General features: G+C 63.9%; 59 protein-coding genes and 2 pseudogenes (2 of these 61 only partly in view). 31 read left to right on the top strand and 30 right to left on the bottom strand.

Annotated elements, in window-relative coordinates; genetic code table 11:
- Positions 1-657 carry the 5' portion of a M15 family metallopeptidase gene (locus AB7531_RS19005; protein WP_063982814.1) on the bottom strand. It extends 93 nt beyond the left edge of the window, so the window shows 657 of its 750 coding nt (coding positions 1-657); its start codon is at positions 655-657; its stop codon lies beyond the left edge, outside the window.
- Positions 658-861: 204 nt separating this feature from the next.
- Between AB7531_RS19005 and AB7531_RS19000 the strand changes: the two genes are divergently transcribed.
- The 4 genes from AB7531_RS19000 (at position 862) to AB7531_RS18985 (ending at position 5,187) form a co-directional block, all read left to right on the top strand.
- Positions 862-1,809, top strand: coding sequence for an aspartate carbamoyltransferase catalytic subunit (locus AB7531_RS19000; protein WP_014494716.1), 948 nt, complete (start codon positions 862-864; stop codon positions 1,807-1,809).
- Positions 1,810-1,814: 5 nt separating this feature from the next.
- Positions 1,815-3,116: a dihydroorotase gene (locus AB7531_RS18995; RefSeq protein ID WP_063986318.1), complete on the top strand. Its 1,302-nt coding sequence runs from the start codon at positions 1,815-1,817 to the stop codon at positions 3,114-3,116.
- Positions 3,117-3,163: 47 nt separating this feature from the next.
- Positions 3,164-3,760, top strand: a complete 597-nt coding sequence (gene plsY, locus AB7531_RS18990; protein WP_063986317.1) for a glycerol-3-phosphate 1-O-acyltransferase PlsY — start codon at positions 3,164-3,166, stop codon at positions 3,758-3,760.
- A 212-nt stretch (positions 3,761-3,972) separates the two neighbouring features.
- Positions 3,973-5,187, top strand: a complete 1,215-nt coding sequence (locus AB7531_RS18985) for a patatin-like phospholipase family protein (RefSeq protein ID WP_063982813.1) — start codon at positions 3,973-3,975, stop codon at positions 5,185-5,187.
- Here the strand turns inward: AB7531_RS18985 and AB7531_RS18980 are convergent.
- Positions 5,179-6,423, bottom strand: coding sequence for an amidase (locus tag AB7531_RS18980; protein WP_063982812.1), 1,245 nt, complete (start codon positions 6,421-6,423; stop codon positions 5,179-5,181). The two genes, AB7531_RS18985 and AB7531_RS18980, sit on opposite strands and share 9 nt — an antisense overlap.
- A 312-nt stretch (positions 6,424-6,735) precedes the next feature.
- On the opposite strand from AB7531_RS18980, the gene AB7531_RS18975 reads away from it, so the two are divergent.
- From AB7531_RS18975 to dprA, 4 genes and pseudogenes are all read left to right on the top strand, one after another.
- Positions 6,736-7,161, top strand: a complete 426-nt coding sequence (locus tag AB7531_RS18975) for a DoxX family protein (protein ID WP_063982811.1) — start codon at positions 6,736-6,738, stop codon at positions 7,159-7,161.
- A 106-nt stretch (positions 7,162-7,267) separates the two neighbouring features.
- Positions 7,268-7,381 (top strand): annotated as a pseudogene (locus tag AB7531_RS18970) (DNA-processing protein DprA); the annotation flags it as partial.
- Between the two features lie 210 nt (positions 7,382-7,591).
- The gene (locus AB7531_RS18965) at positions 7,592-8,563 is read left to right on the top strand and encodes an ABC transporter substrate-binding protein (RefSeq protein ID WP_063982810.1); all 972 of its coding nucleotides are present in this window, start codon (positions 7,592-7,594) and stop codon (positions 8,561-8,563) included.
- A 109-nt stretch (positions 8,564-8,672) separates the two neighbouring features.
- On the top strand, positions 8,673-9,815 hold the full coding sequence (gene dprA / locus AB7531_RS18960) for a DNA-processing protein DprA (RefSeq protein WP_231142126.1): 1,143 nt from the start codon (positions 8,673-8,675) through the stop codon (positions 9,813-9,815).
- On the opposite strand, the gene AB7531_RS18955 is transcribed toward dprA, so the two are convergent.
- Positions 9,812-10,222: a winged helix-turn-helix transcriptional regulator gene (locus AB7531_RS18955; protein ID WP_028152772.1), complete on the bottom strand. Its 411-nt coding sequence runs from the start codon at positions 10,220-10,222 to the stop codon at positions 9,812-9,814. The two genes, dprA and AB7531_RS18955, sit on opposite strands and share 4 nt — an antisense overlap.
- A gap of 84 nt (positions 10,223-10,306) precedes the next feature.
- Here AB7531_RS18955 and AB7531_RS18950 point away from each other — a divergent pair, with 84 nt between their 5' ends.
- The gene (locus AB7531_RS18950) at positions 10,307-10,915 is read left to right on the top strand and encodes an FMN-dependent NADH-azoreductase (protein ID WP_014494708.1); all 609 of its coding nucleotides are present in this window, start codon (positions 10,307-10,309) and stop codon (positions 10,913-10,915) included.
- A gap of 58 nt (positions 10,916-10,973) precedes the next feature.
- Here AB7531_RS18950 and AB7531_RS18945 read toward each other — a convergent pair whose 3' ends face one another.
- Both AB7531_RS18945 and AB7531_RS18940 read right to left on the bottom strand, forming a co-directional pair.
- Entirely contained in the window at positions 10,974-11,156 is a 183-nt protein-coding gene (locus AB7531_RS18945; RefSeq protein ID WP_071917406.1) for a hypothetical protein, read from the bottom strand.
- A gap of 174 nt (positions 11,157-11,330) precedes the next feature.
- Complete coding sequence (locus tag AB7531_RS18940) at positions 11,331-12,104, bottom strand: SDR family NAD(P)-dependent oxidoreductase (protein ID WP_063982809.1); 774 nt, start codon at positions 12,102-12,104, stop codon at positions 11,331-11,333.
- Between the two features lie 123 nt (positions 12,105-12,227).
- On the opposite strand from AB7531_RS18940, the gene AB7531_RS18935 reads away from it, so the two are divergent.
- Positions 12,228-12,695: a winged helix-turn-helix transcriptional regulator gene (locus AB7531_RS18935; protein WP_063982808.1), complete on the top strand. Its 468-nt coding sequence runs from the start codon at positions 12,228-12,230 to the stop codon at positions 12,693-12,695.
- Positions 12,696-12,885: 190 nt separating this feature from the next.
- Here AB7531_RS18935 and AB7531_RS18930 read toward each other — a convergent pair whose 3' ends face one another.
- Complete coding sequence (locus AB7531_RS18930) at positions 12,886-13,125, bottom strand: hypothetical protein (protein ID WP_063982807.1); 240 nt, start codon at positions 13,123-13,125, stop codon at positions 12,886-12,888.
- A gap of 226 nt (positions 13,126-13,351) precedes the next feature.
- On the opposite strand from AB7531_RS18930, the gene topA reads away from it, so the two are divergent.
- From topA to AB7531_RS18910, 4 genes are read left to right on the top strand one after another with little or no spacing between them, the layout of a single operon-like run.
- The gene (topA, locus tag AB7531_RS18925) at positions 13,352-16,096 is read left to right on the top strand and encodes a type I DNA topoisomerase (RefSeq protein WP_063982806.1); all 2,745 of its coding nucleotides are present in this window, start codon (positions 13,352-13,354) and stop codon (positions 16,094-16,096) included.
- Positions 16,097-16,115: 19 nt separating this feature from the next.
- A complete protein-coding gene (gene rnr / locus AB7531_RS18920) occupies positions 16,116-18,473 on the top strand; it encodes a ribonuclease R (RefSeq protein WP_063982805.1) in 2,358 nt (785 codons plus the stop codon).
- A complete protein-coding gene (locus AB7531_RS18915; protein ID WP_063982804.1) occupies positions 18,467-18,907 on the top strand; it encodes a DUF983 domain-containing protein in 441 nt (146 codons plus the stop codon). The genes rnr and AB7531_RS18915 overlap by 7 nt, the downstream gene beginning before the upstream one ends.
- Positions 18,908-18,939: 32 nt before the next feature.
- Positions 18,940-19,689, top strand: a complete 750-nt coding sequence (locus AB7531_RS18910; protein WP_063982803.1) for an NUDIX hydrolase — start codon at positions 18,940-18,942, stop codon at positions 19,687-19,689.
- Between the two features lie 27 nt (positions 19,690-19,716).
- Here AB7531_RS18910 and AB7531_RS18905 read toward each other — a convergent pair whose 3' ends face one another.
- Both AB7531_RS18905 and AB7531_RS18900 read right to left on the bottom strand, forming a co-directional pair.
- Positions 19,717-21,075 carry a metallophosphoesterase family protein gene (locus AB7531_RS18905; RefSeq protein WP_063982802.1) on the bottom strand — a complete coding sequence of 453 codons (1,359 nt, stop codon included), beginning with the start codon at positions 21,073-21,075 and terminating at the stop codon, positions 19,717-19,719.
- A 76-nt stretch (positions 21,076-21,151) separates the two neighbouring features.
- Positions 21,152-21,694 carry a hypothetical protein gene (locus AB7531_RS18900; protein ID WP_063982801.1) on the bottom strand — a complete coding sequence of 181 codons (543 nt, stop codon included), beginning with the start codon at positions 21,692-21,694 and terminating at the stop codon, positions 21,152-21,154.
- Positions 21,695-21,855: 161 nt separating this feature from the next.
- On the opposite strand from AB7531_RS18900, the gene AB7531_RS18895 reads away from it, so the two are divergent.
- The 4 genes from AB7531_RS18895 (at position 21,856) to AB7531_RS18880 (ending at position 26,611) form a co-directional block, all read left to right on the top strand.
- Positions 21,856-23,193 (top strand): amidohydrolase, encoded by a 1,338-nt coding sequence (locus tag AB7531_RS18895; RefSeq protein WP_441280032.1) that lies wholly within the window; start codon positions 21,856-21,858, stop codon positions 23,191-23,193.
- 207 nt (positions 23,194-23,400) lie between these two features.
- Positions 23,401-24,726: an LLM class flavin-dependent oxidoreductase gene (locus tag AB7531_RS18890; protein ID WP_063982799.1), complete on the top strand. Its 1,326-nt coding sequence runs from the start codon at positions 23,401-23,403 to the stop codon at positions 24,724-24,726.
- Positions 24,727-24,933: 207 nt separating this feature from the next.
- Positions 24,934-25,101 (top strand): 50S ribosomal protein L33, encoded by a 168-nt coding sequence (gene rpmG, locus AB7531_RS18885; protein ID WP_007603295.1) that lies wholly within the window; start codon positions 24,934-24,936, stop codon positions 25,099-25,101.
- A gap of 1,183 nt (positions 25,102-26,284) precedes the next feature.
- A complete protein-coding gene (locus AB7531_RS18880; RefSeq protein WP_063982797.1) occupies positions 26,285-26,611 on the top strand; it encodes a BA14K family protein in 327 nt (108 codons plus the stop codon).
- A 380-nt stretch (positions 26,612-26,991) separates the two neighbouring features.
- On the opposite strand, the gene AB7531_RS18875 is transcribed toward AB7531_RS18880, so the two are convergent.
- Together AB7531_RS18875 and AB7531_RS18870 are read right to left on the bottom strand one after the other, a co-directional pair.
- Positions 26,992-27,837 (bottom strand): hypothetical protein, encoded by an 846-nt coding sequence (locus AB7531_RS18875; RefSeq protein ID WP_187388031.1) that lies wholly within the window; start codon positions 27,835-27,837, stop codon positions 26,992-26,994.
- A gap of 185 nt (positions 27,838-28,022) precedes the next feature.
- Positions 28,023-28,174 (bottom strand): annotated as a pseudogene (locus AB7531_RS18870) (MFS transporter); the annotation flags it as partial.
- A 383-nt stretch (positions 28,175-28,557) separates the two neighbouring features.
- On the opposite strand from AB7531_RS18870, the gene AB7531_RS18865 reads away from it, so the two are divergent.
- Positions 28,558-28,947, top strand: a complete 390-nt coding sequence (locus AB7531_RS18865) for a hypothetical protein (protein ID WP_063982795.1) — start codon at positions 28,558-28,560, stop codon at positions 28,945-28,947.
- Positions 28,948-29,330: 383 nt separating this feature from the next.
- Here AB7531_RS18865 and AB7531_RS18860 read toward each other — a convergent pair whose 3' ends face one another.
- The gene (locus AB7531_RS18860; protein ID WP_063982794.1) at positions 29,331-29,663 is read right to left on the bottom strand and encodes a hypothetical protein; all 333 of its coding nucleotides are present in this window, start codon (positions 29,661-29,663) and stop codon (positions 29,331-29,333) included.
- A gap of 483 nt (positions 29,664-30,146) precedes the next feature.
- Between AB7531_RS18860 and AB7531_RS18855 the strand changes: the two genes are divergently transcribed.
- Entirely contained in the window at positions 30,147-30,437 is a 291-nt protein-coding gene (locus AB7531_RS18855) for a hypothetical protein (protein WP_187388030.1), read from the top strand.
- Positions 30,438-30,573: 136 nt separating this feature from the next.
- Here AB7531_RS18855 and AB7531_RS18850 read toward each other — a convergent pair whose 3' ends face one another.
- Positions 30,574-30,942, bottom strand: a complete 369-nt coding sequence (locus AB7531_RS18850; protein ID WP_063982793.1) for a hypothetical protein — start codon at positions 30,940-30,942, stop codon at positions 30,574-30,576.
- A 436-nt stretch (positions 30,943-31,378) separates the two neighbouring features.
- Here AB7531_RS18850 and AB7531_RS18845 point away from each other — a divergent pair, with 436 nt between their 5' ends.
- The gene (locus tag AB7531_RS18845) at positions 31,379-31,786 is read left to right on the top strand and encodes a hypothetical protein (protein WP_014494682.1); all 408 of its coding nucleotides are present in this window, start codon (positions 31,379-31,381) and stop codon (positions 31,784-31,786) included.
- 191 nt (positions 31,787-31,977) lie between these two features.
- On the opposite strand, the gene AB7531_RS18840 is transcribed toward AB7531_RS18845, so the two are convergent.
- Positions 31,978-33,216: an MFS transporter gene (locus tag AB7531_RS18840; RefSeq protein WP_063982791.1), complete on the bottom strand. Its 1,239-nt coding sequence runs from the start codon at positions 33,214-33,216 to the stop codon at positions 31,978-31,980.
- Between the two features lie 129 nt (positions 33,217-33,345).
- Here AB7531_RS18840 and AB7531_RS18835 point away from each other — a divergent pair, with 129 nt between their 5' ends.
- Positions 33,346-33,954: a TetR/AcrR family transcriptional regulator gene (locus AB7531_RS18835; protein ID WP_063982790.1), complete on the top strand. Its 609-nt coding sequence runs from the start codon at positions 33,346-33,348 to the stop codon at positions 33,952-33,954.
- Positions 33,955-34,283: 329 nt separating this feature from the next.
- On the opposite strand, the gene AB7531_RS18830 is transcribed toward AB7531_RS18835, so the two are convergent.
- A complete protein-coding gene (locus AB7531_RS18830; protein ID WP_028150565.1) occupies positions 34,284-35,657 on the bottom strand; it encodes a PleD family two-component system response regulator in 1,374 nt (457 codons plus the stop codon).
- Between the two features lie 14 nt (positions 35,658-35,671).
- Positions 35,672-36,037, bottom strand: coding sequence for a response regulator (locus AB7531_RS18825; RefSeq protein WP_008566616.1), 366 nt, complete (start codon positions 36,035-36,037; stop codon positions 35,672-35,674).
- Between the two features lie 228 nt (positions 36,038-36,265).
- Here AB7531_RS18825 and AB7531_RS18820 point away from each other — a divergent pair, with 228 nt between their 5' ends.
- Positions 36,266-36,577, top strand: coding sequence for a DUF3572 domain-containing protein (locus AB7531_RS18820; RefSeq protein WP_028150563.1), 312 nt, complete (start codon positions 36,266-36,268; stop codon positions 36,575-36,577).
- Positions 36,574-37,866, top strand: a complete 1,293-nt coding sequence (locus AB7531_RS18815) for a DNA polymerase IV (RefSeq protein WP_063982789.1) — start codon at positions 36,574-36,576, stop codon at positions 37,864-37,866. Before AB7531_RS18820 ends, AB7531_RS18815 begins: the two co-directional genes overlap by 4 nt.
- Positions 37,867-37,882: 16 nt before the next feature.
- Here AB7531_RS18815 and AB7531_RS18810 read toward each other — a convergent pair whose 3' ends face one another.
- Positions 37,883-38,038, bottom strand: coding sequence for a hypothetical protein (locus AB7531_RS18810; protein ID WP_166097113.1), 156 nt, complete (start codon positions 38,036-38,038; stop codon positions 37,883-37,885).
- Positions 38,039-38,240: 202 nt separating this feature from the next.
- Between AB7531_RS18810 and AB7531_RS18805 the strand changes: the two genes are divergently transcribed.
- Entirely contained in the window at positions 38,241-38,642 is a 402-nt protein-coding gene (locus tag AB7531_RS18805; RefSeq protein ID WP_063982788.1) for an ACT domain-containing protein, read from the top strand.
- A gap of 89 nt (positions 38,643-38,731) precedes the next feature.
- Here the strand turns inward: AB7531_RS18805 and AB7531_RS18800 are convergent, their stop codons facing one another.
- Complete coding sequence (locus tag AB7531_RS18800; RefSeq protein WP_014494674.1) at positions 38,732-39,133, bottom strand: RidA family protein; 402 nt, start codon at positions 39,131-39,133, stop codon at positions 38,732-38,734.
- Positions 39,134-39,205: 72 nt separating this feature from the next.
- Complete coding sequence (locus AB7531_RS18795) at positions 39,206-40,051, bottom strand: cell envelope integrity EipB family protein (RefSeq protein ID WP_063982787.1); 846 nt, start codon at positions 40,049-40,051, stop codon at positions 39,206-39,208.
- Between the two features lie 233 nt (positions 40,052-40,284).
- Between AB7531_RS18795 and AB7531_RS18790 the strand changes: the two genes are divergently transcribed.
- From AB7531_RS18790 to AB7531_RS18775, 4 genes are all read left to right on the top strand, one after another.
- Positions 40,285-40,752: a RidA family protein gene (locus AB7531_RS18790; RefSeq protein WP_014494672.1), complete on the top strand. Its 468-nt coding sequence runs from the start codon at positions 40,285-40,287 to the stop codon at positions 40,750-40,752.
- Between the two features lie 16 nt (positions 40,753-40,768).
- A complete protein-coding gene (locus AB7531_RS18785) occupies positions 40,769-41,515 on the top strand; it encodes a glycerophosphodiester phosphodiesterase (RefSeq protein ID WP_063982786.1) in 747 nt (248 codons plus the stop codon).
- Positions 41,516-41,728: 213 nt separating this feature from the next.
- Entirely contained in the window at positions 41,729-42,970 is a 1,242-nt protein-coding gene (locus AB7531_RS18780; protein ID WP_231142130.1) for a GNAT family N-acetyltransferase, read from the top strand.
- A 51-nt stretch (positions 42,971-43,021) separates the two neighbouring features.
- Positions 43,022-43,450: an HIT domain-containing protein gene (locus AB7531_RS18775; protein ID WP_063982784.1), complete on the top strand. Its 429-nt coding sequence runs from the start codon at positions 43,022-43,024 to the stop codon at positions 43,448-43,450.
- 118 nt (positions 43,451-43,568) lie between these two features.
- Here AB7531_RS18775 and tsaA read toward each other — a convergent pair whose 3' ends face one another.
- The 4 genes from tsaA to AB7531_RS18755 form a co-directional block, all read right to left on the bottom strand.
- On the bottom strand, positions 43,569-44,060 hold the full coding sequence (tsaA, locus tag AB7531_RS18770) for a tRNA (N6-threonylcarbamoyladenosine(37)-N6)-methyltransferase TrmO (RefSeq protein WP_063982783.1): 492 nt from the start codon (positions 44,058-44,060) through the stop codon (positions 43,569-43,571).
- A gap of 31 nt (positions 44,061-44,091) precedes the next feature.
- Positions 44,092-44,442, bottom strand: coding sequence for an AzlD domain-containing protein (locus AB7531_RS18765; protein ID WP_063982782.1), 351 nt, complete (start codon positions 44,440-44,442; stop codon positions 44,092-44,094).
- Entirely contained in the window at positions 44,439-45,179 is a 741-nt protein-coding gene (locus tag AB7531_RS18760; protein ID WP_063982781.1) for an AzlC family ABC transporter permease, read from the bottom strand. Before AB7531_RS18760 ends, AB7531_RS18765 begins: the two co-directional genes overlap by 4 nt.
- Before the next feature lie 108 nt (positions 45,180-45,287).
- Positions 45,288-46,328 (bottom strand): transglycosylase SLT domain-containing protein, encoded by a 1,041-nt coding sequence (locus AB7531_RS18755; protein ID WP_371498030.1) that lies wholly within the window; start codon positions 46,326-46,328, stop codon positions 45,288-45,290.
- A gap of 21 nt (positions 46,329-46,349) precedes the next feature.
- Here AB7531_RS18755 and AB7531_RS18750 point away from each other — a divergent pair, with 21 nt between their 5' ends.
- On the top strand, positions 46,350-47,366 hold the full coding sequence (locus AB7531_RS18750) for a TRAP transporter substrate-binding protein (RefSeq protein ID WP_231142132.1): 1,017 nt from the start codon (positions 46,350-46,352) through the stop codon (positions 47,364-47,366).
- An 82-nt stretch (positions 47,367-47,448) separates the two neighbouring features.
- On the opposite strand, the gene AB7531_RS18745 is transcribed toward AB7531_RS18750, so the two are convergent.
- The 6 genes from AB7531_RS18745 to AB7531_RS18720 all read right to left on the bottom strand — a co-directional run bounded on the left by AB7531_RS18745 (position 47,449) and on the right by AB7531_RS18720 (position 52,214).
- Entirely contained in the window at positions 47,449-47,643 is a 195-nt protein-coding gene (locus AB7531_RS18745; RefSeq protein ID WP_063982779.1) for a hypothetical protein, read from the bottom strand.
- Between the two features lie 42 nt (positions 47,644-47,685).
- The gene (locus AB7531_RS18740) at positions 47,686-47,928 is read right to left on the bottom strand and encodes a hypothetical protein (protein WP_063982778.1); all 243 of its coding nucleotides are present in this window, start codon (positions 47,926-47,928) and stop codon (positions 47,686-47,688) included.
- A gap of 59 nt (positions 47,929-47,987) precedes the next feature.
- Entirely contained in the window at positions 47,988-49,286 is a 1,299-nt protein-coding gene (locus AB7531_RS18735) for a glycoside hydrolase family 130 protein (RefSeq protein ID WP_063982777.1), read from the bottom strand.
- A 34-nt stretch (positions 49,287-49,320) separates the two neighbouring features.
- On the bottom strand, positions 49,321-51,606 hold the full coding sequence (locus tag AB7531_RS18730) for a glycosyltransferase family 4 protein (RefSeq protein ID WP_063982776.1): 2,286 nt from the start codon (positions 51,604-51,606) through the stop codon (positions 49,321-49,323).
- Positions 51,607-51,714: 108 nt separating this feature from the next.
- Complete coding sequence (locus AB7531_RS18725; RefSeq protein WP_063982775.1) at positions 51,715-51,963, bottom strand: type VI secretion system-associated protein TagO; 249 nt, start codon at positions 51,961-51,963, stop codon at positions 51,715-51,717.
- A 56-nt stretch (positions 51,964-52,019) separates the two neighbouring features.
- Positions 52,020-52,214 (bottom strand): hypothetical protein, encoded by a 195-nt coding sequence (locus AB7531_RS18720; RefSeq protein WP_063982774.1) that lies wholly within the window; start codon positions 52,212-52,214, stop codon positions 52,020-52,022.
- 292 nt (positions 52,215-52,506) lie between these two features.
- Between AB7531_RS18720 and AB7531_RS18715 the strand changes: the two genes are divergently transcribed.
- Positions 52,507-53,145, top strand: a complete 639-nt coding sequence (locus AB7531_RS18715; protein WP_441280031.1) for an HAD family hydrolase — start codon at positions 52,507-52,509, stop codon at positions 53,143-53,145.
- On the opposite strand, the gene AB7531_RS18710 is transcribed toward AB7531_RS18715, so the two are convergent.
- Together AB7531_RS18710 and AB7531_RS18705 are read right to left on the bottom strand one after the other, a co-directional pair.
- Entirely contained in the window at positions 53,142-54,182 is a 1,041-nt protein-coding gene (locus AB7531_RS18710; RefSeq protein ID WP_063982772.1) for a phenylacetaldoxime dehydratase family protein, read from the bottom strand. The genes AB7531_RS18715 and AB7531_RS18710 overlap by 4 nt on opposite strands.
- A 28-nt stretch (positions 54,183-54,210) precedes the next feature.
- Positions 54,211-54,864, bottom strand: the 3' portion of a protein-coding gene (locus AB7531_RS18705) for a carbon-nitrogen hydrolase family protein (RefSeq protein WP_063982771.1). Its footprint extends 363 nt past the window's final position; 654 of the gene's 1,017 nt are visible here — the last part of the coding sequence; its start codon lies beyond the right edge, outside the window — the gene reads right to left on this strand; it ends in the stop codon at positions 54,211-54,213.

Below are 54,864 nucleotides of genomic sequence, written 5' to 3'. Positions count from 1 at the left end.
GCCTTGCTTCGCCATCGCGGCCACCAGCCGCTTGCGCCAGGCGCGCTGGTCCGGATTGATCGACGGTGCCGCAGTGTGCCCCTTCGTGTCGGTGCAGTCGTAGCCCGTGCCCATGTCGACGCTGCCCTCCGGCAATCGTGCCTCGACCGGCGCCGTGCAATCGGCATAGGCTTTTGACGGATCGTATCTGGCGGAATTGTCAGCCTTGAGATCGACCAGCGTGAGATCGAGCGCCGCGCCCGTGGAATGCTGCGAGCGGCTCGCGATGTAGCCGAGGCGGAACAGCTCGCTCTTCGGGATCTTCGGATTGTAGCGCCGCTCGGCCGCCGTCTCGTAGCCGTTCTGCGACCACTTCACCATGTCGAGCGAGGCCCGCGCCGGCCGGTAGCAGTCGAACATCTTCAGCGACAGGCCTTGCGCCGCCAATTCCTGCTGAACCGCCTTCAGCCGCAGCCCCACCTCCCGCTTCACCACGCATTCGCCGGCGCCGTAACCGGCCAGCGGACGGCCGACGAAATTGTTCGAGGTGGCGTAGCGGATGTCCTGGATGATGCCGGGGTCGATGTCGCGCAGATAGACGAAGCCGCCGGGGAGCGACTGGGCGTGGGCTGCGCTGATAACGGTTGCTGCCAAGAGCGCGGTCAAAATTGTTTTCAACTGGAGCTCCCCACATCGTGATGGCCGGGCTTGTCCCGGCCATCACGGCCTTTTACGTCAAATGCGAATGAAGCACGTGGATGCCCGGGACAAGCCCGGGCATGACGGAGAGGATGAGCCCGCACCGACAGATCAGGGGATAACTCCCCGCCCCGGCATTGGCCCTTGCTCCCCCAGCCATCCCCGCCTATAGCTCTCGTTTTAATGACATCGAAATCGACCTTCGTCCTCGGCCACCGGCATTTGCTGGGCATCGAGGGCCTTTCCGCGGCCGACATCACCGGCCTCCTCGACCTGTCCGAAGAATATGTCGAGCTCAACCGCCAGGTTGACAAGAAGCGTACCGTCCTGCGTGGACGGACGCAGGTAAATCTGTTCTTCGAGGCCTCGACCCGGACCCAGTCCTCGTTCGAGCTCGCCGGCAAACGGCTGGGCGCCGACGTCATGAACATGTCGGTCTCCTCCTCGTCCATCAAGAAGGGCGAGACGCTGGTCGACACTGCGATGACGCTCAACGCCATGCACCCGGACATTCTGGTGGTTCGGCATCACGCGTCCGGCGCGGTGGAACTGCTGGCGCGCAAGGTCGACGGTTCCGTGATCAATGCCGGCGATGGCGCGCACGAGCATCCGACGCAGGCGCTGCTCGACGCGCTGACCATTCGCCGCAACAAGGGCCGGATCGAGGGCCTCGTGGTCGCGATCTGCGGCGACGTGCTGCATTCGCGTGTGGCCCGTTCCAACATCATCCTGCTCAACACTATGGGCGCCCGCGTCCGCGTCGTCGGCCCCTCGACGCTGCTGCCGCCCGGCATCGAGCGCATGGGGGTCGAGGTTGCGCGCGACATGCGCGAGGGGCTCAACGGCGCCGATATCGTCATGATGCTGCGGCTCCAGCGCGAGCGCATGAACGGCTCCTTCGTGCCGTCGACCTCCGAATATTTCAACTATTTCGGGCTGGACCAGAAAAAGCTCGCTTACGCCAAGCCGGACGCGCTCGTCATGCATCCCGGCCCGATGAACCGCGGCGTCGAGATCGACACCGCGGTCGCCGACGGCGCGCAATCGCTGATCCGCGAACAGGTCGAGATGGGCGTGGCGGTACGCATGGCCGTGCTCGAAGCGCTCGCCCGCAACTTGCCGAACGCGTGATGCTCATGCTGACTGACCGCCGTCCCATCCTGCTCGCCAATGCCCGCGTCGTCGATCCCTCCAGGGATTTCGACGGCCCCGGCGATGTCCTGATTGCCGACGGAATCATCCGCGAGACCCGTCGCGGGATCGGAGCGGCCGGCGTCCCCGAGGGCACCGACGTCGTCAACTGCGCCGGCAAGATCGTGGCCCCCGGCCTCGTCGACATGCGCGCCTTCGTCGGCGAGCCCGGCTTCAGCCACCGCGAGACCTTTGCCTCCGCGAGCCAGGCGGCTGCGACCGGCGGCATCACCACCATCATCTGCCAGCCCGACACGTCTCCGGTGATCGATAACTCGGCGACCGTCGACTTCGTGATGCGCCGTGCCCGCGACACCGCGATCGTCAACATCCAGCCGATGGCGGCGCTCACCAAGGGAATGCACGGCGAGGAGATGACCGAGTTCGGCCTCCTCAAGGCCGCCGGCGCGATCGCCTTCAGCGACAGCGACAAGAGCGTGATCAACGCGCAGGTGATGCGCCGCGCGCTGACCTACGCGCGCGATTTCGACGCGCTGATCGTGCATTACACCGAGGATCCCGATCTCGTCGGCGAAGGCGTGATGAACGAGGGCGAGTTCGCCTCGCGGCTCGGCCTGATGGGCATCCCGAACGCGGCGGAGGCCGTGATGCTCGAGCGTGACATGCGTCTCGTCGCGCTCACCGGCGGGCGCTATCACGCGGCGTCGCTGACCTGTATCGACTCGCTCGACGTCCTCAAGCGCGCCCGCGACGCCGGCCTCGCCGTGACCGCCTCCGTCTCGATCAATCATCTTGCGCTGAACGAGAACGATATCGGCCCCTACCGGTCGTTCCTGAAGCTGTCGCCGCCACTGCGGACCGAGGACGACCGGCGCGCGCTGGTCGCGGCTGTCGCCTCCGGCCTCGTCGACGTCATCATGTCCGACCACAATCCGCAGGACGTCGAGGTCAAGCGCCTGCCGTTCGCGGAAGCAGCACACGGTGCCATCGGGCTCGAGACCATGCTGCCGGCGGGCCTTCGCCTCGTGCACAATGAGGAACTCGACCTGAAAACGCTGATCCGGGCCATGTCGACGCGGCCGGCCGAGATCCTGGGTCTGCCGGGTGGAACCCTGCGCACGGGCAGCCCGGCCGATGTCATCGTGATCGATCCCGATGTGCCCTGGATCGTCGATCCCGCCGACCTCAAATCGCCCTGCAAGAACACGCCGTTCGACGAGGCCCGCTTTACAGGCCGCGTGGTGCGCACCATTGTCGGCGGACGGACGGTGTACGAGCATGTCTGACGGGCAAATTCATGCGTGGCGTCGCGGTTCAGCATGGAGATGCGGCCATGGGGCTTGAAGCCTTCCTGCCGGTGGCCTTTGTCATCGGCTACCTGCTCGGCTCGATTCCGTTCGGGCTGGTCCTGACCAAACTCGCCGGCACGCAGGATATTCGCTCGATCGGCTCCGGCAGCATCGGCGCCACCAACGTGCTGCGCACGGGACGCAAGAGCCTTGCCGCGGGCACCCTGCTGCTCGACGCGCTCAAGGGCACGGTCGCGGTGGTGATCGCCGGCTACATCGCGGGACCCAATGCCGCCATGGTGGCCGGGCTCGGCGCCTTCCTCGGCCATCTCTTCCCGGTCTGGCTGAAGTTCAAAGGCGGCAAGGGCGTCGCCGTCTATATCGGCATCCTGCTCGGCCTGTTCTGGCCCGGCGCGATCGTGTTCTGCCTGCTTTGGCTCGCCACCGCCTTCACCACCCGCTACTCCTCGCTGTCCGCGCTGGTGGCGGCGTTCATCACCCCGATTTTCCTGTGGTGGTTCGGGCATCTCGCGCTCGCATCGCTGTTCGCCGCGCTGACGCTGCTCTTGTTCTACGCGCATCGCGAGAACATCAAGCGACTGCAATCGGGCAAGGAAAGCCGGATCGGCGAGAAGGCCTAGAGCGTTTTCGAGCGAAGTGGCTACCGGTTCGCGTCAAGAAAACGCGTCAAAACAAAATCCCAAGGCCGGAAAAAGTACGGATATCGCCGCACCGCCTCCGCATTATGTGCCAATTCCTGTTCGCAACTCGGAAGCTGCTCGCGGCCGGAGTGGCGAACGAGTTCCACGCCTGTCATCCTGACAGCGGAAATGGCGTTACGCGGTAGCTCAGAATGAGCGAGAAGATTGTCGGCGCGCATGACGGGCCTGGTTCGCACGGTGCTTCCAGCACCGCAGCAAGCCGGCTGCTCTCGATGACCAATGTCTGGTCCGATGCGCCCTCGCCGCTGCCCGCGCCCGAGCCTGCTCCCGTACCCCCGCCAGTGACCCGGCCTGCGCCCGTCGCGCAAGCCGCCGCGCCAGTCGAGATCGTGACCATTGCCGCGCCGGTCGCGCCCGTGCAGCCGCGCTCCAGCCAATGGCCGCCGCAAAGAGTGTCGCTGGCCCTTCAGGGCGGCGGCACTTTTGCGGCCTTCACCTGGGGCGTGCTGGAGCGGTTGCTGGAACACCCGACCATCCAGATCGACACCATCAGCGGCGCCAGTGCCGGCGCCATCAATGCGCTGCTGCTCGCCTCCGGCCTCGCCGAAGGCGGACGCGAAGGCGGACGCGAAGGCGCCCATTCGCGGTTGAACCGGTTCTGGGCCCGCCTGATGCACGAGGCCTCGTTCCGCTCCTTGATGCTGGTCGGCGGATTCTCGCCGGCGGGAAGCTCGGTCGCGTTCGGTCCGACGCTGCGCTCCGGCCAATTCGATCCGTTCGATCTCGATCCGCTGCGGCTGGCGCTGTCGCGCGACATCGATTTTGCCGCCTTGCGCGACGCCGCCTGCCCAAAACTGCTGATCGCCGCGACGCGAATCCGCGATGGGCAGCAGCAGATCTTCCGCAACGATTGCATTACCGCCGACGTCGCGCTGGCCTCGACCTGCCCGCCTTTGGTTCACTGCGCCGTCGAGATCGACGGCGAGGCCTATTGGGATGGCGGCATTGGCGGCAATCCGCCGCTGGTGCGCCTGGCGCAGGAATCGACAGCCCCCGATCTGCTGCTCGTCCAGGTCACGCCCACGCGTGACAGCTACGTGCCGATCACGCTCGCCGCGATCGACCGCAGGCTCGACCAGATCGCCGCCAACGCCGCCCTCAACGCCGAGATCGCGGCGCTGGAATGGGCGCGAGCAGCTGCCGCACCTTCGCTGCGGCTCTCCAGGATCGCGGCCGAAGACTCCATTGAGGGCCTGGCGCAGCGCTCATCCACCGATCTCGGCCGCGGCTTCATTCGTACGCTGCACCGGAGTGGCCGCGAGGCCGCCGAGCGTTGGCTCGGACAAGGCGCCACAGGCGCCGAGGCCGAACGCGCGCTGCCCGCCACTGAGCCCGCGCTAGCCTGATTTCGCCAGCGCATCCTCCAGGAACCATGCCGCCGCAAGCGCGCCCGGATCGTTGCCGAAGCGCGCGATCACCTGCACGCCGATCGGCAGGCCGCCGACCTTCAGCACCGGCACGTTGACGCAAGGATTGCCCATCAGCGTCCAGAGCCGGTTGTAGCGGGGCGAGCCGGTCGAGGCGAGCTCCTTGGCCGGCGCGGTGCCCGGCGCCGAATAGGTCAGCAGCACGTCAAAACCCTCGAACAGCTCGCCGAGCTCGCGGCGGCCACGGCGGGCGATCCGACGCGCGTCGTCATACTGCTTCGGCGTCAAGCCGACGGTGTCATCGAGGCTGGCACGCAGCATCGGCGCGATCTCGTCATGATGCTCCGAAAACTCCCAGGCCAGCGCGCGATGCGCCTCGAAATCCTGGATGATCGGGTGGATGCGCCAAGCTTCCTGCACCGACTCCGGCAGATCGATGGTCTTGACACTGGCACCGGCCTTCTCGGCCGCCTTGATCGCAGCCTGCAAGCCCTCTTCCGCCGCCGGCTCCACGGCCTCGGCAAACTCCTGCCTCACCACGCCGATGCGCGGCGCCTTGGCCGCGGCGATGCCATCGAATTCAGTGCGGCCGGTGATCGCCAGCAGCCCGCGCGCGAGATCTTCCGCGCGATATCCGAACAGGCCGACAGTATCAAGCGCCCATGAGTAGCACTTCACGCCGATGGTCGGCAGCATCCGGAACGACGGCTTGATCGCGGCAGCCCCGCAATAGGCGGCGGGCCGGATCACCGAGCCGCCGGTCTGGGTGCCCAGCGCCAGCGGGATCATGCCGGCACCGACGGCCGCGGCCGAGCCCGAGGACGAACCGCCCGGCGTATGGCCGAGATTGTGCGGATTGAGCGTCGGGGTCGGATCGCGCGAGGCGAACGCCGTGGTCGTGGTCTTGCCGATGATGGTGGCGCCTGCCCGCTTCAGCATCATCACGACCGGCGCGTCCGAGCGCGGCTGCCAGCCGCGATAGATCTCCGAGCCCATCTCGGTCGGCATGTTGGCGGTGTCGATGATGTCCTTGATGCCGACGGCGATGCCGCGCAGCGGGCCGGAGGCTTGCGCCTTCGCGGATTTGTCGTGACGGACGAAGGCGTGGACGTCCTTCTCCCTGGCCTCGATCGCCGCGTGCGACTGGGCGATGGCGTCATCGGGCGAAAGCTCGCCCGCTTCAATGCGGCGCTGGAGGTCGGCGAGTGAGATCATGGCAATACCCTTCTTATTGCCATCGCTTTTAGCATCGGGACGAGGTCGCGCAAGCGCACGTGGACGCGGTCGATCCATGCGTGCAGTCGACCGGGACCAGCGGCTCGACCAGAGCATCCGCGTCCGCGGGCGCCGCGCGGATGAGATCAAAAATGGAAACAGAATCTTTCAATTATTTCTATTTTTATCGCAATTCAATCGAGCCAGTGTGAGGTCACAACGCAGGGCCCTGCGGCGCGCACTCTCTTACGAACCACAAACGCCTGGTGCGTCACCGCCGTCGGACCTCAACCAAGCACAGGAGCGATGACCATGGATACGACCCGTTATGCTTCCCTCGTTGGCCGGCTGCTGATCGGCCTCCCGTTTGCAATGAGTGGCTTCAGCAAGCTCACCGCCTATGGTGCGACGACCGCTTACATCGCCGCTGCGGGATTGCCGGTGCCCCCGTTGGCATATGCGATCGCAGTTCTCGTCGAGCTCGGTGGCGGTCTCCTGCTGATCGCGGGCTATCAAGCCCGCTCGGTCGCGCTGGCGCTCGCCATATTCTCGCTGGCCGCGGCAGTCTCGTTCCACAACAACTTTGCCGACCAGAATCAGATGATCCACTTCCTCAAGAACGTGATGATGGCAGGCGGCCTGCTCCAGATCTTTGCCTTCGGTGCCGGTGCGCTCAGCCTTGACGCTCGCGTCTCGCGGAGCGGCGTCGCTGTCGCTCAGGCGGCCCACGCGCGTTGAATCGACGACCTTGCGGAAGACCCGTCGACCACGTCGGGTCTTCCTGCAGCGCCTTTGAAGCCCGATCAAGCGCACGCAACTGTTGCCCACGCCCTCAGGTTGTTCCATGCTGCCTCCACAAGGAGACGCCGTGGACGCCATCAATCCGAGCGTTGAGCTGACCGAGGCTGAGCGGATCGACCGCCTGCGGCTGATCCGCTCTGACAATGTCGGGCCGCGTGGCACTAACGCGGAAACGCCGCAACCTTTGCGTTAGTTCTAAATTGCCCCGACAATCAAGGCGATGAGATTCGAATTGCCGGACTGTTGGACGCTCACGCCGTCTCGGCTTAGGCTGTGCGCCTTCTGACCCAACCTGTTCATTGACGCGGCTGGACCAATGTCGAAAAATGCTTACTCTCTGCCAGAGGATAAGCGATTTAGCGGTGCTATGAAACGACGCGGATTCATCACTTTGGCTGGCGGGGCGTTGGCGTGGGCAACGGCCGCACGCGCTCAGCAAGTGAAGCGCGTCTCGCGGATCGGCCTTTTCCTCCCCCCACCGCGAAATTCGGAGGTCGACGCGTTCCTCGTTGCGCTTCGCGGTCTCGGTTGGGTTGAGGGCGAGAACGTCCACGTTGAATATCGCGACGCCGACGGCGACGATAACCGGCTTCCGGCGCTGGCTGCTGAACTGGTCGCCCTCGGCGTCGACGTTCTCGTGACAGCCACATTTCCCGGGGTTCTTGCCGCGCACCGTGCGACGACCACAATTCCAACCGTGATGATCGTGGGTCCCGATCTGGTGACCTTGGGCCTTGCAGCCAGCATGGCTCATCCCGGTGGCAACATTACGGGACAGACCTTTTTCCTTACAGAACTAGCTGCGAAGCGGTTAGAGGTTCTTGCGAGCATAGCTCCCTCGATGACCCGCGCAGGGGTGCTCATGCAGCGAGGCAACCCCCTGAACAACGGCACCATGAGTGCCATGACGAACGCCGCGCGGGCAATGAAGGTTGAGCTGCGACCGATCGAGCTTGACGTCCCCGGCGACCTCGACAACGCGCTATCAATCGTCGGCTCCTCCGCCATGGACGGTCTCGTCATCACGGACGCCAATGCGTTTGTCACCAATTCGGCGTTGGTCTCGGCGATTGTCGACAAGTGCCGCGTGCCATCGATTGCCGCACCCATCGTCGCGTCCCGGGGGGGCGCACTGGTAGGGTACGGGGTAGACTTCACCTCCATGTTTCGCCGCGCCACTGTTTTCGTTGACAAGATATTGAAGGGCGCGAACCCGGCCGACATCCCCATCGAGCAGCCGACGCTGTTTAAGACGGTCATCAACTTGAAGACCGCCAAGGCGCTCGGCCTCGAGATACCGCAGTCGTTGCAGGTGCGCGCGGACGAGGTCATCGAATAGCAAAAGCCTTGAGGAATGAGGCAGCGCGTTGCTCCATTCCTCCTCCGCCCATGATTGGGGCGATAGAAACGACCACACGTCGCTGTTGCCCACGCCCTCAGGTTGTTCCATGCTACTCCCACAAGGAGACGCCGTGGACGCCATCAATCCCAGCGTGGAGCTGCCCGAGGCTGAGCGGATCGACCGCCTGCGGCTGATCCGTTCTGACAATGTCGGGCCGCGCACCTTCCGTTCGCTGGTCGATCATTTCGGCACGGCGCGCGCTGCGCTGGAGCGGCTGCCCGATCTGGCGCGCCGCGGCGGCGCGGCCCGTTCCGGGCGCATCTGTAGTGCCGATGAGGCGAAGGCCGAGCTCGCCGCAAGCCGCAAGTACGGCATCGCCTGGCTTGCGCCCGGCGAGGACGGCTATCCGGCGCGCCTCGCAACACTCGACGATGCGCCGCCACTGCTCGCCGTGCGCGGCGACACCGCGACCCTGATGCGGCCGATGATCGCGATCGTCGGTTCGCGCAACGCCTCCGGCGCCGGCTTGAAATTCGCTGGCCAGCTCGCGCGTGAGCTGGGCGAAGCCGGATTCCTCATCATCTCGGGGCTCGCCCGCGGCGTCGACCAGGCCGCACACCGCGCCAGTGTCGAGAGCGGCACCATCGCGGTGCTCGCCGGCGGCCATGATTGCATCTATCCGCCCGAGCATGGCGACCTGCTCGCCTCGATCCTCGATCACGCGGGCGCTGCGATCTCGGAGATGCCGCTCGGCCACGAGCCGCGCGCCCGCGACTTCCCCCGCCGCAACCGGCTGATCTCCGGCGCCGCGCTCGGCGTGGTCGTGGTCGAGGCGGCGCACCGCTCGGGCTCGCTGATCACCGCGCGCATGGCGGCCGAACAGGGCCGCGAGGTATTCGCGGTGCCCGGCTCGCCGCTCGACCCGCGCGCTGCCGGCACCAACGATCTGATCAAGCAGGGCGCAACGCTCGTCACCGAAGCCGCCGACATCATCAACGCTGTCGCACCGATCATGGAGCGGCCGCTGATGCATCCGGCGAGCGAGCCCGATAGCGAACCGTTCGAGAGCGACCCGCAATCACACGACCGCGACCAGATCACCGGCCTGCTCGGCCCTGCCCCCATCTCGATCGACGATCTCGTGCGGATGTCCGGCGCCTCGCCCGCAATCGTCCGCACCGTGCTGCTGGAGCTCGAGCTTGCGGGCCGCCTCGAACGCCACGGCGGCGGTCTCGTTTCTCTTCTCTAGGTGTCGTTGCGCTCATCGAACCGCGTGCGTGCCGCCGCGATCTGCGCCTGGTGCTCCTTCGCCCATAGCCCAAGCGCCATCACGGGCTGCTGGAGCCCGCGGCCAAGATCGGTCAGCTCATAGTCCACGCGCGGCGGAATGGTCGGGAAGATCGTGCGCGTGACGAGGCCGTCGCGCTCCAGCCCGCGCAGGGTCAAGGTCAGCATCCGCTGCGAGATGCCGTTGATCATCCGCTTCAGCTCGTTGAAGCGCTTGGGCCCGTCGCTCAGCATCATGATGACGAACACGCTCCATTTGTCGCCGACGCGCGCCAGGATCGAGGCGACCCCGCGGCAGTCCGCGTGGTCGCGATCCGGCATCTGGGGAGCAGGAAAATCGGTGTGTGCAGGTCTCAAAGATGTGCCCATGGCTCAAAAAAGTGCGTTCTTGCGGGGAATTTGACAGTCACTCATGTAGTGCGGGTTACAAATCTATACCATAGGTGAACCCCAATGAAACTCCTCCATATCGACTCCAGCGTGCTCGGCCCCCACTCCGTCTCACGGCAGGTTTCCGCCGCCATCGTCGACCGTCTCAGGCAGGCGACGCCGTCGCTCGACCTCGTCTACCGCGATTTGACGCAGATTCCGCTCGCCCACCTCTCCGGCTCGCACCTTGCGGCCGCGCAAGGCGCGCCGGCGCCGGCGGAACTCGGTCCCGACCTGGCCGCGAGCGCGGCCGTGCTCAACGAGTTCCTCGATGCCGATATCGTCGTGATCGGCGCGCCCATGTACAATTTTACGATCCCGAGCCAGCTCAAGGCCTGGATCGACCGCGTCCTGGTGGCGGGGAAAACGTTCAAATACGACGCGAACGGCCCGCAGGGCCTTGCCGGCAACAAGCGCGTGATCGTGGCGATCTCGCGCGGCGGCTATTATGGCCCGGGCACGCCGGCCGCCTCGCTCGAGCACCTCGAAACCTATTTGCGTGGCGTGTTCGCGTTCATGGGCATCACGAGCCCCGAATTCATCGTCGCCGACGGCATCCAGGTTGGCCCTGAGCATCGTGAGAAAGCGCTGGCCGGAGCGCTTCAGGCTGCCACCAGCCTGCAGGCGGCGTAAGACTTACGCCGACACCAGCCGCTGCCGGAGCCCGGCGGCGGCTGAGAATTCGACAGCGCTAAAACCAGGCGCCCTGAACGCCAAGAATGACGGCGACGAGCGAAATGAAAAGCCCGATGCCTGAGAAAAGTGCCACCCCGATGAACTCGGACGTATCGGAGTGCTTGGCTGGAATGGCGGAATGTTCGGTGTAAATACGTGGTTCTGAAATCGACGAAGAAATACGAGCTGCTTTTGACATCGCGGGCTCCCTGAAAGTGAGTCTTATGACCCTGCCCGCAAAAGGGTCTTGGCAGCGCAAGCGAAGGTTCAACGCCTCACGGAAGGTTCAGAGGAATACAGCCACCGAGGTGTAGGAACAGGCCGGCGCAACCGATGTCGTCGCGCCGACCGATTCAATTTTCGCAAACGTTGATCAGCCGCGATAGATCGGTGCGCCCGCGGGAGAGGCAACCGCGCCACCATCGACGAAGATCTCCTGGCCCTGGATGTGCCCGGCATCGTCGGAGGCGAGGAACAGGACCGTCTTCGAGATGTGATCCGGTTCAGCAATGCGGCCGAGCGGCGTGGATAGTCCAAGGCGCTTCTCGAACGCCTTCTCCGCTTCAGGCGTTGCGATCGCGGCGCCCCAGATCGGCGTGCGGGTCGCGCCGGGCGCAACGACGTTGACGCGGATGCCGCGCGGCGACAGTTCCGAGGCCATGATCCGCGCTAGCGCGCGCACGCCGGCCTTGGCGGCTCCGTAAGCGGAGTAGCCGGGAACGCCGAGCACGGAGATTACCGAACCGTTGAGGATGATCGAGGCGTTGTCGTTGATATAGTGCAGTGCCGACTGCACCGTGAAGAACACGCCCGTGAGGTTGGTGCTGATCACCTTCTCAAAGACATCCAGCGTCGTCGAGCCCAGCGGCGTGCTGCCGGGGATGCCGGCATTGGCGAACACGATATCGAGCTTGCCGAATTTTTCGGTGCCCTTCTTGATCGCCGCTTCAGTCGCGGCGACGTCGGTCGCGTCCGCAACCAGCGCGATCCCGTTCGGCCCGAGTTCCTTTGCTGCGGCCTCCAGCGTCTCCTTATTGCGCCCGGTGATGATCACCTTCGCGCCCTCGGCCACGAACAGCTTTGCCGTTGCCAATCCAATTCCGCTGTTGCCGCCGGTGATGAGTGCCGTCTTGCCGCTCAGTCTCATGCTCGCCTCTCCAGTAGTTTCATTATGAAACCGTATTGCAATCTAGGCGTATGGTTTTATGATGCAACCACACAAGCGCGTGATTGGCGCCGACATCGTGCGAATGTGAGGAGACCTCAGACGATGGTGAAACGAACGAGTTTTGAGGGTGACGGCTGCCCGGTCGCGCGGTCGCTGGAGGCGATCGGCGACTGGTGGACTCTGCTGATCATCCGCGAAGCGATGCTCGGTATGCGCCGCTTCGGCGAGTTTCAGGGCAAGCTCGGCATGGCCAAGAACATCCTGTCGGCGCGGCTGCGCTCAATGCTCGAACACGGCATACTGGCGACCGCCCCCGCCTCCGACGGCAGCGCCTACCAGGAGTATGTGCTGACGCCGAAGGGACTTGGCCTCTTCCCGATCCTGGTCGCGCTCCGGCAATGGAGCGAGGAGTTCGACGACACGCCCGAGGAGATCGACACCGTCATGGTCGATCGCGTCAAAGGCCGCCCGGTGAAGAAGCTCGAGCTGCACGCCGAGGATGGACGGTTGCTCAGCCTGGCCGACATCACGCTGAAGCCCCGACCGGCACCGCGGCGGCGGTCGGCGTGAGCGCCCGACTGCCTTCACACCGTCATTGCGAGCGCAGCGAAACAATCCAGACAGCCACCCGAGGAAGGACTCTGGATTGCTTCGCTGCGCTCGCAATGACGAGGTTGATGCAGCGCGGTCAACTCTCCGACCGTCACCCCGAGGTGCTCGCCTCTTCGGCGAGCCTCGAAGCTGACAAAGGCGAAAGCCATCACGACAGCTTGCGCTTGCTCCGCAGCCGCAGATGCTCGTCGGCCTCCAGCTTGGTCATGCCCAGGAGATAATGCAGCACATCGAGCTTGTGGCGCTCGGCGAGCTTGCGCAAAGCCCCGACCTGCTCGGCGACGAAGGCGACGGCCTCATCGACGCCGCCCTCCCCTGGTTCCTCACCGCGCGAGCCTCCCGCCACGCCTGACGCGGCGCGCGCCCGTTTCTTTCCTGGCTTAGTCACCAGACCCCACCCGAATCCATGCCCCGGGCGACTCTACGCCGACATTGACCGCAACTCCAAGGTGGTATTTTGCAACTTTCTCGATATGAAACTTTTCCCATTTGGGGTGCTTTCAACACCCCTCGATTTGACAGCGAGGGCCTCACCACCCATGTTCGGGTCGAAACGGCCGATCCGAATCTCATCGAAAGCGGCTCGTAATTTCCCCGTAAGCTACTGGAACTACATGAATATCGTCATTGTGGAGTCGCCGGCGAAAGCCAAGACGATCAACAAGTATCTGGGCTCGTCCTACGAGGTTCTGGCCTCGTTCGGCCATGTCCGCGACCTCCCGGCGAAGAACGGTTCCGTCGATCCGGACGCAAATTTCAAGATGATCTGGGAGGTCGACCCCAAGGCGGCCGGCCGGCTCAACGATATCGCCAAGTCCCTGAAGAACGCCGACCGCCTGATTCTGGCGACCGACCCTGATCGCGAGGGCGAGGCCATCTCCTGGCACGTGCTGGAGGTGTTGAAGGAAAAGCGCGCGCTGAAGGATCAGAAGATCGAGCGCGTGGTGTTCAACGCCATCACCAAGCAGGCCGTCACGGACGCGATGAAGAATCCGCGCCAGATCGACGGCGCGCTGGTCGACGCCTACATGGCGCGCCGTGCGCTGGACTATCTGGTCGGCTTCACCCTCTCCCCCGTGCTCTGGCGCAAGCTGCCGGGCGCCCGCTCGGCGGGCCGCGTGCAGTCGGTGGCGCTGCGGCTGGTCTGCGACCGCGAACTGGAGATCGAGAAGTTCGTCGCGCGCGAATATTGGTCGTTGATCGCGACCCTGCTGACGCCCCGCGGCGACGCATTCGAGGCGCGCCTCGTCGGCGCCGACGGCAAGAAGATCCAGCGTCTCGACATCGGCACCGGTGCGGAAGCCGAAGACTTCAAGAAGGCGCTGGAAGCGGCCGCCTACGCCGTGACCGCGGTCGATGCCAAGCCGGCCCGGCGCAATCCGCAGGCGCCCTTCACCACCTCGACGCTGCAGCAGGAAGCCAGCCGCAAATACGGCTTTGCGCCGGCGCACACGATGCGCATCGCGCAGCGCCTTTATGAGGGCATCGACATCGGCGGCGAGACCACCGGACTCATTACTTATATGCGTACCGACGGCGTGCAGATCGATCCGTCCGCGATCACCCAGGCGCGCAAGGTGATCGGCGAGGATTACGGCAACGCCTATGTGCCGGAGGCCCCGCGCCAGTACCAGGCCAAGGCCAAGAACGCCCAGGAAGCGCACGAAGCGATCCGCCCGACCGACATGTCGCGCCGCCCCGACAGCATGAGCCGCAAGCTCGATGCCGACCAGGCCCGACTCTATGAGCTGATCTGGAAGCGCACCATCGCGAGCCAGATGGAATCTGCCGAGCTCGAGCGCACCACCGTCGACATCACCGCGAAGGCAGGCTCCCGCACGCTGGAGCTGCGGGCGACGGGTCAGGTCGTCAAGTTCGACGGCTTCCTCGCGCTCTACCAGGAAGGCCGCGACGACGAGGAAGACGACGATTCGCGCCGCCTGCCCGCCATGAGTGCGGGCGACGGCTTGAAGCGGCAGTCGCTCGCCGTCACCCAGCACTTCACCGAGCCGCCGCCGCGCTTCTCGGAGGCCTCGCTGGTCAAGCGCATGGAAGAGCTCGGCATCGGCCGTCCCTCGACCTATGCCTCGATCCTCCAGGTCCTGAAGGACCGCGGCTACGTCAAGCTCGAGAAGAAGCGCCTGCACGGCGAGGACAAGGGCCGCGTCGTGGTCGCCTTCCTCGAAAGCTTCTTCAGCCGCTACGTCGAATACGACTTCACCGCCAATCTGGAGGAGCAGCTCGACCGCATCTCCAACAACGAGATCTCCTGGCAGCAGGTGCTGAAGGATTTCTGGACCGGCTTCATCGGTGCCGTCGACGAGATCAAGGATCTGCGCGTCGCCCAGGTGCTCGATGTGCTCGACGACATGCTGGGCCAGCACATCTATCCGCCCCGCGCCGATGGCGGCGATATCAGGCAGTGCCCGAGCTGCGGCAACGGCAGGCTGAATCTCAAGGCCGGCAAGTTCGGCGCCTTCGTCGGCTGCTCGAACTATCCGGAATGCCGCTACACCCGCCAGCTCGCCGCCGACAGCGAGACCACCGCCGACCGTTCGCTCGGCCAGGACCCTGATACGGGTCGCGATGTCTGGGTCAAGGCCGGCCGCTTTGGGCCCTACATCCAGCTCGGCGAGCAGAAGGATTATGAGGAAGGCGAGAAGCCGAAGCGCGCGGGCATCCCGAAGGGCACCTCGCCGGGCGATGTCGAGCTCGAGCTTGCGCTGAAGCTGTTGTCGCTGCCGCGCGAGATCGGCAAGCATCCGGAGACCGGTCAGCCGATCACGGCAGGACTCGGCCGTTTCGGGCCGTTCGTGAAGCACGAGAAGACCTACGCCAGCCTGGAGAGCGGCGACGAGGTCTTCGATATCGGCCTCAACCGCGCGGTGACGCTGATCGCGGAAAAGGTCGCCAAGGGCCCGAGCCGCCGCTTCGGCGCCGACCCCGGCAAAGCGATCGGCGATCATCCGACGCTGGGCACCGTCACGGTGAAGAGCGGCCGTTACGGCGCCTATGTCACGGCAGGTGGCGTCAACGCGACGATCCCGGCCGAGTTCGAAAAGGACACCGTCACGCTGCCGCAGGCGATCGCGCTGATCGACGAGCGCGCGGCCAAGGGCGGCGGCAAGAAGCCGAAGAAGGCGGCGAAGCCGGCCAAGGCCAAGAAGGCTACAGAGAAGGCCGCCGACGGCGATGACGCCGCGCCGAAGCCGAAGAAACCGGCCGCCAAGAAGGCGGCCAAACCCAAATCCGAATCCACCAGCAAGGCGCGCGCCGCCGTGTCGTCGACCGCAAAAACGTCGCCGACCAAGGCCGCCGCCCCCAAGGCTCCGGCCAAGAAGAGTGCCGGCAAGACCTAGATCAAGAATTAGAGGTTAAGTGAAACGCAAGAATGACCATGGCTTTCCCGACCGGAGCGCCATCGTCGCCTTCATCAAGGCAAATCCCGGAAAGGTCGGGACCCGCGAAATTGCGCGCGAGTTCGGCCTGAAGAAGGCCGATCGCATCGAGCTCAAGCGCATGCTGCGCGAGCTCGCCGACGACGGCACCATCAAGAAAAAACGCCACAAGGTTTCCGAGCCGGACGCGCTCCCGTCGACGCTGGTCGCCGACATCACCGGCCGTGACAGCGACGGCGAGCTGATCGCCTCCCCCACCGAATGGGACGAGGTCGAAAGCGGCGAACCGCCAAAAATCCTCATCGTGATGCCGCGCCGGCCAAAGCCCGGCACCGCGGCCGGAATCGGCGATCGCGCGCTGCTGCGCGTCGAGCGCTCGGATGAGAACGAAGGTCCGGCCTATCGCGGCCACATCATCAAGGTCTTCGACAAGACGAAGAGCCGCATCCTCGGCGTGTTCCGCGAGCTGCCCGAAGGCGGCGGACGGCTGGTCCCGGTCGACAAGAAGTCTGCCGACCGCGAGCTGAACATCGCCGCGGCCGACACGCACGGCGCCCGGGACGGCGACCTCGTCAGCGTCGACATCATCCGTTCGCGCGCGTTTGGGCTGGCCTCCGGCCGGGTCAAGGAGAAGCTCGGCTCGGTCAAGTCGGAGAAGGCGATCAGCCTGATCGCGATCTACGCGCACGACATCCCCCTGCAATTCCGCCCCGCGGCGGAGCGTGAAGCCGAAGCGGCAGAGCCGGCCAATCTGAAGGGACGTGAAGACTGGCGCGACGTGCCGCTCGTCACCATCGATCCGCCGGATGCGAAGGATCACGACGACGCGGTGCATGCGCAGCCCGACCCCGATCCGAACAACAGAGGCGGCTTCATTGTCGATGTCGCCATTGCCGATGTGAGCTTCTACGTGCGGCCGGGCACCGCGCTCGACCGCGACGCGCTCGATCGCGGCAACTCGGTCTATTTCCCGGACCGCGTCGTGCCGATGCTGCCCGAGCGCATCTCCAACAATCTCTGCTCGCTGGTGCCGGGCGAGCCGCGCGGCGCGCTCGCGGTGCGCATGGTGCTCGGCCCCGATGGTCGCAAGCGCTCGCACAGCTTCCACCGCATCCTGATGCGCTCGGCGGCGAAACTGAACTATGCGCAGGCGCAGGCCGCGATCGACGGCCGGCCCGACGACACCACCGGCCCGCTGCTCGATCCGATCCTGAGGCCGCTCTACGCCGCCTATGCCTGCGCCAAGCGCGCCCGCGACGAGCGCGATCCGCTCAATCTCGATCTGCCCGAGCGCAAGATCCTCTTGAAGAGCGACGGCACGGTCGATCGCGTCGTCGTGCCTGAACGTCTCGACGCGCACAAGCTGATCGAGGAGTTCATGATCCTCGCCAACGTCGCGGCGGCCGAGATGCTGGAGAAGAAGTCTCTCCCGCTGATCTACCGCGTGCATGACGAGCCGACGCTGGAGAAGGTCCACGCACTCGCGGAGTTTCTGGAGACGCTGGACGTTCCGTTCGCGAAAGGCGGCGCGCTGCGCCCGGCTTTGTTCAATCGCGTGCTGGCGCAGCTCGAAGGCCACGATCACTTCCCGCTGGTGAGCGAGGTCGTGCTGCGCGCCCAGGCCCAGGCCGAATACTCCGCCGAGAATTACGGTCATTTCGGCCTGAACCTGCGCCGCTACGCGCATTTCACCTCGCCGATCCGCCGCTATGCCGACCTCGTCGTGCATCGCGCGCTGGTCCGCGCGCTCGGCCTCGGCGAAGGCGCCCTGCCCGACAGCGAGACGCCGGAAAGCCTCGGCGAGGTCGCAGCCCATATCTCGGTGACCGAGCGGCGCGCGATGAAGGCGGAGCGCGAGACCGTCGACCGGCTGATCGCCCATCACCTCGCCGACCGCATCGGCGCAAGCTTCCAGGGCCGCGTCTCCGGCGTCACCCGCGCCGGCCTGTTCGTCAAGCTCGCCGAGACCGGCGCCGACGGCCTGATCCCGATCAGATCCCTTGGCACGGAATATTTCAACTATGACGAGAGCCGGCACGCGCTCGTCGGCACGCGCAGCGGCACCATGTATCAACTCGGCGACGTCGTCGACGTCCGCCTGATCGAAGCGGCCCCCATCGCGGGCGCGCTGCGCTTCGAGCTGCTGTCGTCCTCCAGCGAGACCGCACCGCGCGACCGCAGGCCTCCCGGCCCACAACGCCGCCCCTCGTTCAAGGCACATCCTGGACGCAGTCCGGATAAAAAACGCAAGCCGCCGAAGCAAAAGTCCGGCAAACCCAAGAAGGGCAAGGGCAAGAACAAAGGAAAAGGCGGGGGTCAGAAGGGCAAGGCATGGTGACGACGAGCACGGCCCCAAAGATCTGGACGCGCGAGACCGGCCTCGTCGAGAAGCGCGACGTCTGGACGGCCATGAAGCGCGGTTTCCGCAGCCGCTGCCCGCGCTGCGGCGAGGGCAAGCTGTTCCGTGCTTTCCTCAAAACCGCGGACAATTGCTCGGTCTGCGGCCTCGACTTCACGCCGCACCGCGCCGACGATCTGCCGGCCTATCTCGTGATCGTCATCGTCGGCCACATCGTGGTGCCCACGATCCTCTGGATCGAGACCAACTACACCACGCCGGTCTGGCTCAGCTTCGCGGCCTATCTGCCCTTCACCTTCGTCGCCTCGCTCGCGCTGCTCCAGCCGGTCAAGGGAGCTGTGGTCGGCTTGCAATGGGCTCTGCGCATGCACGGCTTTGACGACAACCCTCCGGATGGTATTCCGCCGGTCTAAGCAAATAATCAAAAAGCGGTTTGGGTGAGGACATGACGGATACGTCGCAGGGAGCCGAGAAGGCCAAGATCCACGAGGGCAAGGAAGCCGACCACCATCCCTATTTCCGCCCCCGCGATGCGGCGACGCTGATCCTGGTCGATCGCAGCGGCAGCATTCCAAAAGTCCTGGTCGGCAAGCGCCACGACAAGGTGGTGTTCATGCCCGGAAAGTTCGTCTTCCCCGGCGGCCGCGTCGACAAGGACGATTACCGCGTGCCGTGTGCTGCACCCATCACCGCCGAGCTGGAAGCCAATCTCGCCAAGGGCAGCCCGAAGACTCCGGCCTCGCGCGCAAAGTCGCTTGCGATTGCCGCAATCCGCGAGGCCTGCGAGGAGACCGGCCTCTGCCTCGGACGCAAGTCCGAGGGGAAAGCAAAACTCGAGGGTGCCTGGAAGCCGTTCGCGGATGCGGGCCTGCTGCCCGATCCCTCCAGCCTGTTCCTGATCGCACGCGCGATCACCCCGCCCGGCCGCGTCAAGCGCTTCGATACCCGCTTCTTCACCGCGGACGCTTCCGCGATCACCCACCGCGTCGAGGGGGTGATCCATGCGGATGCCGAGCTGGTCGAGCTGGTCTGGGTCGAGCTCGGCTCAAAGCCGCTCGCCGATCTGCATCCGATGACACGCAACGTGCTCAACGAGCTCGACACCCGCCTTGCCACCGGCCCGCTCCGCCACGATGCGCCGGTGCCGTTCTTCCATTTCTACGGCGGCAAGATGCAGAAGGATATCTTGAGCTGATCCAGCCGCCGAACTCTCCAGGCTCATTCACGCGATCAGCAAACTCAGCGCGGCACCTCTGAAGGCGCGGTCTTCGCTACCACCTTGTCCGTGGCCGATCGCCCATTGCTGCGGCCACGCCAGCTGATCCAGCCCTCGCGCCGTCGCAGAGGTGAAGGACGACCAACGCGTGGAATCGTGACGACGATACAAGAGACCGCCCGGGCCCATGTCCGGGTAGATCGCGACGTGAATATCGAAACCCTCGCCCGCCGGAAGATCAGGTCCAAACCAATAGGTTGGGCTTCGCCCCGGCTCACGAGCAACGATGGCTGTCAGGGTTTGTCTCGGTCCCCGAAGCCCAAGCCAGAACGGCGCGATCGAACCCGGCGCGAAAGCCGTGAAAATCGTCTGGACCGCTGCGACATCGGTCGCAGCACTTTGCCCCACGAGCCTCAGCTCGATCCGGCGCCCGCTTTCCACACGTCCGCTAAACGGTGCTTCGACATCTCCGGGCCGCAGCTCTCTCCATTTAGCGGGATCAGGATCGCGCAGCGGCCATTCCATCCTCTCCCTGACAACGCCGTCCGTATCGAGCACCTGATAACGCAGGCCTTCCTCGTCAAGCGCGGCCTGAATGCAATGCAGATACTCGACGCCTTCCGGCATCCTGTGAGCCGTTCCCGCGCCCGCAGTGCAGATCTGCAGGACACCGCGATGCGCCTGCACGTCGAAGGCGAGGATGTGGCTGCACAGATAGGCAAGCACGTTTTCGTTCACCAGGATGTCCCAGAACGGGCGAGCATATTCGTGGCCGATCTCGCGCTGATACGTCCCCGTATAGCCGTTGATCGGAAACACCGGATGATGGCCAAGGACGAGCTTGTGTCGGGCATCGCCATGCTCTCTGAGCGTTGTTTCGAGCCACCCGAGCTCGACATGGCCCTCACCTCCCAGGCCGCTCCAGAGCGTGTTGACGAACACCATCAGGAGGTCGCCGCGTCGCACGAAGTAGGAGAGGCCCACCTGTCCCGGCGGCCCATTTTTCGGCAGCGCGAGCACAGCACGAAACACCGCCTCGCTCATCAAATCATAGGTCGTGTGGTTGCCGGTTGTGTGCCACATCGGAATGGCCGCACGGTCGAGCCATGCCATTTCCGTATCCAGCCAATAGCGCCACTGCGCGCGGAGCGCGTCCGGATCCGGCGTCAGTCCGATGATTTCATCGCCCGGGAAGAGCACGAATTCAGGCTGCGGCCTCAGGCGTTGAACGACCGCATTGACCGAGGCGAAGGTCTTTTCGTGCAATCCGCCCGGCACGCCCGAACAGGAGTCGCCATACAACAGGAATTGGTGGCCCTTGCCGCGCGGTCGAAGCGCGGGAATGGAATTATTCGCTGAGGTCATGGCCTTCCATTGCGGTGTGAGGCCGCGAGGATGGCAATTTCCGCAACAGGTAGCAACAGGCCGTGGCTGGACCTAATCAGGAATCATCAGGCTCGGTGCCGACATAGTCGCGCGCCGGCAATTTCAGGACGCGGCCGATCTCGCTTGCGAGCTTGTCCGCCTCCTCGCGCCTGGTGAAGCTCTGAAGCGTGATCGGCTCGGTGCCTCTGTTGCCGCAGAGATTGACGTCGTAGGTCGTCAGATCCGCATCGTAGTCGTCGGTGATGCTGACGAAGTGATAGTCGGCGAGATCGCGCTGGCTGCGGATATTGAGCGGGCCGAACTGCCTGGTGATGACGATCTGGCGCAGCGTCTCGTTGAGCACGACGAAAGTGCGGTACGTCAGCAGGATCATTCCGGGGATGCCGACGAGCAGTCCCAACCCCGTGAACACCAGCACCGGCACGAGATCATCGGCGAGCCGGCCGAAGCCGGAAAAATCCTGGCGCAGGCCGAGGCCGACATTCCACAAGAGATAACCGCTCGCGGCCAACAGAGGCAGCGACAGCAGGCGGCCGACCCAGGGCATGGGCCGGTCGATGCGAACGGTGCCGCCGTCCACGGTCATTGCGCCTGCCATGTCGGGTCTCCTCACGAGGTCATGGCTTGGTCGAAGCGAGAGGCGGATTGGTTCGAAGAGACGCCCCGATGCGCCGGTGCAGTTCTTCCATTTCTATCGCGGCAGGATGCGACGAGATGTGCTAGGTGAGGGAACGGGTGCTTAAACGACTGGAGAATCGGATGACGTGGTTCGTAAGGCCTCTGCTCGCTTCCGTGGCGTTGTGCGGCCTGCTCTCGACGCCCGCCCATGCGGAGCTCGACGTCGCCAGATTGAAGCAAACGATCGAGACCTCCTTCGAGAGCGAATACCCGAAGCTCGACGCGCTCTACAAGGACATCCACGCCCATCCCGAGGTTGCCTACCAGGAAGTGAAGACCGCGGCGAAACTCGCCGCCGAGATGGGTGCGATTGGCTTTGAGGTCACCGAGCACGTCGGAAAGACCGGCCTTGTTGCCATCTACAGGAACGGCGACGGTCCCACCATCATGGTTCGCACCGAGCTCGACGCGCTGCCGATGGAGGAGAAGACCGGCCTGCCCTATGCCAGCCGCGACAAGCAGATCTGGCAGGGCCGCGAGACATTCGTCGCCCATAGCTGCGGCCATGACATCCACATGGCGAGCTGGGTCGGCACAGCGAAGACCCTGGTCGGCATAAAGGACCAGTGGCACGGTACGTTGATGTTCATCGCGCAGCCCGCCGAGGAAGAGGTCACGGGCGCAAAGGCGATGATCGACGATGGCCTGTTCACCCGCTTTCCGAAGCCCGACGCGGGTTTTGCCCTGCACGACGGCGGTGGAGCCTACGGCTCCGTGACCTATAGGGTCGGGGTCGGATCGTCGAATGTTGACGGTCTCTTCATCAGATTCGTTGGCCGCGGCGGCCATGGTGCGATACCGCAGGCGACCATCGATCCCGTGATGATGGCATCCCGCTTCGTCGTCGACGTGCAGAGCGTGATCAGCCGCGAAAAGGACCCGACCGAATTCGGCCTCGTCACCATCGGCGCGATCCACGCCGGCACCGCCGGCAACATCATTCCCGACGAGGCCAGGGTGATCGGCACGATCCGCAGCTTCAAGCCGCAGGTGCGCGCCAGGATGCTGACTGGGATCGAGCGGACGGCGAAGGCGGTGGCGGCGATGGCGGATGCGCCGGCGCCCGAAATCCATCTCGACGAGGGGACCAAGGCGGTGATGAACGATGCCGCTGTCGTCGGCCAGGCCGAGCGAGTGCTGAAAGTGGCCTTCGGCGACAAGTTCAACGTCAGCCCGGCAAACACGACCAGCGAGGACTATTCAGAATATGTCGACGCCGGCGTGCCTTCGATGTTCTTCAACATCGGCGTCTATGAGCCCGACCGCGTCGCCGCCGCGCGTAACGGCAGCGGCCCGCCGCTTCCCGGCAACCACTCGCCGCAATTCGCCCCGGTGCCGAAACCGACCATCCGGACCGGCGTCACCGCGATGACGCTCGCAGTGCTGAGCGCCTTCGATCAAAGGGCGCGGGGGCAGTAGCTTCCTCGCATCAGTGTCTGCGGCTTGATGGGCTTCTCAGATGCGCAATTGCGCATCTGAGCTCACGGCTCCGCGCGGCGCCCCGGAATGACGCGAACATGCTGAGAGTCGATCAAAAAACGAAAAAATCTTCCCGCCTCCCCCGATGGCGGAGTTCCCAGGCGTCCCTATGTCTTCCCCAACGACACCCAGAACGGATACGGGGCAATGGCACAACGGCAACTCAAGCTTGGCGCGTTCATGCGCCCGATCAGCATCCACACCGGCGCCTGGCGCTATCCCGGGGCCTGGCCGGACGCCAATTTCAACTTCGGCCATATCAAGACGCTGATCCAGAAGCTCGAGGCCGGCAAGTTCGATGCCTTCTTCATGGCGGACCACCTTGCCGTGCTGAACATGCCGGTCAATGCGCTCAAGCGCAGCCACACCGTGACCTCGTTCGAGCCATTCACGCTGCTGTCGGCGCTGTCCGCCGTCACCGAGCGCATCGGCCTGATCGCGACGGGCTCGACGACGTTTGACGAGCCCTACCACGTGGCGCGCCGCTTCGCCTCGCTCGACCATCTCAGCGGCGGGCGCGCGGGCTGGAACATCGTCACCACCTCGAATCCAGACGCGGCGCTGAATTTCGGCCTCGACGACCACATGGAGCATGCCGAGCGCTACAAGCGCGCCCGCGAGTTCTACGACGTGGTCACGGGCCTCTGGGATTCCTTCGCCGACGACGCCTTCGTGCGCGACGTCGAAAGCGGCGTGTTCGTCGATCCCGCGAAGATGCACGTGCTCGACCACAACGGCAAATATCTGAAGGTGCGCGGCCCCCTCAACATCGCGAGGCCCGTGCAGGGCTGGCCGGTGATCGTGCAGGCCGGCGCATCGGAGGACGGCAGGCAGCTTGCGGCAGAGACGGCGGAAGCTGTGTTCACCGGCGGCGGCCCCCTCGCCGACGGCCAGAAACTCTATGCCGACATCAAGGGCCGCATGGAGAAGATCGGCCGCGATCCTGAACATCTCAAGATTCTTCCCGGCGCCTTCGTCGTGGTCGGCGACAGCGTCGATGAGGCCAAGGAGAAGCGCGCGCTGCTCGACAGCCGCGTGCATTACGACAGCGCCATCGCCTCGCTCTCGGTCATCCTCGGCACGGATGCCTCGGGCTTCGATCCGGACGGACAACTGCCGGAGATTCCGGAGACCAACGCCAGCAAGAGCGGCCGCCAGCGCATGGTCGACCTCGCCAGGCGCGACAAGCTCACCGTGCGCCAGCTCGCCCAGCGCGTCGGCGGCTATGGCGGGCTGTCCTTCGTCGGCACGGCCAAGACCATCGCCGACCAGATGGAGGAATGGCTGGTCGGGCGCGGCTCCGACGGCTTCAACATCATGTTCCCGTTCCTGCCCGCCGGCCTCGACGATTTCGTCGACAAGGTGGTGCCGGAGCTGCAGCGGCGCGGGATTTTCCGCAAAGAGTATGAAGGGGCCACTTTGAGGGAGAATCTGGGCCTGCCGCGGCCGAAAAACCGGTTCTTCGAGGCGTAATGGGACCGTTTTGGGTGGTTTTCCGCCCTAGAGCCCCGTTCGGGGCTCTAGGTTGTTGTTTTTGACGCGTTTTCTTGACGCGAACCGGTGCCCACTTCGCTCGAAAACGCTTCGAAACCTTGACATCAGGCGGTTTCTGGCTAGGTTGCCGGCCAACGCGGGCCGTTTGGCCGGCTCCAGATTCCCTTCATTCCTGAGGTTCTGAACATGGCCAAAGCGGTCACCATCAAGGTCAAGCTCGTGTCCTCGGCTGACACCGGCTTCTACTACGTCGCCAAGAAGAATTCGCGCACCATGACCGACAAGCTGGTCAAGAAGAAGTACGATCCGGTCGCGCGCAAGCACGTCGAATTTCGCGAAGCCAAGATCAAGTAAGAAGATCAAGTAAGATCGCGGAATAAGCTACGGACTTTTGACGGGGCCTCACGGCCCCGTTTTTATTTGTGCCCTCTCCTGTCGGGGCACGAGACCGAAGTGACGCGCTGCTCCTTCTCCACGCCGTCGTTGCGGGGAGCTCTTGCGACGGAGCAATCCAGAGCCGTTCCGCCGAGGGCCACGCTTTGTGTGGATGGCGAGTTTATAGGCAGATGCCCCTTCAACCCTCGGTTGCCCAATCCGAAATGTATGTTACCGTGCATTTACCGGGGCGGCATCTCCGTCCCGAATTTGGGAAGGACATGCTCATGAAATTCTCGTCAAGCTTTGTCGTGCCCTCAGCCGTCGCTGTCTTATCAACTGCCTTGCTGTGCGCCCCGGCAGCGTCGCAAATCCCGACTGGCTCCGCCGCCACGATTCCCCCTGTCACGGTCGACGCGCCGAAACAGGTGGCAAAGCCGCACGTGTCGGAGCGGGGAGCAAACACAACGGCGCCGCGTCGGACTGCGTCAACCGCTCGAACGTCAACCGCGAGCACGCCTTCGTATGCGCCGGGTTCGGTGATGGGGAGGATTGCCAGCCTGGAGAAAGTCGCCAGCAGCTGCAACGGTGGCTGTGCATCAAGCTTCCCAAGCGGCAAAGATCCCTGGGTCGGATGCAGCGAGTCGGGCGGCGGTACGAACTATGGACCTTTCTCGCCAACGTGCCGAGACACCATCACCCATAAATCCTACCTGGATTGCGTTGAAACCAAGGTGTTCCTGGGCGAAAACCGAAACAAGGCCCACTGGTTTTGCAGCAGCCTGGCCGCCGGCAACAGGTTTAAGGTCGCCGAACTCAAGCGATCAGGACGTCGCTAGTCCATACCGCCCGCTGGCTTTCTGTTTCAGTTGAACTTGGACCCGATGTCGGCCAGCGCTGGCCGCAGCTAGCCCAGCGTCGCCCGCCGGTCGCGCGCAAGCGCACCGTCGAGGTGACGCTGCGCTGCGCCCGGGGCACGAGAGCATGGCGGCGGTGGACCATTCTTTTGCGTTCCGCAAGCAAACGATTCTTTCTGCATTTGAACGACGAGATCGCGTCAGGTCGCGCGCATGGGATCAAGCGAGCTTGTTCAGCGCAGATGTCGATCCAACTCCTCTCGCACCGGCAGCACGATTGCACCGGGCAATGATGGAGATGGACCATGACTGGACTTAAAATTCTCGCTGCCGTGGCTTTGTTGTCGGGCCTGACCGCAAGCGCCGCCTACGCGCAATCCGGCTTTGCGAGCAGCCATCCCGATACGTACGAGGCCGAGAACCCCAATCGCAACCTGAACGGCACGCTGACGCCGGCCGGTCGGCTGGGCCTCGAGTTGCCGGATGGCGCAGCTCCTGCGCAAGGCGCGGACAGCGCCATGGCTCGCGCAGATGGCACTGCTTCACGTTCCTGCGCGGAGCGTTATCGATCCTACGATCCGGCGACGAGCACCTACCTCGGGTGGGACGGCAACCGCCATATCTGCAGGTAACGCTAAGCCGCAAGTCACCGGATCAGATGGAGTTCGAACGGATGGCCAGATGACCCGGTTGGATTCGAGGCGCCGTCGAGGTGGCGTCTCGAACTTTCCATGACACCTTACGCGTCACGGCCAACGCGTGACTCTCCTCGGGTCTTCATGCTCGTCGTTCTGCCGGAGACGCCTCGGGTGCCGACGCTTGTGACAGCGCGCCCCCAAAGCGCCGCGTTGCGTCCAAGGCACGAGCGCAGAAGTAGATGTATGCTCCTGAATTGTCGCGTCCGCCATGCGCATAGAAGACGACGTTGATACCTAGTCGCTCCATGTCAACGATGGGCCATAAGCGGAAGTCGAAACGTGAAGCTTCAAGACGCGACGTCGGTCACCGAAACTCAGTCGAAGACCGCCAAAGTCTTGTCATCGCGGACCTCGAAGAAGCGAGCCGCGATGACCTCACGCTCCGAGCCGCGGGCCTTTGTCGCCAGCATACAGGCGACATAATCGGGACGTTTCGCATCCGGCTGCGAAATCATCGATTCGACCCAGGATGCCGCCAGAATGCGGCACACCTTGCGGGAGAACAGGCGCACCCAGAAACTGGCGTCGACACGTGCAAAGCCGACCAACGCGGTATGCGGTCCCCCATCGGATTGCATCAGGCAAATCGAGCTCGTATCGACACGAAAGTCCGAAGCGTACAACGGAAACCCGAACTCAGGTGGTTTGGGGGAATGGCAGTGAGCCGGCCGCCAGTCACGGTTGCCAAATTCAAGCGCCTCCGCCGGGGCCGTCTTCGCGAAGCTAGCCTTGACCTTGTCGACCGTCTTGTCCGGCTTAACAGGATCTTTTGGTTCGATCGAAAGCTCGAACGGAAAGCTCTCCACGTTCGACACCATGAACACGCCAAGGAAGCCGTACACGGAAAATCCAAAGGGACGTGTTTCGACAACCTTGTCTCCGACACGGGCCACCCATGTCAGCTTATGGGAAGACATCGACGCAAATGTCGACGCATCCGGTCCATACTTGGCTTTGGCTGCGCGATTCCATTCGTCGATGTGCGAGAGGTCCGCCTTTTCCGATGTTGTAACATCGAAATACCCAGTCCGGCGCGTATGCGGGACAGGCCAATCCGTCACCAGGAGGGCAACGGAGATTGCTGCCGCCCCGCAAAGCGCTGCCGCCACGATCACTTTCTTAAGCACCGGCGTCACCGATTGACTGAGCGACAAAGCCATTGCGGCAGCTAAGATTCGCGCCGAATGTTGCATGTCCCTTGCGTTGATTGAGGCCGGTAACGTAAGCAACCAAAGGTTAAGCTCCGGTATCAGCAGCACATGACGGTGCTGAGGGCCGCTCTGGCTCACAAGCCCCCATCACGAAGAAACAGCACGGCGTCCGCTGTGAGCTCCCAAGCTGCCCGCTACGCCGTCCGCAACACCGGCGCCGGCGGCTGCGACGGCCGGATCAGCGCGAACGCAACGCGGATGATGCCGCGGGCAAGTCCGAGCGCCACGCCGATGCGCCAGGCCATGGTGTAAGAGCCAAGCGCGCTTCCAGGATGACCCCGCCCGCTATGCGTGCCGAATACGACATCAAAGCTAGACGGCTCATGAACCCAATAGCGGACATCCTTGTCATCAGGATTGCTTAACCAACAAATCTTGAGAGTAGTGCACAAATTTCATTAGTTATCATAGGTTGCAATGAAGGTCCCGAGACAATCGGCGGGGGTTTCTGGATTGTGGGCAACGACGTCCCTTGGTACGTGAGCTTGATTGTATCTTTCCTTCCGCTCGTGCTCGGCTGTAGCGCGATTGCGTGGCACGGGCGACAGGTACGGAAGTCAATGACAACAAGGATGGGCGCTCGTTGGCGCAGGTCTTCGACAATCTCACGCAGGAGATTAAGCGCGGCAACGATCTGCGCGAGAACGGCAAGCCTTGAGCGAGCACACAATGACCGGTAGCGAAGATGCCATTGCGAGCTTTCTGAACGTTGACCTGGACATAGGTGGAGCCGCTCACGACATTGAAGAGTTTGCGAAACCGATTGAAGCCAAGGTTGTTGTGCTTCGCCGCAACGGTCGCGATGCGTCCATAGAGCTTGCCGACCGGTTCGCCTCGCTCGAAGAGACGTTGCTTGGCCTAATCGAGTTTGTCCGCACACTCCAACCTGACCTTAGATGTATCAGGGAACGACTGGACTTTCGCAGGCTGAATGTGGGCATACAAGCGGCTGGTGAGCCGCATGCAACAGAGTTTGCCATCTCAGCCAAGGCTATCGAGATGATCGCAGCCTTGCATTTCGAGATCGTTTTCACCGTCTACGCTCCGACGACAGCATGATCTCTCACTGGATAGCGGTGATCGTGTTGTTCCTGATTGTTGCCGGCGGAATGGCGTTGGCATGGCCCCGTCGAAAGAAGGCGTCCGGCCTCGGGGCTGATGTTGATGGCCCCGGCCCGTCGATAGATGGCGGAAGCGATCATCATTCTGGAGGCGATGGTTTTTCGGCAGGTGACTAGCCGCTGACGGCATACCCGCGCGACCGCTCAGGCTCCGAAACCAGCGCTCATAACCACGAAGCGCCTCATCAATTCCCCCCGGGAGAATCACAGGGAGAATCATACAGCGGCACGGCGTTTTCATACAGCCAGGGTCACCTGCGGTCGTCGGCGAATACCGGCGCGATGTCCTCTACGGGCCAACGCAGACAGTTAGCTTACCGGTTAGGAAGCTAGAAAAAAACTCTTGCCATCCTTATAGTCGAGGACTTTGTCTTTAAAATGCACGGCAGTCTTTGACGTGACAGCGAAAATGAGCGCCGTGCCGTCAACGTGCTGCAAAAGGTTCGTCGGCACTTCATCGAGAAAATACCAACCGAACCCCGGGCCGAAGACTACCGTCTCTCGCGTCGCCTCTTCGTATTCTTCGTGCCAAAAAAGCGCAGGCACCATCAGGCGCCCCATAGCATCGGAAGATACCTTTGTGAGCTCATTGATCTTTGCGATGGCTCGCTGGCTGAGCTGGAAATTCGTCGGGATGTACTCGGCCTTCTTCATGTTCCTAACCTCAGGGAGAAGTTACATCCGAGGTTCAGTCTCATTCAATCAGCCCCACTGGAGCATGTCTACGCAAGCGACAGTTCGGTCTGCTCAAGCACTTAATTCAAATTGCCTCGATCACTGGGAGATGCCCGCACCCGCCGCAAGGCCGCTGCTCAGTTCAATGCTAAGCGGAGTCCGCTTCGGGGCCAAAAGCGGACATCAGACCGAACCTCAGCAATCCACTATGAGCCAATCGCGGACATATCCGCCAGTTGAGTCTGTTGCTCAGGTTGCCCTTAAGGACGTCGCACGTTACTTTGGGTTGCATGCCTCTGAGGATAAAGAAGGTTCACATGGCGCGGGCCATCGAGATCACATTTGTTCACACAGCTGGTCTAGATCGAGTGCGGAATTAAGTGGAGACCGTGGTCGCGGTGGGTCCGTCTTCTTGAGCGCTACCGAAGGGGGTGGTCTGTTGACTACGAACCGAAGCCCCTCATGAGCAAAACACGACTTTGTCAGGCAATAGCAAGGCGAGCGACAGTATCGTTTACGCATCGAGGCGAACGGTACAAGGTCGAACCCTTTTCGGTCGGATACGAAGAGCAGGATGCGCGCGGCCAGCCGCTGCTTCTGCGCGGATGGCACGAGAACGGCTGGCGAGATTTCGAGGTTAAATTCATGAGCCGCCTAGAAATTGACAGCCAGCCGTTTCCTGCCGACAGGCAGGGCCATCAGAAGATGGCTGTCGTTCTGTGCGATGTCTACGGAAAGTCGTGGCCCCGCTAAGGACATATGCGCTCCAAGGTCGGCTTTGGGTCAATCGCGTCGGTTTGGTTCTCCCGAGACGCCTTTTGGTCAGCCCCAGTGAGCGGACATCTTTAGTACCCCTCGCCAAGTCTCAAACGGGCCAGAAGGCGACCTTCTACTCGGTTTTATACACGGACAACTGAACCTCCATCCCGGCTTCGCCGGCAGCCGCAGCCAGATTGGCAGGAACCGTCAGCGACTTAGACAGTGCCGAGTGCGGGAAAACCATTGCTACGTCCAAGCTCGGCGCTCCAATCGAACCGGCGGAAACCAGCTGTCGAATAATGGCACGAATTGATTGAATACAGCCGAGAGCATTGGCCCATTGATCCCCTTCATCTGCGATGTCGATCTGAGCATACGCGCTCCGAGACGATGCCTCATAACGGTCGACCTGCAGCCCCAATAAAGCGTTCAGATCAGAACGCGAGAGGGCCACGTCTGGTATGCGAATTACGATGCTTAGCGGCTGAGAGGTTGTCATGCGTCATTGTATTCCGGCTCTTGAAACAACTGCAAAGCACCAAGGTAGGTCTTCGCAGGAAGGCATCCAAGAGGTCCGCAATGGGTCACACCCGGAAGAACTCGGGCTGAGCATATCAAGTCTGCTTCACCCCCAAGGAGCGGACATCTAGCGGACATGCCGGGTCGACCGCTTGGGCCAAATCCGGACCTTCCCGTGGGCCTGGCAGAGACTTCGTTTCACATGTTCCCCAGACTCGTCAGGTGACGTAGAATGTCGTTGCCCTTAAAGTGGGATGTGCCGAAATCACCCGTCTGGGCAAACGAGCAGCACTGGTGCCATCGGCAAGCACACGCTCTCTTAGAAGCCGTTCCTTTTTCGGTTTCGTACCACCGTTCACCACGAACTTTGCGCGCTGCTTATGCGGCGGCTCGTTCGGTAACGTCGGGAGAAAGCGATGAGCAAGATCGATCGAAGGTCCGCACTGGGAATCGCGTTGGCAGCGGCTTCGGCTGCCATGGTCAAGCCAGCCGCCGCTCAAGCCACAGGCTACAAGGATATGACGCCTTGGCCAGGTGTCGTGGTGCGTGAATATGAAGGCGAGACACCATCCCTGATCCCAGGTTTTAAGACCGTCTCAATGCGCGATGTCATCATGCAGCCGGGGGCGAAGACCATGGGGCCCCCGATGATGAATGCCATGATCTGCCATATCACCGAAGGGGAGCTTCGGCTTGAGCAGGACGGAAAGACCTTTACGGGCAAGAAGAATTTTGTCTGGACCTGCAACAAGGAAACAAAAGAACAGGCGTACAACGACGGGAATGTGGTCGCGATTATGCGGATCACGGACCTGAAAGCTTAAGGCCCATGTGGAGGAGCGGATGGCGCACGCGACGACGCGCCATCCGCCTGCAGGATCATGGATTGTTGCAACGTCACAGCCGGAGAAAAGTTCGTCCGCGCGCCAAGCTGCGGGTCACAAGCGGCCATCACGACGAAACAGCACGGCGTCCGCGGCAAGCTCCCAAGCTGACGTTCGCGAGCACCGCCCCGCTACGCCGTCCGCAGCACCGGCGACGGCGGCTGCGACGGCCGGATCAGCGCGAATGCGACCTGGATGATGCCGCCGGCCAGACCGAGCGCCACGCCGATGCGCCAGGCCATGGTGTAGGAGCCGAGCGTGTCGTAGAGCACCCCTCCTCCGTAGGCGCCGAGGAAGCTGCCGATCTGGTGGCTCATGAAGGCGAGGCCCTGGATCATCGCCTGCCAGCGCAGGCCGAACATTTCGGCGACGGCGCCGGCAACCAGCGGGCCGACCCCCATCCAGAGGAAGCCCATGATGGCGCCGAACAGCAGCGTCGAGAACGACGTCGCCGGCAGCATGAAATACCAGGCAAGCGCGAGCGAGCGCAGGATGTAGATGCCGCCCAGCAGTGCCAGCTTGTTCCAGCGCTGGCCGGCCCAGCCGAAGAACAGCGAGCCCAGCACGTTGAAGCCGCCGATCATGCCGAGCGTCTGCGCGCTCAGCATCGGATCGAGGCCGCAGATCGCCAGATAGGACGGCAGATGCGTGGTGAGAAACACGAGCTGCATGCCGCAGACGAGATAGGCGCAGGTCATCACCACGAAGGACGCGTTGCCGAACGCCGTCTTCGCAGCCGTCGCGGCGGTGGCATCCCCGATGTCGTCGGCGGCGGGCTTCGGCAGCGGAATCGCGTCGACACGGCCGGCATACCAGGCCGCAGGGATCATCAGCACCGACATGATCACGAAACCGGCGAGCCCGACGCGCCAGCCAAATCCTTCGTTGAGCATCTGTCCGAGCGGCGCCGACAACAGCGCGCCGAGCGAGCCCGCGCCGGAGACGATGCCGAGCACGGTCGAGCGTACAGTCTCCGGCACCGCGCGCGCCGCCACCGACATCGCGATCGCGGCCGCGGTGCAGGCCAGCGACGTCCCGATCAGCACGCCGGCGCCGATCATGATGCTGACGAGCCCGTTCGCGGTCGCCATCAGAATGAGGCCCACGATGTACATCAGCGCGCCCACGATCATGATCGGGCGGAAGCCGTAGCGCACCGTCATCGCGCCGGCGAGCGGCTGGAGAAAGCCCCAGGCGAGGTTCTGCACGGCCAGCGCCAGCGTGAAATCCGAGATCGAAATGTGGATGTCATGCGTCAAAGGCTGCATGAAGATGCCGAGGCTCTGCCGCAGCCCCATGCTCAGCGTCAGCATGATCGAGGCGCCGATCAGGATGGGCAATGTCGGACGCAGGACCTGCAACAGGGGCATATTTTTCTCCCTCGTCGGCGCGACGCGCGCGCCGGCGTCTGCAATTCTCGATGTTTTTAGTTACACAGATCTGTGTACTTAGGCTATGAAAGGTGCACGCTGTCAAGCGAACAGGACGCACGCTGCCGCATGGCTCCCCCGCCCACACCACAGACGATGAAGGAGCGGATCCTCGAGACCGCCGACAAGCTGTTCTATCTGCAAGGCATTCGCGCCATCGGCGTCGACACCATCGCGGCCGAGATCGGGATCTCCAAGCGCACGCTCTACAACCACTTCCCCTCCAAGGACGCGCTGATCGCGGCCTATCTGGAGCGGCGCTTCGTCAAGCCGCGCCCCTCCGACAAGCCCCCGGCCGAGCAAATTCTTGGCACCTTCGATTCGCTGGAGCGGCGCTTTGCGGCCAAGGATTTTCGCGGCTGCCCGTTCGTCAATGCGGTCGCCGAGCTCGGCCCAAAGGACCGCGCCGTGAAGAAAATCGCAATCGCCTTCAAGGAAAGTCGCCGCGTCTGGTTTCGCGAGCGGTTGAACGAGCTAGGTGTTGCGGATGCGGATGCGCTCGCGACACAGCTCGTGCTCCTGGTCGACGGCTCGATCGCGCAGGACCTCGTGCGCGACGACCCCGCGATGGCCCGCGCCGCGAAGGAAGCGGCGAAGGTGCTGCTGCGGAATGCGGGGGTGGATGTGGGTGATGGGGAGAAGCAAACCGCGACGCACAGCAAGCGCACGCCGCACTGAGCACTGCTGCCGCATCACTCGGTGTCATCACCCGCGAAAGCGGGTGATCCAGTATTCCAGAGACAGCGAGGCTAGAACCGAGAGGCCACGGCGTACTGGATTCCCCGCTTTCGCGGGGAATGACAGTGGAGCTTGGGGGGAAGCGACGACACCTGACTACACGTCAGGACCAATTCGCGATCCTATCAAAATGCTCCTGTTTTGCCCGACGTGTCAAACGCCCGGGCAATCGGCCTAGGCCGCCCAGCTCTACCCGCATAAGCCATTGATCCAACTAACGCCGGCTACTGTGCATGGGGTTGTTTTCGCAGTTTTTGTTGCAAGCGGCCTCACGCCGCCTGCGACACCACGCGATTGCGGCCGTCGTGCTTGGCGCGGTAGAGCGCGGTGTCGGCGCGCTTGAGGACGTCGGCGACCGCCTCGCCCTTCTGCTCCAGCGTGGTGAGGCCGATCGAAATCGTGACCTCGATGCGCTTGGTGCCCTTGTGGACGGCGAACGGCTCGCCCGCGATCGAGCGGCGCAGGCGCTCGGCGACCATGCCGGCGACGTGGAGATCGGTCTCCGGCATCACGATGACGAACTCCTCGCCGCCGTAGCGGCAGGCCAGGTCGATGCCGCGGATCGACTTGCGCACGCGCACCGCGAACTCGCGCAGCACGTCGTCGCCGGCGTCGTGGCCGTAATTGTCGTTGATCGACTTGAAATAGTCGATGTCCAGAATCATCAGCGCCAGGGGCTTGCCGCGGGTCGAGGCTTGGTCAGCGAGCGTCGCCAGATGGCTCTCCATGTAGCGGCGATTGTGCAGGCCGGTGAGCGCGTCCGTGATCGCCATCTCGATCGAGTTCTGCACGTTGTCGCGCAAATGATCGGTGTAGCGGCGGCGGCGGATCTGCGTGCGGGCGCGGGCCAGCAGCTCGGTCTTGTCGATCGGGCGCAGCAAATAGTCGTTGACGCCGATCTCGAGGCCGCGGAGCAGCCGCGTCGAGTTCTCGGGGTCCGCGATCGCCAGGATCGGCACGTGGCGCGTGCGCTCCAGCGAGCGCGCCTGGCTGCACAGCCGCAGCCCGTCGAAATTGTTGAGGTCGAGCGAGACGATCAGCAGGTCGTAATTGCCCTCGGCGGCGTGGAACAGCGCTTCCGTCGGGTTCGGCTCGACGTCGATGGTGTGCTCCGCGGCGAGGATCGTCGCCAGCCGCTCATAGGAGGACTGACGGTCGTCGACCAGCAGAATGCGGCCGCCCCGGCCGGTGTCGGCCACGGCGCTGCGCTCGGGCGCCTGCATGCCGATCTCGAGCGAGGTGATGGCGCGCATGCGCAGCTCATCGGTCATCATCTTCAACCGGGTCAGCGAGCGCACGCGCGCGATCAGCACGACGTCGGAGACGGGTTTTGTCAGGAAATCGTCGGCGCCGGCTTCCAGCCCGCGATTGCGGTCGGCGGGGCTGTCGAGCGCGGTGACCATCACGACGGGGATGTGGTGCGTCGCCGGATCGGTCTTGAGACGGCGGCAGACTTCAAAGCCGTCCATGTCGGGCATCATCACGTCGAGCAGGATGATGTCGCATTCGGCGCGGCTGGCCAGCGCCAGCGCTTCGGTGCCGTTCGAGGCGGTCATCACGTCGAAATATTCGGCGGACAGGCGAGCTTCGAGGAGTTTGACGTTGGCGGGAACGTCATCGACAACCAGGATACGCGCGGACACTTTGAACTCACTTCCTATCCGATAAAACGCCGGACCGTCTCAATGAATTTGCCGACCGAGATCGGCTTGGACAAATAGGCCTCGCAGCCGCCCTCGCGGATGCGCTCTTCGTCGCCCTTCATCGCGAACGCCGTGACCGCGACGACGGGAATGGCGCGCAGCTCCGGATCGTCCTTGATCCAGCGCGTGACCTCGAGGCCCGAGACCTGCGGCAATTGGATATCCATCAGCACGAGGTCGGGCCGCATCTTGCGAACGAGGTCGAGCGCCTCGTAGCCGTTGCTGGTGCCGGAGGTCTGGTAACCGTGCGCCTCCAACAGGTCGCGGAAGAGCTTCATGTTGAGCTCGTTGTCTTCCACGATCAGGACGGTCTTAGCCATCCCGCCCTCCTGATTGGCACGAAGCCCTATACATGTGACGCCTCAGGCGCCGCTCGCCGGCGCTTCGAAAACTGGATTCAAACTAGCCTCAGATTCGCTTGAGTTTCGTTAAACCCGAGGGCCGACTTTCTGCGATGTGGTTTCCGGTTGCTTGTCGGCGGTCTTGAGACTCGGGCATGATGGTTTCAAAGTAGACACCGAAAGTTAACGGAAAGGCAAACCGAACCCTTGAAAAAGCCTGTTCACAACCCTCGCGAAGTCGCTGAAATCGTTGCGATTCAGGCGCTCTCCTTCGTGGCCGGCGATCCGGAGCGGCTTGGCCTGTTCCTCGCTGAGACAGGCGTCGGTCCTGAGACCCTGCGCAATGCCGCCTCGGACCCGAATTTCCTCCTCAGCGTGCTCGATTTCGTGATGCGCGATGACGCCACCGTAAAGGCCTTTGCCTCGACCGCGGAGCTGCATCCGACCAACGTTGCTGCGGCGCGGCAGGTGCTGGGCGACGCGCTCGGCGACCCCTCCTGGGAGCGCGACGTGCCGTGACCGTCCCTGATACGGCCGGACCCCGCTGCTTCTGCCGGGATTGTCTGGCCGATCTGGATATGGGCGTGAGGCGCTGCTCCGCCTGCGGTTCCCCTCGCCTCGTCCGCCACCGCGCGCTCGCAGGCCTGACCATCGCCCATATCGACTGCGACGCCTTCTATGCGACGGTCGAGAAGCGCGACAATCCTGACATCGCCGACAAGCCCGTCATCATCGGCGGGGGCAAGCGCGGCGTGGTGTCGGCCGCCTGCTACATCGCCCGCACCTATGGCGTCCGCTCGGCCATGCCGATGTATAGGGCGCTCGAGGCCTGCCCGCACGCGACCGTGATCCCGCCCGACATGGCCAAGTACGTCCGTGTCGGCCGCGAGGTGCGCCAGGCCATGCAGGCGCTGACGCCGCTGGTCGAGCCGCTCTCGATCGACGAGGCCTTCCTCGATCTCTCGGGCACCGAGCGGGTGCACGGCATGGTTCCGGCCAAGGTGCTGGCGCGGTTCGCGCGCAACATCGAGCGCGACATAGGCATCTCCGTCTCGGTCGGCCTGTCCTGCAACAAGTTCCTGGCCAAGATCGCCTCCGACCTCGACAAGCCGCGCGGCTTTGCCGCGCTCGATCAGGAGGAAGCCCGTTTGATGCTGGCGGAGAAGCCGGTCGGCTTCATCTTCGGCGTCGGCCCGGCCACGCAGGAGCGCTTGGTGCAGCGCGGCTTCCGCATCATCGCCGACCTGCAAAAGGCCGACGAGATCGAGATGATGCGGCAGTTTCCGAGCGATGGCCGCAGGCTGTGGCGGCTCGCCCGCGGCATCGACGACCGCCGCGTCGAGCCCGATCGTGGCGCCAAGACGATTTCGAGCGAAACCACCTTCGAGACCGACATCCGCGATTTCGCGACGCTGGAGAAGATCCTGTGGCGGCTCTGCGAGAAGACGTCGTCGCGGCTGAAGAGCAGCGAGCTTGCCGGCTCGACCGTCACGCTGAAACTGAAGACCGCCGATTTCCGCCAGCGCACCCGCTCGCAGTCGATCGCAGGCCCGACGCAGCTTGCCGCCAAGATCTTCTCGATCTGCCGCGAGATGCTGGCGAAGGAGATCGACGGCACCGCGTTCCGTCTGATGGGCGCCGGCGTCAGCGCGCTGCGCGAAGGCTCGCCCGCCGACGACACCGACATGCTCGACCGCCGTGCTGCGCATGCCGAGCGCGCGGTGGACAGTCTGCGCAAGAAGTTCGGCAACTCCGCCGTCATTCGCGGCATCGCGTATGATGGCCCTGAAACAGGACAGCAGGAATGATCGAGTCCTGCTCAATTCAGTCGCGTTCGAAGATCCGTGCACCCGGATAGACACGCCGGGCATACTGAATGACCAACTGCCGATCCTGACTCGCCAGGAACGGCGTTCGGATCTGACAAGACCCGACGATGAGGTGCCACAGGCCGTTGAGCTTTCCAATCATGACGTTCATTTGAGCTTCCTCGCAGTGACCCGAGTAGACTCAAATTGTAAGAATCTCCGGCCGTCGCTCAATTGTACCAGCGTAAGGTCAGCGTATGAGAAGGATTGGAAGAGATATACAAAGGTATGTTGGCGAGGCCCCTGTCAGGTTCCGCCGCTGATCGGTTTCGCAAGGGCTGTACGCATCCGAACGCGCTGAGAGGCTGGCCATCGTGACAGGCGAACGCGACCTCGACGCGCTGTTGAGAAACATGAAGCCGGAGCTGCTGGACGGCACCTTCGTGTTTTGCACGATCCCACCCAACGAGCCCGTTCCCGCAGCGGTCAACCCGCTGCTGACGTTTCGCGAGCAGGAAGGAACCACGCTGGTGATCCTGCGCGAAGAAGCCGAGGCGTCAGGCTTACGCTACGCGTTCGCCTCGCGCCTGATCACCCTGACGGTACACTCCGCGCTCGATGCGGTGGGCTTCCTGGCTGCGGTCACGGCCCGCCTGGCCGAAGCCGGCATCAGCGTGAATGCGGTGTCGGCCTTCCACCACGATCATCTTTTCGTACCTGCCGACAGGGCCGATGAAGCGATGGCTGTTTTGCGAGCTATGTCCGCAGCAAAGTAAGATGGGTAGAGTGAAGCGAAACCCATCGAGCTCTTCCTGCGCAACAAGGGTGATGGGTTTCGCTTCGCTCTACCCATCCCACGGTCGGATCAATCCGCGACGGCCACCGCCTCGATCTCGATCAGCCATTCCGGCGCGGCGAGCGCGGAGACGCCGACGAGGGTGCTGGCCGGCGGCTCCATGCCTTCGAAGAAGGCCGAGCGGGCCTTGCCGATGATAGGGCGCAGCTCCGGCTTGTAGTTCACCACGAAGGTCGTGATCTTGACGATGTTGGCGTAGGTCGCGCCGGCCGCCTTCAGCGCATGGCCGAGATTCTGCATCACCTGCGTCGTCTGCGCGGCAATATCGCCCTCGCCGACGATCCGCCCTTCCTCGTCCACCGACACCTGGCCGGAGATGTAGATCGTACGCGCACCGGAAGCGGTGACGACGTGGGAATAGGCCGGATTGTGATGCAGGCCGCTGGGGCGGAGATGGTCGAGCTTGGGCATGGTGCTTGCCTCCCGGGTTTGTGGTTGGGAGGAAGCGTAGCCGGAGAGCGAGCGGAGGGCTAGTCTCGCCCCTCAATTGCAGGGCTTGCTGTCCCTCGCGTCGAACTTGCCCATCGCGCCGGAAATCACGAAATCGTTGTAATCGAGCACGAGCTGACGCGAAACGCCGTTTTCGTAGAGCTCGAACGCCATCGCGTAGACCGGCGTCTGCTCGCCTTCCTTCTGCTGGGACTCGCGGTCGAAATAGCTGACGGTAACCGGCCAGCGCTTGAGCGACTTCATGTGCTCGTCCGTGGTCGATGCATCGGGCGAAGCAGTGCGGTCGGCGGGAATCGGCTGACCGATCACGGTCAGCGTGTTGTAGACCTTCTGGCCGTCGTCGGAGCCGTCATAGACCGACAGCTCGAGCAACGACTTGCCGTCCTTGGCGGCGGCAATGATGCGCTGGATCTGCTCGGTCGGGAACACGATCTTGCCGTCGAGCGTGAAATTCTTCGGCGCCGGCAGCTTCAGCTTGACGTTGATGTGGTCGCCGTCGCGCTCGGCCGAACCGTCGACCCGGCCGGCATCGGCCTCGTTCATCCGCGTCTCGATCTTGAAGCGGTAGCTTTTTCCCGCGGCGTCCTCCCAGGAGTTGGAGCGGAGGTCGCTCAGCGTGATCTTGCCCTCGCCGCTGTCGAGCTCGGAGACCTGGCGGAATTCGGAGGTGTAGCCCTCGCACGAACTCCCCGTGAAATTGTAGAGGATGCGGCCGCGCGCGCTGTTGATCGAATTGGAGCGCGATTTGACGAGGCTGAGGTCGTAGAGCGCCTGGTGCGCAAGGAACGGACCGCTGGCCGCCTGCGCTCCACCGCCTGCGCCGAAAGCAGCCGCCGCGAGCGCCATCACACCGAGCGAAGTCCGGAAAAGGTGCACCATGTGTCATCCCTGGGGAAAGCGCAGATTCGACATTTTAATGACCGTTCCATTGCGTCGCAACTGAGGCCGTTTCACGTAAAGTTGCGGCCCCCGCCTTGAACCTGCTGCCTGGCCACAACAAAATGCAGTCGCTCCGGTTGCTTGCATGTGACGGCACGATGGGCGAAACAGGGCGCGCCCGGCCTCCAAATGGACGCAGCCGGGCGGATGAAATTTGGACAACGAGGTCGAACATGGCGGGCACGGTCGAGCAGAAACTGGCGGAACAGGGCATCAAGCTGCACGAGGCCCCTACCCCTGTCGCCAATTACGTGCCGTTCGTGCGCACCGGTAACCTGCTGTTCGTCTCCGGCCAGGTCTGTTTCGACCCCGCCGGCAAGCTGATCGCCAAGGGCAAACTCGGTGCCGGCGTTTCGATCGAGGACGGTGCCGCAGCGGCGCGCGGCTGCGCCGTGAACCTGCTGGCCCAGGTCAAGGCGGCGCTCGGCGACCTCGACAAGGTCGTGCGCGTGGTGCGCCTCGGCGGCTTCATCAACTCGGCACCCGACTTCCTGGACGGACCGAAGGTGCTCAACGGCGCCTCCGACCTGATGGTCGCCGCCTTCGGTGACAAGGGCCGCCATGCCCGCACCACCGTCGGCGTCGCCTCGCTGCCCGCGGATGCGGCGGTCGAGGTCGAAGGCGTGTTCGAGGTCGCCTGACACGGAGCTGACGGCGTTGCGCGCTCCTGATTGGCTGACAGCCCGGCCGGTCGCCCATCGCGGCCTGCATGACATTTCCCGCGGTGTCGTCGAGAACATGCCGGGCGCGGTGCAGGCTGCGATCGCGGGCAATTTCTCGATCGAGGTCGACATCCAGCTCTCCGCCGACGGCGAGGCCATGGTGCACCATGACCACGCGCTCGGCCGTCTCACCGAGGCCACCGGCGAGGTGGTCGAGAAGACCGCGGCCGAGCTGAAGGCGGTCAAGTTCAAGGACACGGACGAGCGGATGATGTCGCTGTCCGATCTCTGCGCCATGGTCGCCGGGCGCGTGCCGCTGGTGATCGAGGTGAAGAGCCATTTTGGCGGCGACCGCAAGCTGGTGAAGCGGATGGCCGAGGTGCTGGCGTCCTATCAGGGGCCCGCTGTCGGCATGTCGTTCGATCCCGACCAGGTGCTGGCGCTGCGTGAGCTGTTGCCGTCCCGCCCGCGCGGCATCGTTGCGCAGCGGACCTACGAGGACGAGTACTGGGCGAAGCTGACGCAGGCGCAGCGCGACAGCATGCTGTACCTGCGCCACGGCTTTCAGACCCAGCCGCATTTCGTCGCCTTCAAGGTTGACCACCTGCCGGCCCCCGCCCCCTGGATCGCCCGCAACGTCCTCGGCTGCGCCCTGCTCGGCTGGACCGTGCGCACCCCGGAGCAGCGGACGCGGGTCGGACAATATGCGGATCAGATGATCTTTGAGGGGTTCGTCCCGTAGGGGGAACACCTGTTGCACAGCGCTTGCTCTCGTGTCCCGGACGCGCTGCAACGCGCAGCGTTGCTGTGCAGAGCCGGGATCCAGAAGGCGGCACGCTATTCGGAGAGATGGGCCCCGGCTCTGCACCGCTGCGCGCTGCGATGCGTCTGGGGCACGAGAGAGCTCGGTTCCCGCCTCTTGAAGTCGCTGCTGCAATGCACGATCTTGGGCACGATGGCATCATCTGAAATCACACTCGAGGCTGTACCCTCGATTGGCGAGGTATCTGCCGAGGATTGGGACGCCTGTGCCAATCCCGACAAGGCTTGCAACGGGTATGGCGCGGGAACTTCATCCGTGCTTCCAGGCGATTCCCTCGGCCTCTCAAAACCCGCTTATAACCCGTTCGTCTCGCACGCGTTTTTATCCGCGATTGAGAAATCGGGTTCAGCAACCATCCGCACCGGCTGGGGGCCGCGGCATCTGGTGGCCAAGGTCGATGGCCGCGTCGCCGGGGTCGTGCCCTGCTATCTGAAATCGCATTCCCAGGGCGAATACGTCTTCGACCGCGGCTGGGCGGATGCCTATGAGCGCGCCGGTGGACGGTACTATCCGAAGCTCCAGGTCTCGGTTCCCTTCACCCCGGCCACAGGGCCCCGGCTGCTGGTCCGCGACGGCGTGGATCGCGAGCGCATCGCTGAAGCGCTTGCAAGCGGGCTGGTGGCGCTGTGCGGCGTCAGCAAGGCCTCCTCGGTGCACGTGACCTTCGCGCGTGAGACGGAGTGGAAGCGGCTCGCCGGACACGGCTTCCTCCAGCGCACCGATCAGCAGTTCCACTGGCATAACGAGGGATTTGCGACCTTCGACGATTTCCTCACCACGCTCAATTCGCGCCACCGCAAGTCGATCAAGCGCGAGCGGCGCGATGCGCTTGCCACCGGCATCACCATCCACTGGCTCACCGGCAGCGACATCACCGAGGATGCCTGGGACGCCTTCTTCGAATTCTACATGGAGACCGGGTCGCGCAAATGGGGCCGGCCTTATCTCACGCGCGAATTCTTCTCGCTGATCGGCGAGACCATGAGCCAGGACGTGCTGCTGGTGATGGCCCGCCGCAACGGCCGCTGGATCGCGGGCGCGATCAACTTCATCGGCTCGGATACGCTGTTCGGCCGCAACTGGGGCGCGGTCGAGCATCATCCGTTCCTGCATTTCGAGGTTTGCTACTATCAGGCGATCGATTTCGCGATCAAACACGGCCTCGACAACGTCGAGGCCGGCGCGCAGGGCGAGCACAAGATCGCGCGCGGCTACCTGCCGCGGACGACCCATTCCGCCCACTTCATCGCCGATCCCGGCCTGCGCCGCGCCATCGACGATTACCTCAAGCGCGAGCGCGCCTATGTCGCCGAGGCCGGACGGGAGCTGGCCGAGCTCGGCCCGTTCCGCAAAGGCGTCGACGAGGCGCCTTGACGGTTTGCCACGGCTGATGACAGTAAGCGCAAAATTCGAGGAGCCGCCGCCATGACCGCCTACGACCCCAACAACATCTTCGCGAAGATCCTGCGCGGCGAGTTTTCCTGCCACAAGGTCTATGAGGACGAGCATGTGTTTGCCTTCCTCGACATCATGCCGCGGGTATCGGGCCATACGCTGGTGATCCCGAAGGCCCCTGCCCGCAACATCCTCGACATCAAGCCTGACGACTACGCCCACGTCGCCCGGGGCGCGCACAAGATCGCGGCCGCTGCGATGAAAGCGTTCGAGGCCGACGGCATCACCGTGCAGCAGTTCAACGAGCCCGCCGGCGGCCAGGTGGTGTTTCATCTCCACATGCACGTGATGCCGCGCCACGACGGCGTGGCCATGCTGCCACCCGCCAGCCGCAAGGAAGACGTCAAGGTCCTCGAAGAGAACGCGGCCAAGCTGATCGCGGCGTTGAAGGCGGGCTGATTGCCGCGCATCGTCATTCCGGGGCGCGCGGAGCGCGAGCCCGGAATCCACTTCACCACCGTCTCTGTTGCCCGATGGATTCCGGGCTCGTGCCTTCGGCACGCCCCGGAATGACGAACTACTCCGACTGAAAATCCCCTGCCTGCGGGGCGGCCAGCGGCGTGAATTCGCAACGATCTGGCTTGATGTCGATCAGCGGCGTGTTGTCGATGCAGTCGAGCCCGCGCACCAGAATGGCATTGCCCTCGATGCCGACGAGCTTGACGATCGAGGTGCCGATCGGGTTGGGCCGGACCGGTGAGCGCAGCGAAAACGTGCCGCGGGTCTTCTCGTTGTTCTTCGGGCTTTGCAGGACGATGTCGCGGCGCGACTTGTCGAGCCAGTAGAGCACCTCGAGATTGCTGTAGAAATCGACGCCCTTGATGGCCGGCACGAACGGCTCGAAGATCTCGAGCCGGCACACCGGGCCGTCCTGACGCCCCTGTCGCGGCGTCTCCATCCGCGAGGTCCAGGGCGTGCGGATGCGGCCGATGAAGACGAGGCCGGCATCCTCCGTCGACGGCAGCTCGATGGCGACCTCGCCCTCGCGGAGCTCGTTTTCGCGAACCATATTTCCAGTTCCTTGCTGTTCGCCGGTGGTTTTAGCCTAACCACCACTTTCCGGCCAGCATGAAGACTTCGCCTGTCACCACACCTGCGAAGATCGAGCGGCGGGTCAGCAGGAAGGCGACGAGGCCTGCGCCGACCGCGCCATAGCGCAAGACGTCCGGCACGCTGGCGAGCGCCCCCGGCGGCTCCACCACGATCTGGGCGATGACGCCGGCCAGGATGGCGGTGGCGACCGCCCTCACCCAGACCAGCAGCTCCGAGCCCTCGTCGATGCCGCCGCCGAACCACAGGCCCAGCATGCGCCATATCTGGTTGGGAACAACGCCCGCAACGAACAGCACGACGAGTGCGTGCCAGTCGCCGATGAGCTGCGCAAAGCTCATGCGCGCACCTCCCGCCACCAATGCACGCCATAAGCGATCGTGCCGGCCACCAAACCGCTGACGAGAATGTCGAGCCCGGAGTTCATCTTCGCGGCCAGCGGATAGAGCAGAACCCCGAGCGTCAGCGCGACGACGTCGGCGACCTCGCGACTGTTGCGCGCGGTCGAGAACAGGAACGACAGCGGCGTCAGCATCAGGATCGCGGCCCCGAGCGTCTGCGTCAGGTTGGCGGCAAGGAAATAGCCGACCGTGTTGGCGGTGAGACACACTGAGACCAGACCAAAACCAAGTCCGTTGACGAAGGCGATGCGCCGCTCGCGCGGCACCTGCGGCAGGAAGCGATGGCATTCGACCCACAGTGTCACCGCCGTAAGATGCGCGGCGAAGAACAGCTCGCGCCGCTTGGTCGTCGGCGTGCGCATCAGGGGCAGCACCGAGACCACCATCGGAAACAGCCGGATCGCGCTGACGGTGACCGCGATCGCCGATTGGATGATGGTCGCGCCGGAGCCGAGCGTGGTGATCAGAATGATCTGCGCGGGGCCCGCCCAGACGAACAGCGTCGAGCACAGCGCCCAGAGCAGGCTGAAATGGGTGTCATGGGCGAGCGCGCCGATGCCGAGATAGGTCGCGAACAGGACAAGCGTGAGGATCGTCTGCGTGATCGAACGCAGTCCCCACGCAAACGCGCGCCAGGAACTTTGCCATTGAGGGGAATCGAGCGGAGGAAGCGCCACGGGAGTCTTTGGCCGGATTGCGGAATCGTGCCCGCATAACGGGCAATGCCGTGGCTGGCGTCAAGGAAGCGCGCGGCGGGGCTGGCATGCGCGCGCGGGCAGACGCGCCTACCCGCTCACACCCCGGTTCTTCAGCACGAAGCAGGCACCGCCGGCCTTGCGGATGCGGTTGCACAGATCATCCGCCTCGCTGCGCGTGTCCGCGCCGATGCGCACCTGGTAGAAGGCGCGCGTACCGCGGCTGCGCATCACCGAGCTTAGCAGGCTCGGATCGCGCTCGCCGATCACCGCGGTCAGCCGCGTGACGGCGCGGGAATACATCGCCAGCGCCCTGTTGCGGTCGAAGCCGGCAGCGAGCTGTACGCCCCAGACCTTTGCGGCAGCGAGCTCGACATGTTGTTCGAGCTCGGCGACGAAGGCATTCGGCGCGCGCTTGAGAAGCGCCATGAGATCGCGGCAGCTCGTCGGCGGCGAACTCGGCGGTCCCTTGCCGGTCGCTCCTGCCTTGGCCCACGCGTCAACGCTCGTGCCGGTGATGGCATAGACGTAGTTGCGGGTCTGCTCCGGCATGCCGCCGGTGCCGGCGAGCCATTCCTGCACCCGGCGCGGCCCGGCGTTATAGGCGGCTGCGGCCAAGCCGAGATTGCCGAACTGGTTGCGCAGCTCGTTCAAAAATTCGGCCGACTTCGGCAGCGCCTGCACCGGGTTGAAGGGATTGAGCAGCCCGCGCTCGCTCGCAGTGCCCGGCATGAACTGCGCGATCCCCTGCGCATGCTCGCCGCTGCGCGTCATGGGTCCCACGGCATCGGCCTGGAATCGGCTTTCCTGCCAGATCACGCGGGCGAAGAATTCCAGCGGCAGATTGGCATCCCGTGCGGCGGCCTCGACGATCAGGCAGATCGATTCCCGCGTATCGCTCTCGCGCGCAGCGACCGGACTCGCCGGTGGCATCGCAAGCTCCTCGACGCTGGGGACAGCAATATTGGTCTTCGCGGGCGAACTGTCCCACGCCGCCACCCGTGTCGCCGAGACGAGCAGTGCGGCGATGATGAGTGATGCAGTTCGCGTCAGCCGTGCCCAAGCATCGCTGTGGCGTGCTCCGGCGCGGCATGCAACAAGATGATCTGCCATGTTGTGGCATCGTGCCATGGTTCGACGAGTTGCCAATATATGCTGTTTGACCCGCTTCTCCCAATGCGCTGCCCCGCCCCAGGGATCCGCGCGATCCTCGTCCTCGTAGCCCTCGTCCTGTCCGCCGCGCCCGCCATGGCGCAAGTCAACTGGCGGATGACCACGGAATATCCGCAAAACAACATTTCCGGGATCGGGCTCACCAGTTTCGCCGATCGCGTCGCGGCGCGCACAAACGGTTTCGTGACCGTAGCTAGCGCTTTCGACAACGAGCTCAAGATCAACTCGGGCGAAATGCCGCGCGCCGCGCTGGCTGGTCGCATCGCCGGCGGCGACGCCTTCGCGGGCGCGCTTTCGGGCCTCGACCCGGTGCTCGGATTGTCCACCCTGCCCTTTCTGGTGCAGTCCGTCGACCTCGCCCGCGCCACCAATCTGCGGGCGCGCCCGCTCTACGAGAAGGCGCTCGCGGCGCGCGGCCTGAAGCTGCTCTACGTCACGATCTGGCCGGCCACGGGCCTCTGGTCGGACCATGCGCTGGAAGGCGCCGACGCCCTGCCGAGACTGAATTTGCGGGCCTACGACGCCAACTCCGGCGAGGTCATGCGCGCGGCCGGCGCGAATGCACAGTTCCTGCCGATGGACGCGGCACTCGCTGGCCTCAGGGAGCACCGGCTGAATGCGTTCCTGACCTCCGGCGACGGCGGCGCGGGACGCAAGCTCTGGGACTTCCTGCCCTACTTCACAGCGATCAACTACGCGATGCCGGTCTCGATCGCCTTCGTCCGCAGCGACGCATTTGCCGAACTGTCCGAGCCGGTGCAGCGCGAGGTCCTGGCCGCGGCGGCCGAGACCGAGCAAAGCCAATTCGCGCTATTGACCCATCGCACCATCGAAAATTATGCGCGCATGCGCGACAACGGCGTCCGCATCGCCGAGCCGGCGCCGGCGTCCCTCGTCGCCGCGCTCCGGAAAGCGGCAACGCCCGCGATCGCCACCTGGGAGACGCAGGCGGGCGCCGATGCCGCGGCGATCGTCGAATGGGCGAGACAGCAATAGGGCGAGCCGTGGCGGCCGCCGGCTTGCCACAGCGGTGCTGCGTTGAAATGTCCGCCAGTCCCGCCCTTCACTCGCTTCGGTCCTATGCCGAGGCCGGCTTTTCTGCGCTGATTGCGCGGTCCAGGGCATCGATCAGCGTTTGAAGCTCGACAAACTTGTTCCGTGCTCGCTCGGCATTGTCGCGATCAAAGGGAGCGGCCAGCACCTTCGCATGCGTGTCCCTGTCCTCGATCATTCGATCGCGGGCCTTCTTCAATATGTCCAGTCGCTCGTTCATCTGTGCCTCTCCGCCAATATCTGCTCGACCACGATCAGGGCCTCAGTCGAAACCAGCCGGAAGCTCGCCCTTTCGGAAGAACACCGTAGGCTCATCGTCATAGTCACCCATTTCGGGATCGCCGCTGGACGAGAACGCGACGACGCCGAGTTTGCTCAAGGCCAGTCTCTCCGCCGTGCGCAGCGCGCCGCTTTCCGACTTGCAGACGATGGGAGAGTCGGCCTTCAGATTTCCACCCTTGCCGGCGTTGAACGCCTGCACCACGTAGGTTGTTTCGCGGACCATGACGGCACCTCTGACCTGTTGACACACGGAGTTGACGTCAACGACCGCGACAACCGCGCTCAGCCGCGCATCGCTTCGATGAGCGCGGAAATCCTGATCGTTGCAAAGCTGGAGAAGGTGTCCGACACGGCATATGGCAGGATGATCTGGTCATTGTGCCTCATCGCACCGCAGGTATAGACGACGTTGGGGACATACCCTTCGCGTTCGGACGGTTCAGGCCGCAGCAGCGGCTCGGCCGAGCGAGCCAGCACCCTGGACGGGTCGCGCTTGTCGAGCAGAGCCGCTCCGATCGAGTATTTCCGGATCGGGCCGACACCGTGCGTCAGCAGCAGCCAACCTTCGTCAAGTTCGATGGGTGCCCCGCAATTGCCGATCTGGACGAACTCCCAGGGAAATTGCGGTTTCAAAAGCACCCGGCCGCCCTCCCATGTGTAGAGGTCGTCCGAATAGACCAGATACAGGTTCTCATTGTCCTGTCGCGCGATCATGGCATAGCGGCCGTCGATCTTGCGTGGGAACAGCGCCATGCCCTTGTTGTGGGCTGCAGCCCCCCGCAAAGGCGTTAGCCGAAACGACATGAAGTCGCTGGTCTCGATCAATTCAGACCGGATCGCACGTCCGCTATAGGCCGTATAGGTCGCGTAGTAGATCGCCCGATCACCGTCGTTGAATTTGACGAAGCGCGCATCCTCGATGCCGTTGGATTGGGATTCGGTCACGGGAAAGATGACCCGCTCGCTGAGGTCTTCCTCGGGCCTGAACACCAGTTCCACACGGTCGCCGTCCGATCCGGATACGCGATGGCTGATCCGGGGGACCGAGGCAAGGCGCGCCGTCGGATCGACGGCCAGGCTTCCGTCAGCCGCAATCGTTCCGGTTCGAAACGTCAGTGACGACACATGCCCCTCGCCGATGGCCCGGAGGCTGACGATGAATCGCGAACCTCCCTTCGGTGCCCCCGATTGATCGGGGTGCGGGACGATGCTGGGGTTGAACAAGGCAGAGGCTTCGAACGAATACTCACTGAGAAAATAGGCACCAATCAGCTGGCGCTGCGTCTTCGAGAAGACGCCATGCGTGGCGAAAGCGTCCTCCATTTCATCCGCTCGGGTCTCGAACCGCTCCAGGAGGTTACGATGTCGCCCCTGGAAATTGTCGAGCACATCCGCAAGCTGAACTGCAACGGCCTCCGAACTGAGCGCAAGAACCCGGTCGACGATATGATTTGCACGCATCTTGTCGGTCGGGTTCAGGTCGCGGGGTTCGGTTGCCGGCTTGAAGGGCCGCACGATGACTCGCGCTGGATCGGGGCGCAGATTAAGCCCCTGCCGGTTCAGGAAAGAAGCTTGTGACACGGTATCCTCGGCGTGCTGAATGAAAAGATGAAGTTCAGGCGCTCACGGCGCGCAAGGCTGTGGGCCTCGTCAAGCTCGGGTTGACGCGCGCAAGCTGGCGCATCTCGGCAAGCCCGAGGAGATAGCAAACAACGGACTCGCCCCCGCGGTTTTCGTTGGCGCGATCAGCGTGCAAACCATCCCGGCAACTGCCAGTGAGCGGATCGACCAGCGCCACTGAGAGATCGTTGCTGCCTAGGAACCAGGCGAAGGCCCGAGTTGCCATGGCTTTCCATTCGGCATCGCCGTCGGCACGCCACGCAGCGAGGCAGGCGGCGATCGTCGCCGTTGCCTCCACGGGCTGCTGATCAAACGCACGGGGACGTTGCCGCCGCTCGCCGAAGCCGGCGGTGCCGACCGGCCGGAAATGCCCTGCCGCGGTCGTCTGCTGCGTCATGAGCCAGCGCAGAGACCTCAATCCGGCATCGAGATATTGGGGCGCCTGCGTCGCCATGCCTGTGAGGATCAACGCCTGCGGCAGCCGCGCGTTGTCGTAGGCCAGCCCTTCCTCAAACCACACCCAGTCCGACGTCTCGACCGACGCCAGACACGCCATCAACCTGCCAGCAAGGGAATGCCGGACGTCCCTGGCGTGGAGATCGTCCGGAGCCACAGCGCAATAAGCGTCCAAGCCCAGCAGCATGAATGCCCATGCGCGGGGCGAACGAAAGCTCGCCGCGATCGACAATGCCTGGGCGAACAAGGCAGCGGCCCACAGGCGCCGGGCCGGGCTCGCGTCTCTGCGTGCAGCCTCGCCCAAAGCCCATAGCGTCCGCCCGTGACTGTCTTCTGACCCTCTGTCCTCAAGCCAGGTTCGATTGAACCCCATGAAGTTGCGAAATTGCCCGGTGTCGGGATTCCAGGCGTGCTGCACGAATGCCGCAAACCGGCTCGTCAGGATTTCGGACAGCGGCTGTTCGCCTGGACCATTGAGGGCGCAGGCCAGCAGCAGCGCTCGGGCATTGTCGTCGACGCAATAGCCGTGCGCGCGATCCGGCACCGAATGGACCGCATGCTGGAACAGGCCGACATCATCGCACATCGACAGGAAATGGCCGATCTGCATATCGGGCGATGCGGGGCTACGTGGCTCCGGCACATTCATGTCTGAGCCCGCGAAGAGCTTAAGCCGATGGCCTTGCCGTACATTCTCGAAGACGGACACGTAGCGCTCGGCCACCCGCTCCCATGTCATCATCCGGCTCGCCGCATAGGCGCGCCGCGACATCGCCTGCCGGCGGGCGTCGTCGGTCAGCAGGCCTGCGATCTCGTTGCCGATCGCCGCGGCGTCGCTGAAAGGCACCAGCACGCCGCACCCGTCGGCAAGCAGCTCGCGGGCGTGCCAGTAAGGCGTCGAGACGACCGGCTTCCCCAATCCGAAGCTGTAGGCCAGGGTTCCCGAGGTCATCTGGGCCTCGTTGAGATAGGGCGTGACATAGACGTCGCACATCGAGATGAATTCGAGCAGCGTGGCGAGATCCGCGAACCGGTCGAAGAACACCACGTGGTCGTCAATTCCGAGTTCGCGCACCCGCGCCATCAGGCTCTCGCGATAGGCCTCGCCCTGGTTTCGGACCAGGTTGGGGTGCGTTGCGCCAAGCACGACATACACCGCATTCGCGCAGCGCTTCAGAATCGACGGCATGGCGTCGATCATGATTTCGATGCCCTTGTTCGGTGACAACAGGCCGAATGTCAGGATGACCGATTTTTGCTCAAATCCAAGCTTGGCCTTCGCTGCATCGGGCTCGACGAAGGCGACGTCCGGAATGCCGTGGGCGATGACCTCGATCTTGTCGCCAGCCACCCGGTAGACGTCGCGCAGCAGTTCGCGGCCCTTATTGGCCATCACCACGACCTTCGACGACGCCTCGACGATGCGCTCCATGACCGTCCGCTGCGCAGATGTCGGATCGGCGAGCACGGTATGGAACGTCGTCACCACCGGCATGGCAAGGCGGGACAACAGCACGAGGATATGGGCTCCGGCCTCACCACCGAAAATCCCGAACTCGTGCTGCAAACACACGGCATCGAACCGGCCGGCATTGAGGAAATCCGCGGCCCGCATGTAGTCTTCGATATTGCCGTCCTTGATCTGGAACGCGACCGCCGGAGGATAATCATAGGCTTGACCGCGATCGGTCATTGCCACGATGCAGGTCTCCAGATCCTGGCGCGAAATCGATATCGCGTTCTTCAGGTCGGTCGTATAGGTCGCAATTCCGCATCGTCGAGGCAGCGAGTTGCCGATCACGGCGATACGGCGGAGCGGCGTCATGTCGGCACCTCTATGATTTCGCTTGATGTCGGAGTGTGCACGGCGGGCGGACGCGCCGGCGAATTCTGTCGTCCGTCACTTCTGCCACGCGCTGCTTGATTGCAAACCTCAACAGCCGCGACAGATATTCTTCAGCTTCGCTGCGGTTCTGGCCTCTTCCGCAATGAAGGGGTCCTTGTAGGCAGCCCGCGCTGCGTCTTGTTCGGCAGCAGTGGGTTGCTTCGCTTTCGGCGGAAACGCGGCGTCGTAACAGGCAAGCCGTCCGCTCGTGCTCTCGATCGCGCGGCAGTCCGGCTCTTTGGCGACTGCACTTTGCACGAATGTGCCAAGCGCCAGTGCGACAATAAGTATTTTCATACGGGTATCGTTCCTCGCGGAGGATCCGGGCGCGCCGCTTGACGCCCCTGCGCTCCTCATGCCTCGAACTGGTCGAACTCGTCAGACAGCAGAACCCGGCCCTGCGGCGTGCATATCCGCACGTCGACATAGCCTTCCTGCAACAGCTCCCTCGCCTTCTTCAGAGCGGCGGCCGTCGTGGTGCGGGCCAGGCTGACGTAGCCGCTTTGATCGCGTCCGCTCACCAGATATTGGAGCGGCGTCCTATCCATGCAGAAAAGCCGCAGCGGCCACCAGGAGCAACAGAAACAGCGGGACGATCACCGGCGGCACGATCCAGTCGGCCAGATTAAAGCGAGGCATGCGCGCTCCTCCTCGTTCGGCGGGAGCGCTAGTGACCCTCAGTCACCGATGGATGCCATGGGAAGGGCGGTGATCGCAGGACTTTACGCTTATGCCCTGCCAATAGCGAGCTTTAAAACGTCGCGCGACGCGGCGGCGTTGCCTTGAGCAGCGGCGTCGTTTAGGTCAAACAACGACGGTATCAACACGGGCACGACTGGCATGGCTACAATCTTCTTCGATCTCGACGGCACGCTGACCAACCCGAAGCCCGGGATCACCCGCTCGATCCAATACGCGCTGGAGCGGCTCGAGCTTGCCGTGCCGAGCGAGGACGAGCTGACCTGGTGCATCGGGCCGCCCCTGCACGCCAGCCTGAAGAAGCTCACTGGAAGCGACGCGCTAGCCGACCGCGCGCTACTGCTCTATCGCGAGCGATTTGCCGATATCGGCCTGTTCGAGAACGAGGCCTATGCCGGCATCATCGACACGCTGACGACGATCGCCGCAACCAGCCAGCGCATGTTCGTCGCCACCAGCAAGCCCGCGGTCTACGCCATCCGCATCGTCGATCATTTCGGCCTGAAGCCGTATTTCGAGCGGGTGTTCGGCTCCGAGCTCGACGGCACGCGTGTCGACAAGCGCGACCTGCTGCGCTATGCGCTCGACGAAACGACGGTCGATCCCGGCAGCGCGATCATGATCGGCGACCGCAGCCACGACGTGATCGGCGCCCGCACCAACGGCATGACCGCGATCGGCGTGCTCTATGGTTATGGCAGCGAGGCCGAGCTGCGGGATGCCGGCGCACATCACATCTGCGCCGCGCATCCCGAACTGCTCGGTCACTGCGCAGCCTAGGCGCTGACGGTCTCGACCGCCGCCAGCATGCCGGTCTTCGAATGGCAGTTCAGATATTCGAAGAGCTGCTCGTCCGCGGCCGCCACCGTGACCTCGTGATAGAGCCGTAGCTTTGCCGACGGCCCGAGCGTCGACAGGTATTTCATCGCCGCGCCGAATATCTTGACGTGGGTCGGATGTGACTCCGCCCAGCGCTCCAGTGCGGCAAGGCTCTTCCACCAGCTCTGGCCGTAGGACTTTTCGCTCTCGCTGCCGTCGGCGGAGAGCACCTGCATGTAGCGGTTGGCGTAGCAGCCGATGCCAAGCCCGTCGTCGCGCAGAAAATCCATGCCCTCGCGCAGCACCGGCTCGACATCGTCGAGATAGAGCTTTCGCTCGGATGCCTCCGTATCGCTCCAGTCCTGCCCGGAGCGGATCAGGCAGAGATTGTCGTGCGCCTTCACCCGCAGCCGCGCGCCGTCGCGGATCAATTCCGGCGTGCCGCCCGGCGTCATCGGATCGGTCTGCGACAGAGGCATGCGATCGCGCATGCCGCCCCAATAGGCGTGCTCCTGCACCTCGCCGCTCATGCCGTCGGCGATTGCGGCCACGCCCTCGGGCCGGTCGAGCGAGGAGAACAGCGTCTCGTGCCGGGCGACCGTGGGACGCAGCACCTCGATGAAGGTGCCGATGCCCTCGTGCGCCTTCACAGTCCACGCCTCGCGTGCCGGCGCGAACCATGCGTCGAAGCGCGCGACGTCGTCCCAATAGGCAACCGACACGACGGTCTCATAACCGGCGCGGTCGACGTAGCGGGCGCGGTCCCAATGCGAAGGCCCGCCCTCGGCAGCAAACCGCGCCGCGATCTCGGCGAGTGCCTCCGTCGCAGCCGCCGGCGCCGCGCCGCGATACTGCAGACCGAAATAGGCCATCACGACGCGGCTTACGGCGGGCTTGTAGCGCGCCACGAACGACGGATATGGCGGCTGGTAGTCGTCCGGCACGCGCTTGTGGCGCGTGCGCTGGGTCTCGAGATGCAGAGGAATTGCGGATTCCATGATCGTACCCTCCCCTTGATCCCGGCGATCAGCTCGCCGCCGCCGCGATATCCGTGGGCTCAATGGTGTCGACCGGCAGCGCGAACTGCTCGACGCGCTGGTATCGCTTCTTGTTGAGCAGTAGCCGCGTCACGTCGGGCCGCGAATAATGCCCGGCGGGATCGGCAGCGTTCTTGGCAACACCGATGGCGCCGAGATCGATCTCGGCAATCAGCAGCCCCTCCTGGTCCGGCGCCAGCTTGTCGCCGATCTGGCTGCCGTCGGGGCCGTAGATCGCGGCGAACCCGCCGCCCACGTGCAGCAACGCATTCTTGTCCGGGCGGTCGCAGAGCTCGTCGATCATGGCCTGCGAGACCGTCGCGCACGGCGCGAGCACGAAGCAGGAGCCCTCCACCGCATAGACGCGCGAGGCGGCATTGTTGACCTCGGCGCCGAGCGCCGGCGCAAAGGGATCGTAGAGCGAGAAGCTCGGCCAAGCCGCGACATGCACCTGCTCGTTCTGGGCGTACATCGCATATTTCGACAATGGCTGGAGATGCTCCCAGCAGCACAATGCGCCGATGCGGCCGATGTCCGATCTTGCGTGGACGGCGAGATCGCTGCCGTCACCCTCGCCATAGACCGTGCGCTCGGCATGGGTCGGCCGCAGCTTGCGGCGCTTTGCGATGGTCTCGCCGTCGGG

Source organism: Bradyrhizobium sp. 63_E2_N1_3 (assembly GCF_052076005.1).
GTDB classification, from domain to species: domain Bacteria; phylum Pseudomonadota; class Alphaproteobacteria; order Rhizobiales; family Xanthobacteraceae; genus Bradyrhizobium; species Bradyrhizobium barranii.
This window is presented reverse-complemented; position numbering and strand designations above follow the sequence as displayed.

Excerpts from the sequence above, each read along its gene's own strand:
- AB7531_RS19000 (WP_014494716.1), top strand. The coding sequence starts at position 862 with ATGACATCGAAATCGACCTTCGTCCTCGGCCACCGGCATTTGCTGGGC.
- AB7531_RS18995 (WP_063986318.1), top strand. The coding sequence starts at position 1,815 with ATGCTGACTGACCGCCGTCCCATCCTGCTCGCCAATGCCCGCGTCGTC.
- plsY (WP_063986317.1), top strand. The coding sequence starts at position 3,164 with ATGGGGCTTGAAGCCTTCCTGCCGGTGGCCTTTGTCATCGGCTACCTG.
- AB7531_RS18985 (WP_063982813.1), top strand. The coding sequence starts at position 3,973 with ATGAGCGAGAAGATTGTCGGCGCGCATGACGGGCCTGGTTCGCACGGT.
- AB7531_RS18980 (WP_063982812.1), bottom strand. The coding sequence starts at position 6,423 with ATGATCTCACTCGCCGACCTCCAGCGCCGCATTGAAGCGGGCGAGCTT.
- AB7531_RS18975 (WP_063982811.1), top strand. The coding sequence starts at position 6,736 with ATGGATACGACCCGTTATGCTTCCCTCGTTGGCCGGCTGCTGATCGGC.
- AB7531_RS18965 (WP_063982810.1), top strand. The coding sequence starts at position 7,592 with ATGAAACGACGCGGATTCATCACTTTGGCTGGCGGGGCGTTGGCGTGG.
- dprA (WP_231142126.1), top strand. The coding sequence starts at position 8,673 with ATGCTACTCCCACAAGGAGACGCCGTGGACGCCATCAATCCCAGCGTG.
- AB7531_RS18955 (WP_028152772.1), bottom strand. The coding sequence starts at position 10,222 with ATGGGCACATCTTTGAGACCTGCACACACCGATTTTCCTGCTCCCCAG.
- AB7531_RS18950 (WP_014494708.1), top strand. The coding sequence starts at position 10,307 with ATGAAACTCCTCCATATCGACTCCAGCGTGCTCGGCCCCCACTCCGTC.
- AB7531_RS18945 (WP_071917406.1), bottom strand. The coding sequence starts at position 11,156 with ATGTCAAAAGCAGCTCGTATTTCTTCGTCGATTTCAGAACCACGTATT.
- AB7531_RS18940 (WP_063982809.1), bottom strand. The coding sequence starts at position 12,104 with ATGAGACTGAGCGGCAAGACGGCACTCATCACCGGCGGCAACAGCGGA.
- AB7531_RS18935 (WP_063982808.1), top strand. The coding sequence starts at position 12,228 with ATGGTGAAACGAACGAGTTTTGAGGGTGACGGCTGCCCGGTCGCGCGG.
- topA (WP_063982806.1), top strand. The coding sequence starts at position 13,352 with ATGAATATCGTCATTGTGGAGTCGCCGGCGAAAGCCAAGACGATCAAC.
- AB7531_RS18915 (WP_063982804.1), top strand. The coding sequence starts at position 18,467 with ATGGTGACGACGAGCACGGCCCCAAAGATCTGGACGCGCGAGACCGGC.
- AB7531_RS18910 (WP_063982803.1), top strand. The coding sequence starts at position 18,940 with ATGACGGATACGTCGCAGGGAGCCGAGAAGGCCAAGATCCACGAGGGC.
- AB7531_RS18905 (WP_063982802.1), bottom strand. The coding sequence starts at position 21,075 with ATGACCTCAGCGAATAATTCCATTCCCGCGCTTCGACCGCGCGGCAAG.
- AB7531_RS18900 (WP_063982801.1), bottom strand. The coding sequence starts at position 21,694 with ATGGCAGGCGCAATGACCGTGGACGGCGGCACCGTTCGCATCGACCGG.
- AB7531_RS18895 (WP_441280032.1), top strand. The coding sequence starts at position 21,856 with ATGACGTGGTTCGTAAGGCCTCTGCTCGCTTCCGTGGCGTTGTGCGGC.
- AB7531_RS18890 (WP_063982799.1), top strand. The coding sequence starts at position 23,401 with ATGGCACAACGGCAACTCAAGCTTGGCGCGTTCATGCGCCCGATCAGC.
- rpmG (WP_007603295.1), top strand. The coding sequence starts at position 24,934 with ATGGCCAAAGCGGTCACCATCAAGGTCAAGCTCGTGTCCTCGGCTGAC.
- AB7531_RS18880 (WP_063982797.1), top strand. The coding sequence starts at position 26,285 with ATGACTGGACTTAAAATTCTCGCTGCCGTGGCTTTGTTGTCGGGCCTG.
- AB7531_RS18875 (WP_187388031.1), bottom strand. The coding sequence starts at position 27,837 with ATGGCTTTGTCGCTCAGTCAATCGGTGACGCCGGTGCTTAAGAAAGTG.
- AB7531_RS18865 (WP_063982795.1), top strand. The coding sequence starts at position 28,558 with ATGACCGGTAGCGAAGATGCCATTGCGAGCTTTCTGAACGTTGACCTG.
- AB7531_RS18860 (WP_063982794.1), bottom strand. The coding sequence starts at position 29,663 with ATGAAGAAGGCCGAGTACATCCCGACGAATTTCCAGCTCAGCCAGCGA.
- AB7531_RS18855 (WP_187388030.1), top strand. The coding sequence starts at position 30,147 with ATGAGCAAAACACGACTTTGTCAGGCAATAGCAAGGCGAGCGACAGTA.
- AB7531_RS18850 (WP_063982793.1), bottom strand. The coding sequence starts at position 30,942 with ATGACAACCTCTCAGCCGCTAAGCATCGTAATTCGCATACCAGACGTG.
- AB7531_RS18845 (WP_014494682.1), top strand. The coding sequence starts at position 31,379 with ATGAGCAAGATCGATCGAAGGTCCGCACTGGGAATCGCGTTGGCAGCG.
- AB7531_RS18840 (WP_063982791.1), bottom strand. The coding sequence starts at position 33,216 with ATGCCCCTGTTGCAGGTCCTGCGTCCGACATTGCCCATCCTGATCGGC.
- AB7531_RS18835 (WP_063982790.1), top strand. The coding sequence starts at position 33,346 with ATGGCTCCCCCGCCCACACCACAGACGATGAAGGAGCGGATCCTCGAG.
- AB7531_RS18825 (WP_008566616.1), bottom strand. The coding sequence starts at position 36,037 with ATGGCTAAGACCGTCCTGATCGTGGAAGACAACGAGCTCAACATGAAG.
- AB7531_RS18810 (WP_166097113.1), bottom strand. The coding sequence starts at position 38,038 with ATGAACGTCATGATTGGAAAGCTCAACGGCCTGTGGCACCTCATCGTC.
- AB7531_RS18800 (WP_014494674.1), bottom strand. The coding sequence starts at position 39,133 with ATGCCCAAGCTCGACCATCTCCGCCCCAGCGGCCTGCATCACAATCCG.
- AB7531_RS18795 (WP_063982787.1), bottom strand. The coding sequence starts at position 40,051 with ATGGTGCACCTTTTCCGGACTTCGCTCGGTGTGATGGCGCTCGCGGCG.
- AB7531_RS18790 (WP_014494672.1), top strand. The coding sequence starts at position 40,285 with ATGGCGGGCACGGTCGAGCAGAAACTGGCGGAACAGGGCATCAAGCTG.
- AB7531_RS18780 (WP_231142130.1), top strand. The coding sequence starts at position 41,729 with ATGGCATCATCTGAAATCACACTCGAGGCTGTACCCTCGATTGGCGAG.
- AB7531_RS18775 (WP_063982784.1), top strand. The coding sequence starts at position 43,022 with ATGACCGCCTACGACCCCAACAACATCTTCGCGAAGATCCTGCGCGGC.
- tsaA (WP_063982783.1), bottom strand. The coding sequence starts at position 44,060 with ATGGTTCGCGAAAACGAGCTCCGCGAGGGCGAGGTCGCCATCGAGCTG.
- AB7531_RS18765 (WP_063982782.1), bottom strand. The coding sequence starts at position 44,442 with ATGAGCTTTGCGCAGCTCATCGGCGACTGGCACGCACTCGTCGTGCTG.
- AB7531_RS18755 (WP_371498030.1), bottom strand. The coding sequence starts at position 46,328 with ATGGCACGATGCCACAACATGGCAGATCATCTTGTTGCATGCCGCGCC.
- AB7531_RS18750 (WP_231142132.1), top strand. The coding sequence starts at position 46,350 with ATGCTGTTTGACCCGCTTCTCCCAATGCGCTGCCCCGCCCCAGGGATC.
- AB7531_RS18745 (WP_063982779.1), bottom strand. The coding sequence starts at position 47,643 with ATGAACGAGCGACTGGACATATTGAAGAAGGCCCGCGATCGAATGATC.
- AB7531_RS18740 (WP_063982778.1), bottom strand. The coding sequence starts at position 47,928 with ATGGTCCGCGAAACAACCTACGTGGTGCAGGCGTTCAACGCCGGCAAG.
- AB7531_RS18730 (WP_063982776.1), bottom strand. The coding sequence starts at position 51,606 with ATGACGCCGCTCCGCCGTATCGCCGTGATCGGCAACTCGCTGCCTCGA.
- AB7531_RS18725 (WP_063982775.1), bottom strand. The coding sequence starts at position 51,963 with ATGAAAATACTTATTGTCGCACTGGCGCTTGGCACATTCGTGCAAAGT.
- AB7531_RS18720 (WP_063982774.1), bottom strand. The coding sequence starts at position 52,214 with ATGGATAGGACGCCGCTCCAATATCTGGTGAGCGGACGCGATCAAAGC.
- AB7531_RS18715 (WP_441280031.1), top strand. The coding sequence starts at position 52,507 with ATGGCTACAATCTTCTTCGATCTCGACGGCACGCTGACCAACCCGAAG.
- AB7531_RS18710 (WP_063982772.1), bottom strand. The coding sequence starts at position 54,182 with ATGGAATCCGCAATTCCTCTGCATCTCGAGACCCAGCGCACGCGCCAC.